Raw genomic sequence first — 55,453 nt, forward strand, 5'->3', positions numbered from 1 at the left:
GCGCCGTCCGGCCGGCCCGGGCGCCGCCACGCCGGGTGCCGCCGCGCCGCGCCTGACGCTGCGTGGCCGCGAGGAGGAGGACGAGCGCCCGAGCCCGGCCCGCCGCCCCGGCCTGCCCGCCGCCGCGAAGAAGCCTGCGGCCCCGCCGCCGAAGAAGAGCACGCTGGGTGGCGAGCGCCGGCGCGAGGGCAAGATCGACGTCGCCGCCGCGCTGGAGGGCGAGGACGAGCGCAGCCGCTCCATGGCCTCCGTCCGCCGTGCCCGCGAGCGCGAGCGGCGGCAGCAGGAGCTGCAGCGCCTCCGTTCCGAGGGCGTGAAGGTGGTGCGCGAGGTCGTTGTCCCCGAGGCGATCACCGTGCAGGAGCTGGCGAACCGCATGGCCGCGCGTGGCGGCGAGGTGGTGAAGGCCCTGTTCCGCATGGGCGTCATGGCGACGCTGACGCAGACGATCGACGCCGACACCGCCGAGCTGGTGGTGAACGAGTTCGGACACCGCGTGAAGCGCGTCTCCGAATCCGACGTCGAGCTGGGCCTGGAAGGCGCGGTGGACGCGGAGGCGGACCTGCTGCCGCGCCCGCCGGTCGTCACCATCATGGGCCACGTCGACCACGGCAAGACCAGCCTGCTGGACGCGCTGCGCAAGACCGACGTGGCGGCGCGCGAGGCGGGTGGCATCACCCAGCACATCGGCGCCTACCAGGTGACGGTGGAGGGCGGCCAGAAGATCACCTTCATCGACACCCCGGGCCACGAGGCCTTCACCGCCATGCGCGCCCGTGGCGCCAGCGTGACGGACATGGTGGTGCTGGTGGTGGCCGCCGATGACGGCGTGATGCCGCAGACGATCGAGGCGATCCACCACGCGAAGGCGGCCGGCGTGCCGCTGATCGTGGCGGTCAACAAGATCGACAAGCCGGGCGTCAACCTTGACCGCGTGCGCAACGAGCTGCTGCAGCACGAAGTGGTGGTGGAGTCCCTGGGTGGCGACACGCAGGAGATCCAGGTTTCGGCGACCAAGGCGATGAACCTCGAGAAGCTGCTCGAGGCCATCGTGCTGCAGGCCGAGGTGCTGGACCTGCGGGCCAACCCGGGCCGCGGCGCCGAGGGCACCGTGATCGAGTCGAAGCTCGACAAGGGTCGCGGCGCGGTGGCCACGGTGCTGGTCCAGAAGGGCACGCTGCACCAGGGCGACATGGTGGTGGTCGGCGCCGAGTGGGGCCGGGTGCGCGCCATGCTCGACGACAAGGGCCGCCAGCTGAAGGAGGCCGGGCCGAGCCTGCCGGTCGAGATCCTCGGCCTGTCCGGCGTGCCGGCGGCCGGCGAGCCGCTCACCGCCGTCGAGGACGAGGGCCGGGCGCGCGAGATCAGCGAGTTCCGCCAGCGCAAGCTGCGGGACAAGCAGGCCGCCGCCGCCGGCGCCGCCCGCGGCACGCTGGCCGACATGATGGCGCGCATCCAGGCGGGCGAGCAGAAGGAGGTCGCCGTCGTCGTGAAGGCCGACGTCCAGGGCTCGGCCGAGGCGCTGGGCGTCACCCTGGCGAAGCTGTCGCGCGACGAGGTCAAGGTCCGGGTGCTGCACAGCGCCGTCGGCCAGATCACCGAGAGCGACATCCAGCTCGCCAAGGCGTCCAATGCCATCGTGGTGGCCTTCAACGTCCGTGCGACGGGGCAGGCGCGCGAGATGGCGCAGCGGGACGGCGTGGACATCCGCTACTACTCGATCATCTACGAGGTGGCGGATGACGTGGAGAAGCTGGTGCGTGGCAAGCTCGCCCCGATCCAGCGCGAGAAGTTCCTGGGCTACGCGCAGATCCTCGAGGTCTTCGAGGTCAAGCGCCTGGGCAACATCGCCGGCTGCCGCGTCACCGAGGGTGTGGTCCGCCGTGGCTGCGGCGTCCGCCTGCTGCGCGATGGCGTGGTCATCCACCAGGGCGAGCTGGCGACGCTCCGCCGCTTCAAGGACGACGTGAAGGAAGTCACGAACGGCTACGAGTGCGGCATGAGCTTCGCCAACTACGACGCCATCAAGGTCGGCGACCAGATCGAGTGCTACGAGACCGAGACCGTCGCCGCGGTCTGATGCCCGCGGTCGGGCTTCAAGGCCCGGCCGCCAACTGACAGAAAAAAGAAGAGGGTCCGGGAGAATTCATTCTCCCGGCCTTTTCGTCGTTTGAAGAGTTTCCGCCATGGCCAAGAAGCTTGCCACCCCCGGCGCCCCCAGCCAGCGTATGCTCCGCGTGGCGGAGGAGGTGCGGCATGCGCTTTCCGCCGTCTTCCTGCGCGGCGAGTTGCACGACCCCGACCTGGATGGGCGGCACATCACGGTCACCGAGGTGCGGGCGTCTCCCGACCTCAAGCACATGACCTGCTTCGTCGCCGCGCTGGGCCGGGCGGTGACGCCGGAGGAGCTGAAAGGCCTGAAGCGGGTGCAGCCTTTCCTGCGCACGCAGGTCGCTCGCGCGGTGCGGCTGAAGTTCGCGCCGGAGTTGCATTTCCAGCCCGACACGGCGCTGGACTACGCGATGAAGATCGACGCCGTGCTGCGTCGTCCCGAGGTGCAGCAGGATCTCGGCCCGCGCGGCGAGGAGGACGAAACGCCTTGAGCGATCGCGCGACGCCGCCCGACAGCGCGCCGGTGATCCGCACCATCGCCATGCCGGCGGACACCAACCCGGCGGGCGACATCTTCGGCGGCTGGCTGATGGCGCAAATGGACCTAGCGGCCGGCAATGCCGCCGCCCGCCGGGCGCGCGGCCGCTGCGCCACCGTGGCGGTGGAGGCGATGAGCTTCCTTTCCCCGGTGCGGGTGGGCGACGAGGTCAGCCTCTATGCCGAGATCCTCGCCTCTGGCCGCACCTCGCTGCGCATCCGCGTCGAGGCCTGGCGCCGGGAGCGCGAGGGCGAGCACACCAACCGGGTGACGGAAGCGGTCTTCACCTTTGTGGCGCTGGATGCCACCGGACGGCCGCGCCCGCTGCCGGCGGCGTAGAAGGCCGGGGGAATGAATTCCCCCGGACCCCCATCTTTTTTCTGGCCGTTTGCGCGCGGGCAGCGGGGGTAGTATCCCCCAGCCCCCGAATGGAAGGTCCAGGAAACTCAGTTTCCTGGCGGGAGAGCGCGAGAGGGCGGAGCCCTCTCGCAGACACGCCCAATCTGCAAAAGAGATCTCATGCCTCGCCCCTACCGCAAACCGAAGGGCCGCCCGCTGGATGGCTGGCTGATCGTGGACAAGCCTTCGGGCATCGGCTCGACCGATGTGGTGAACAAGCTGAAGCGTGCCTTCCAGGCGCAGAAGGTGGGCCATGGCGGCACGCTGGACCCGCTGGCAACGGGCGTGCTGCCGCTGGCCTTCGGTGCGGCGACCAAGATGGTGCCCTACGTCATGGACGGCACCAAGACCTACCGCTTCACGCTGAAGTTCGGCGAGGCGCGCGACACCGACGACGCCGACGGCCAGGTGATCGCCACCTCGGAGGCGCGCCCAACGGACGAGGCGATCCGCGCCGCGCTGCCCGCCTTCGTCGGCGACATTCTGCAGGTGCCGCCGATCTACTCCGCCATCAAGGTGAACGGCGCGCGCGCCTATGACCTGGCGCGGGACGGCCAGCTTCCCGAGCTGGCGCCACGCCCGGCGCGGGTGGACCGCTTCGAGCTGGAGAGCCGTCCCGACGCGGACACCGCCATCTTCTTCGTGCAGTCCGGCAAGGGCGTCTACATGCGCTCCCTGGCACGGGACATCGCCCGGGCGGTGGGCGCGGTCGGCCATATCGCGACCCTGCGGCGGATGCGCGTCGGCCCCTTCCTGGAAGAGGCCGCGATTCCGCTGGACAAGCTGGTCGGATCGGAGGATATCCCGCCTCCTTCCCCGGATCTTCTGCTTCCCGTGACGACCGCGCTGGCCGACATCCCGGCACTGGCCCTCACGGAAGCCGAGATTGCCCGCCTTTCCTTCGGCCAGGCCATTTCCCTGGTCGAGCTGATGGGGCGGATCCCGGGCGACGCCAGCCCCGATGGCGGGTTGGTGCGCGCCATGGCGGGGGAGCGCCTGAAGGGCCTTGCCAGGCTCGAATCCGGTCTTCTCAAGCCGGAGCGCTGGCTTGGCCCGGGTGAAAACACCTTCGTCGCCACGTCGCCTGCGGGCGCGGACGGCGACCCAGAATGAAAGGCTGACGCCGATGTCGAGCATCACCGTCGAGCGCCGCGCGGAGCTGATCCAGCAATACGCCACCAAGGCCGGCGACACGGGGAGCCCGGAAGTGCAGGTGGCCCTGCTCTCCGAGCGCATCTCCTCCCTCACCGAGCACCTGAAGACCCACCCCAAGGACTTCCACAGCCGGCGTGGCCTGCTGGTGCTGGTCGGCCAGCGCCGTGGCCTGCTGGATTACCTGAAGCGCAAGAACCAGGGCCGCTATGCGTCCCTGATCGAGCGCCTCGGCCTGCGCCGCTGATCCTGCCCGCCGGGGGAAGCGCATTCCCCCGGCTCCGGCCGGCGGCCGTTCCTGCCTTGTGCGCCACGGTCCGTCGCCCGCCCGCGTCTGCGGCAGCGCCTCCGCTTCTTGCCGCCCCCACTCCCCATTCCGCAGGTGCAAGCCATGCCAATCTATGGCACACGGTTTGCTTACCAAGCGATGATGCATCGCTCCCGCGGGAGAAATCGATGCGCCACGATTGCACCGATCCTCCTGTACGGTTAACGGGCAAAAGGCAGGCCTTTGCAGGGCTGCCCTGCTCCTGGCGCAGAGCCGCCAGTCCACGGGAGGAGCCGCCGGCCTCAAGCCGGATGGCGCACAGAGAGGGAGTGAGAGACTGATGAAGCCCATGCGGCTTGCTACCCTGCGCACACTCGGCTTGGCCGCCCTGGCCGCCGCCATGGCGGTGCCCGCCCTGGCGCAACAACAGCCCGCGCAACAGAACGCGGCAACGATGGATGCGATCAAGTCCCGTGGCACGCTGAGCTGTGGCGTGAACACCGGCCTGGCCGGTTTCGCCCAGCCGGATAGCCAGGGCCGCTGGACCGGCTTCGACGTGGATTATTGCCGCGCCGTCGCGGTCGCGCTGTTCAACGACGCCAACAAGGTCCGTTACGTGCCGCTCACGGCGCAGAACCGCTTCACGGCGCTGCAGTCCGGCGAGATCGACATGATGGCGCGCAACACCACCATGACGCTGTCGCGCGACACCTCGCTCGGCCTCGATTTCCCGGCCATCAACTTCTACGACGGCCAGGGCTTCATGGTGAAGGCCAGCCTCGGCTTGAAGTCGGCCAAGGAGCTGAACGGCGCCACCATCTGCGTGCAGCCCGGCACCACCACCGAGCAGAACCTGACGGACTGGGCCCGCAGCAACAACGTCCAGTTCAACCCCGTGGTGATCGAGCGGGTCGAGGAGGTCGTCGGCGCCTATACCTCCGGCCGCTGCGACGCCTATACCACCGACGTCTCCGGCCTGGCCGCCACCCGCTCGGCGCAGCCGAACCCGAACGAGCACCAGATCCTGCCCGAGGTGATCAGCAAGGAGCCGCTGGGCCCGGCCGTGCGCCATGGCGACCAGCGCTGGGCCGACCTGGTGCGCTGGACCCATAACGCGCTGCTGACCGCCGAGGAGCTCGGCATCACCAGCAAGAACGTGGAGCAGGCGGCCGCCAGCGACAGCCGGCCCGAGGCGCAGCGCCTGCTCGGCAAGACCGGCGGCCTGGGCGAGATGCTCGGTGTGGACAACCAGTGGGCCGTCCGCATCATTAAGGCCGTCGGCAACTATGGCGAGATGTTCGACCGCCACCTGAAGCCGCTCGGCATCCAGCGCGGCCCGAACGCGCTCTGGACGCAGGGTGGCCTGCAGTACTCCCCGCCCTTCCGGTAAGCCGCGGGCCGAGTGACCGTGGGGCCGGCATGCCGGCCCCGCACCCCCTCTCCCCGCCGAGCGGCGCAGAAGACGTCGTGGCGGGGCGGAGCCTGGTGGAAAACAAGAACGGGGCTTCAACATGTCTGATACCGCCGCCGATCCCAGGCTGCTGCGCGCACCGCCGAAGCGCGGTATCCGCCTTTCCTGGGCCGATGAACGGCTGCGCGCGATCGTCTGGCAGGTGCTGGTGCTGGGCATTGTGGGCGGCATCGTCTGGTGGCTCGTGGGCAATACCCGGCACAACCTGGAAGTGCGGCGCATCGCCACCGGCTGGGATTTCCTCTCGCGCGAGGCGGGGCTGCCGATCGCCGAGCACGTGATTTCCTACAGCCCCACCAACACCTATGCCCGCGCCCTGCTCATCGGCGTGCTGAACACGCTGAAGGTGGCGGTGGTGGGCATCATCCTCGCCACCCTCATCGGCACGCTGGTCGGCATTGCCCGGCTTTCGAAGAACTGGCTGCTTTCCCGCTTGGCCGCCGCCTATATCGAACTGATCCGTGACGTGCCGCTGCTGCTGCAACTGCTGTTCTGGTACACGCTGCTGCAGGCGCTGCCTTCGCCGCGGCAGGCGCTGCATCCGCTGACCGGCGTCTTCCTCTCCAATCGCGGCCTGAGGCTGCCCTGGATCGAGTGGCAGGACGCGCACAGCTTCGCCCTGCTCGGCCTGGTGCTCGGCGCGGTGATCGCCTTCTTCTATGCCCGCAGCGCCCGCGCCAAGCAGATGGCCGATGGCCAGCCGCGCAAGGTCTGGCCGGTGGCGCTGGGCCTGATCGTCGGCCTGCCGGTGCTGATCTGGCTCGCGTATGGTGCGCCCTTCACGGGCGACATCCCGGCGTTGCGGGGCTTCAACTACGCCGGCGGCATGGCGGTCACGCCGGAATACTTCGCGCTGCTGCTGGGCCTCGTGACCTATACCGCCGCCTTCATCGCGGAAATCGTCCGCGCCGGTATCCAGGCCGTGGCCAAGGGGCAATGGGAGGCGGCGGAAGCGCTTGGGCTGTCGCGCGGGCTGATCATGCGCAAGATCGTGCTGCCGCAGGCGCTGCGGGTCATCATCCCGCCAATGACCAGCCAGTACCTCAACCTGACCAAGAACTCCTCCCTGGCGGTCGCCATCGGCTACCAGGACATCGTCTCGATCGCCAACACGACGCTGAACCAGACCGGTCAGGCCATCGAGGGCATCGCCATCATCATGCTTGTCTACCTGACGATCAGCCTGTCGATCAGCCTGTTCATGAACTGGTACAATGCGCGGATCGCGCTGGTGGAGCGCTGAGCCATGATCCTGAACGCAAAGGCCGGTAGCCCGCGCATTGTCGCTTCCTTCGGCGTCGCTGGCCCCAAGGCCAGCTTTGCAGCGCGGATCGCGCTGGTGGAGCGCTGAGCCATGATCCTGAACGCAAAGGCCGGTGGCCCGCGCATTGTCGCTTCCTTCGGCCTCGCTGGCCCGAGGGCCAGCTTTGCAGCGCGGATCGCGCTGGTGGAGGGCTGAGCCATGGCCGAGATCACCGCTGAAGCCACCACCCCCCGCGAGGTGCCGGAAAGCCCTGCCGCGCCACGCCGGCCGCCCATGCTGGCGGTCGGGCCCATTGCCTGGCTGCGGGCCAACCTGTTCTCCTCCTGGATTTCCACCGCCGTTACCCTGGCGCTGGCCTACCTGATCGTCCGCTGGGCCATCGGCTTCGTGGACTGGGCCTTCATCAACGCCATCTGGTCGGTTCCGGTGACGGAGCAGGGGCCGCAAACCCAGGCATGCCGCGCCCTTGACCATGCCGGCGCCTGCTGGGCCGTAATCACGGAGAAGCACCGCTTCATCCTGTTCGGCACCTATCCCTATGAGGAGCACTGGCGGCCGGCGCTCTGCATCCTGCTCTTCATCGGCCTCTACGTCGTCTCCGCCATGCGCCGCTTCTGGCGGCCGGCGCTGGGGCTGATCTGGCTGGCGACCCTGCTCCTCATCGGCGGGCTGATGTGGGGCGGCGTGTTCGGCCTGTCCTATGTGCCGCAGGAGCGCTGGGGCGGGCTGGTGATCACCCTGATCCTTTCCACCTTCGGCATCGCCCTGGCCTTCCCGCTCTCCATTCTGGTGGCGCTCGGCCGGCGCTCGCGGATGCCGGCGATCAAGCTGCTCTGCGTGCTCTACGTGGAGCTGATCCGCGGCGTGCCGCTGATCAGCCTCCTCTTCATGGCCAGCGTGATGTTTCCGCTCTTCCTCCCGGAAGGCGTCAACTTCGACAAGCTGTTGCGCGCGCAGGTGGCCATCATCCTCTTCGCCGCCGCCTACCTGGCCGAGGTGGTGCGCGGCGGCCTGCAGGCACTGCCCAAGGGCCAGTACGAGGCGGCCGACGCGCTCGGCCTCTCCTTCTGGCAAAAGACCGGCTTCATCATCCTGCCGCAGGCGCTGCGGCTGGTGATCCCGCCGCTGGTGAACACCTTCATCGGCATGTTCAAGGACACCTCGCTGGTGCTGATCATCGGCATCTTCGACCTGCTGACCGCCGGCAAGACCGCGATCATCGAGCCGGCCTGGCAGGGTTTCGGCGTCGAGGTCTACTTCGCCGTGGCCCTCATCTACTTCATCTTCTGCTTCGCCATGTCGCGCTACAGCCAGAACCTGGAGGCGGAGCTGAACCGCCACCGCGTCCGCTGAGGCCGGCCATGACCCGCAACCCTTCCTTCCACGGAGCCCACGTCGCATGAGCGCCACGACGGACATGGCGGGCCAGGAGCCGCAGATCGCCTCCGCCGCCCGCACCGATGGCCCGCCGGCCATCCTGCTGGACAAGGTGAACAAGTGGTACGGCAGCATGCACGTGCTGCGCGACATCTCGCTCAACGTCGCGCAGAGCGAGCGCGTGGTGGTCTGCGGGCCTTCGGGCTCCGGCAAGTCCACCATGATCCGCTGCATCAACCGCCTGGAGCAGCACCAGGAGGGGCGCATCGTGGTGGACGGCATGGAGCTGTCCGACGACCTGCGCAGCCTGGACGCCATCCGCCGCGAGGTCGGCATGGTGTTCCAGAGCTTCAACCTCTTCCCGCACCTGACGGTGCTGGACAACTGCACCCTGGCGCCGATCTGGGTCCGCCGCATGCCGAAGAAGGAGGCGGAGGCGCTGGCGATGGACTACCTGGAGCGGGTCAAGATTCCCGAGCAGGCGCGCAAGTATCCCGGCCAGCTTTCCGGCGGCCAGCAGCAGCGCGTGGCGATCGCCCGCGCGCTCTGCATGAAGCCCAAGATCATGCTGTTCGACGAGCCGACCTCGGCGCTCGACCCCGAGATGATCAAGGAGGTGCTCGACACCATGGTGATGCTGGCCGACACCGGCATGACCATGATCTGCGTGACCCACGAGATGGGCTTCGCCCGCCAGGTGGCCGACCGCGTGGTGTTCATGGACCGCGGCGAGATCGTCGAGGCCGGGGTGCCGGACCAGATCTTCAACGACCCCAAGACCGAGCGGCTGAAGACCTTCCTCAGCCAGATCCTGCGCGGGCACTGAAACCGCGTCGCGGGGGCGCCGCCCCCGCACCCCCGCCGGGGAGGCTGAGCCTCCCCGGGCCCCTGCATTCACCGACGGGGATCTCGGGGGGTACGGTCACCCCAGCGGGAGGGCACCGCCCTCTCGCGCCCTTAGGGCCAGGGGACCGGCTCGGTGCTTGCCGCGATGTAGAGCGGGTGCCCCGGCTCGCCGGACTGCGTCACCTTCAGCGCCATCGGCCGCACGCGCGCCGCCCCCAGCAGCTTCGCCACCGCCGCGCCACGCCCGCGCAGCGGCTTGGGCGGCAGCCCCCAGGCGACGATCACCCGCTCCGCCCGCGCCGCCCATTCGGCGATGGCGGCATCATTCCCCGGCCCGACAGGGTCATCCGCCATCAGCAGCATTTCCGGCCGGGTCGCGCGCAGGGCGAAGATGTTCAGCACCACCATGGCGCCAAAGCCCCAGCGGCGGGTGAAGTCCCGCGCCCGGCGCACGGTCGGGTCGTCCACCTGCTCGTCGGCGGTGGAGGGGTTCATCATGATCCAGGCGGCAAAGCCGGGTGCGCCGAAAGGCTTCCCGTCCCAGCGGCGCTCCAGGAAGGTTCGGTAGCGGCCGCATTCGGAGAAGGCGGCTCGGCTGACCACCTCGCCGGAGACGGCGAGCCGCACCTTGCCGCCGGGGTCGTGGCGGTCCTGCGGGCGGGGGAAGAGGTCGGTCATGATGCGTCCTGCTCAGCAAGCCTGGGGGGAGCAGGGTTCCCCCCAGACCCCCCGTCCTTTCTGCAAGTTCTCGGAACGCGCTCCGTGCGCCCTCCGTGGCCGTGCTTCAGACGGGGAACCAACGGGCAGAAAGAAGATGAGGGGATCGGACGGATACGTCCGATGGGGAGAATTCCTTCTTCCCCAGCACGTTCACCGTGCCGTCGCGCTGGCCTCGCTGCGGTGGGCGCCGACGCGGGTGGCCAGTGCCGCCGCCATGAAGTCGTCCAGCTCGCCATCCAGCACCGCGTCGGGGTTGCCCTTCTCGACGTTGGTGCGGAGGTCCTTCACCAGCTGGTAAGGCGCGAGGACATAGGACCGGATCTGGTGCCCCCAGCCGATGTCGGTCTTGCCGGCCTCGGTGGCGGCGCTGGCCTCCTCGCGCTTGCGCAGCTCCAGCTCGTAGAGGCGCGCCTTCAGCATGTCCATGGCGATGACGCGGTTGCGGTGCTGCGAGCGGTCCTGCGTCGAGGCGGCGACAATGCCGGTCGGGATATGCGTGAAGCGCACGCCCGACTCGGTCTTGTTCACGTGCTGGCCGCCGGCGCCGGAGGCGCGGAAGGTATCCGTCTTGAGGTCCGCCGGGTTGATCTCGATCTCGATCTTGTCGTCGATCACCGGAAAGACGTAGACGCTGGCGAAGGAGGTCTGCCGGCGCGCGGCGGCGTCGAAGGGCGAGATGCGCACCAGGCGGTGCACGCCGCTTTCCGTCTTCAGCCAGCCATAGGCGTTGGGCCCGCTCACCTGGATGGTGGCGGACTTGAGGCCGGCCTGCTCGCCCTCGCTTTCCTCGGTCAGCGCCACCTTGTAGCCGCGCTTCTCGGCCCAGCGCTGGTACATGCGCAGCAACATCTGCGCCCAGTCCTGCGCCTCCGTGCCACCGGCGCCGGCATTCACCTCCACGAAGCAGTCACGGTTGTCGGCCTCGCCGGAAAGCAGGCTCTCGATCTCGCGGCGCTTGGCCTCGGTGGCGTAGGCATGCAGGTCGGCCACCGCGGCATCAGCGGTCGCCGCATCGCTCTCGGCCTCGGCCAGCTCGATCAGCTCCAGCGCGTCCTGGACGTTCTGCTCCAGCGCGCGCACGCCCTCGATCTGGTCGGCCAGGCGGGTGCGCTCGCGCATCACCGCCTGCGCCTCGTCGGGCTTTTCCCAGAGGGTGGGATCTTCAGCGCGGGCATTCACCTCGTCGAGGCGGCGCAAGGCCACGTCCCAGTCGAGATGACGCCGCAGGAGGGCGATGGATTCCTCGATCTGGCCGCGCAGGGCCTCGGCATCGGCGCGCATCGTATCGTCCCTCGCTCGAAGAGGCCGGTCTGGCCGCAAAGCCCGGCCACGCGCCTCCGCGGGGGAAGGCGGGCCGCACGCGCCCCTGCGGGCGGCGGCCCCTCGGATGGCAGGGCAGGGGGCGGGGGATACTATCCCGCCGCCCCCGCTGTCCAGAGGTGGCGCCAGAAATGCGCCACCCGTCCTGCCAGCCGCCTTGCAGCCTCAGGCGATCAGAGGCTGGTCGGTGCGGCCTTCATAGTAGCCATGCTCGATGAAGTGCGCGGTCGCGGCATCGTAGTTGTTGCCCAGCCACGCCTTCAGATCCGAATAGTTGTTCAGGTACTGCTCGGCGCTGAAGTTGTCCCGCACGCGGCCTTCGTAGAAGCCATGCTCCACGAAATGGGCGGTGCCGCGCCCATAGTCGGCGCCCAGCCACTGGATGAGGTCGGGGTAGGAGGCGATGTATTCCAGCCCATTGAAGGTGCCGGCGCTCCGGCCCTCAGCAAAGCCGTGCTGGATGTAGTGGGTGGCCCCGGCTTCCCAGTTGACCCCCAGCCAGGGGATCAGGTCGTTATAGGAGGCGATGTAGCCCAGACCGTCGAAGTTGCCGGGGCCGCGCCCTTCCTCGTAGCCGTGGAAGAGGTAGTGGTAGGTGCCGTCGCCCGCCGAGGCGCCGAGCCAGGTGATCAGGTCCGGGTTGGAGGCGATGTAGGTCAACCCGTTGAAGCTGGCGGTCGAGCGGCCTTCGGCGAAGCCGTGCTCGGCATAGTGCCAGGCGCCCTGCGAGGCGTTGTCGCGGTAGACAACGAGCAGGTCCGGGTTGGACGCGATGTAGCGCAACGGGGAGAAGGACGGCAGGTTCACCGCCAGCTGCTGGTCGGCGAAGTCGAGGCGGCTGACATTGACCAGGCGGTCCACCGAACCGTCCGTGGAATCGGTCACCGTCGCGACGCCACCGGTGACAACCACCTGGTAGCGGCTGCTGACGCCGTCAAAGGCGGCCACATCAAAGCCGGGGCCGCCGTCGATGAAGTCGCTGCCCGGGCCACCGACGATGTAGTCGCCGCCGTCGCCGGCGTAGATGTCGTCGTTCTGGGGCGTCCCAACAATCGTTTCGCTGTTGTCCGTCGCCACGATTTTGTTGATTGGCGGAATATAGGGGCTGGCCATCCGCGACTCTCCGCATGAACAGGAACGGTTGAACGATAGCTCGGCAGATAAAGTTTGTGCCGATTCGAAGTTGGCGTTCCATCTCACTTTCCGTTCATGAGTTTTTGGCAAGCCGGCTCAGGCGTTCGCTTTCCGTCCATGAATTGGGGCGGATTCTCCGGTTTTTCCCGAGCCACCCCAAACCAGAGGCCGTGCAAAACAACAACTGCACCACCTCAGGTGGCGCAGCCGCTGTGGAATACCTCTTTTAAGGAGAGGGGCCTTCCCCCCCGGAACCAACGGCTCAGTAGAGGCCGCCGAGTCCGCTGTCCGCTCCGGCCGGCGTGTCCGTGACCATCTCGCCGGTGCCGATTGGCGGCCTCGCGGCGTTCTCGGTGCCGGGCCTGAAGGGCTCCAGGATGGTCTGGCCATTGTCGAGCTGGGTGCGCACCAGCGCCACGCCCGGCGGCGCGCGGAATGGCACCGGCGGGCTGTCCTTCAACGCCGAGGCCACCACGTCATGGAAGATCGGCGCCGCGTTGGTGCCGCCCGTCTCGTTGCGGCCCAGGGAGCGGGGGTCGTCGAAGCCGACCCAGACCGCGACCACGATGTCCGGCGTGAAGCCGACGAACCAGTTGTCCATGTAGTCGTTGGTGGTGCCGGTCTTGCCAGCCACCGGGCGGTCCAGCCCGGCCCCGGCGCGGGTGCCGGTGCCGTACTGCACCGCCCCCTGCAGCAGGGAGACCATCTGGTAGGCGGCGATCGGGTCGGCGATCTGCTTGCGCTCGTCGGTCAGATGCGGCGGCTCGGCGTTCGGGCCACTGCTGCAGGCGTCGCAGCGGCGGCTGTCGGCGCGCCAGACGACGTTGCCGAAGCGATCCTGCACCGTGTCGATCAGCGTCGGCATCACCTCCTTGCCGCCGTTGACAAAGGAGGCATAGGCCGCGGCCATGCGCATCACCGTCGTCTCGCCGGCGCCGAGCGCCATGGAGAGGACATGCGGCATGTTGGGGATGACGTGGAAGCGGGCCGCCGTCTCGGCCACCCGGTCGATGCCCACCTCCTGCGCCAGACGGACGGTGACGAGGTTCAGCGACTTCTGCAGCGCCGTCCGCATCGTCACCCAGCCGTTGTAGTTGCCCTCATAGTTGCCCGGCTTCCAGATGCCCTGCGGCGTCTGGATCTCGATCGGCCCGTCCAGCAGCTTCTGGTTGGGCGGGATCCCCAGCTCCAGCGCCGGCAGGTAGACGAAGGGCTTGAAGGAGGAGCCGGGCTGGCGCAGCGCCTGGGTCGCGCGGTTGAACCAGGACTTCTCGAAGGAGAAGCCGCCCGCCATGGAGAGCACGCGTCCCGTGGCCGGATCGAGCGCAACGACGGCGCCCTCCACCTGCGGGATCTGCCGCAGCGCGAGCTGCGGTGGGCGGGCCGCGCTGCGGCCCTGGGCAGGCGCACCCGCGCGGGGCTCCACCAGCACCACGTCGCCGGGGCTCAGCACGTCCTGCATGCGGCGCGGCGCGGCGCCAGGCCGGCCATCCCTGGCAGCCGGCCGGGCCCAGCCCTGCACTGCCGAGAAGGGCAGCGTGCCCTGGCGCGGCTGCGCCTGAGCGCGGCCGTCGGGGTGCTCCAGCCAGGCCAGCTTCGCCTCGGAACTCTCCACGCCGAGCACCACGGCAAGCTGCCACTCCGCCGGCGCGCCGGCGGGGCGCGTGACGCCCTCCAGCGCCGGCATCCATTCCGTGGCGGCGGTGGAAATGCTGGCCACCGGCCCTCGCCAGCCGCCGCGGCGGCGGTCATAGGCCATCAGCCCGTCGCGCAGCGCCTGCTCGGTCGCGGTCTGCAGGTCCGGCTCCATGCTGGTGCGGACCACGAGGCCGCCCATGGTGGTCTGGTCCTGCCCGAAGCGGGCGACCAGCTCGCGCCGCACCTCCTCGGTGAAGTACTGGCCGGTGGCCAGCAGGTCCGGCCGGGCGCGGCCGCGCGCGACGATCGGCTCCTGCTTGGCCGCATCCGCCTCCGCCTGGGTGATCGCGCCGTCCTCGGCCATGCGGTCGAGCACCCAGTTGCGCCGGGCCCTGGCCGCCTCGGGGAAGCGGTTCGGATTGTAGTTGTTGGGCGCCTTGGGCAGGGCGCCAAGGAAGGCCATCTCGCCCAGCGTCAGCTCGTCGAGGCCCTTGTTGAAGTAGTTCATCGCCGCCGAGGCGACGCCATAGGCCTGCTGCCCCAGAAAGATCTCGTTGAGGTAGATCTCCAGGATGCGGTCCTTCGGCATGGCCGATTCCAGCCGGAAGGCCAGGATCGCCTCGCGCACCTTGCGCATGATGGTGCGGTCGTTGCCCACCAGCATGTTCTTGGCGACCTGCTGGGTGATGGTGGAAGCGCCGAGCGCCCGCCGCCCGGTGAACAGGCCTTCCACGTTCATCAGCGCCGCGCGTCCGATGGCCAGAAAATCCACGCCATGATGGGTCCAGAAGTTCTGGTCCTCGGCGGCCACAAAGGCGGCCTGCAGGCGCGGCGGAATGGCGCCGACCGGCACGAAGACGCGCCGCTCCATCGCCAGTTCCGACATCAGCCGGGAGTCGGCGGCGTAGATGCGGCTCATCTGCGGCGGCTGGTAGTCGGCCAGCCAGGCATGCTCCGGCAGGTCCGCCACGGCTTCGCGGTAGACGCCATAGGCGCCGATGCCGCCAACCGCGGCGGCGCCCAGCACCAGGATCAGCCCGAGGCTGGCCAGCCGCACCACCCAGCGGCCCGCACCGCGCCCGCCGCCGCCTTTCCGGCGCGGCCGGCGGGGCGGGCGAGGGGGCTTGCCAGGTGGCGCGACATCCGGCTGGGCAGGAGCAGTGGCGCGTTCACCCACCAGGGGACGGTCGGCGCGGAGTTCGTTCGGTGCCATGTCGGGCTTCCCTTACACCTTCGGGCCGCAGGGCGCGAAGCGCCGAGTGGGCATGGCCGGCAGATAAGGAAGCTTGGCCTTTCGCACCAGCGAGGAAACCGACTGAAACAAGGCCGGGGAAAAAGAAACCCCCGGCCCCCATCTTTCTTCTGTCAGCCCAGGCAGCGCCGGATTCCGAGCAGAAAGAAGGGGGTCGGGGGAATTCCTTTCCCGACCTTTTCAAGTCTCGGCCTGGATCAGCGCCACAAGGTTCCCGGAGGGATCGGTCGCCTTCCCGTTCGGCAGGGCCGCCGCCGCGCGTTGAAAGGCGGCTTCGCTCGCCGCCCGCAGCGTGAGGGCGGCGAGTCCGGCAAGCCCCGCTGGCCGGGTGCCGCTGCTGCCCCAGGTGTTGATCGCGACATGGTGGTGATAGCCGCCGCTGGCCAGGAAGCTGGCATGCGGCATGCGCTGCATCACCTCGAGTCCGAGGCCACGATAGAAGGCTTCCGTGGCAGCGAGGTCGCCAGCGCGCAGGTGCACATGGCCAATGCGGGTGGCGCGCGGCGCCGGGTCCGCCGCCGTCGTGGCGGCGAGCAGGTCCTGCAGGTCGAGCCGCCGCGTCACCATGGCCACCCCTTGCGCCAGGGCAGGCGGGTGTGGCCAGAGGGGGCGTGGCCAGAGGGCGCGCGGCCTGTCGGCATAGACCTCGATGCCGTTGCCTTCCGGGTCGGAAAGGTAGAGCGCCTCGCTGACACCGTGGTCCGAGGCGCCGTCAAGCCGGATGCCGAGCGCCAGCGCATGGCGCAGCCAGCCCGCCAGCGCGGCACGGTCCGGCATCAGGAAGGCGGTGTGGAACAGGCCGGGCTCGTCGCCGCGCTCCGGGCGTGCGTCCGGCGCGGCCAGCAGGCGCAGCGTGGCGCCGGCAAGGTCGAAGCGCAGCCCGGCACCTTCCGGCACCGGCTCCAGGCCCAGCAGCGTCGCGTAGAATCCCGCAAGCCGAGGCAGGTCGCGCGCCGCCAGCGTCACGCCGCCGATGGTGAGCGGCGCCGCTTCGGGCGGCAGCTCGGCCAGGTGTGATGGAAGAATGTCAGGCATGGCGGGCCTCCAGGTCTCCCACCTCATCTGGGCCTGCCGGTTCCGGACGGGAAATCCCATGCCGGAACCGTCATCATTGACGGGAATGATGAGGCACCCTGGCCTGGGCCGCGGCCGCCCTCTACTCTGCCCGGCAATGCACGCCGCGCCGCCCCTGCTCGCCGTTCTGGTCATCGCCCTTTCCCTTGCCTTCGCCTGCGGCCTGGCCGCACGGGCGCTGCACCTGCCGCCGCTGCTCGGCTACCTGGTGGCGGGGGCGCTGGTCGGGCCGCATACGCCGGGCTTCTCCACCGACCATGGCTTCACCGCTACTTTGGCGGAGGTGGGCGTCGGGCTGCTGCTGTTCGGCGTGGGGCTGCATTTCCGGGCGCAGGACCTCCTGGCGGTCTGGCGCGTCGCCGTGCCGGGTGCGGTGGTGCAGGTGGCGCTGGTGGGCACGCTGGGAGCTGCGGTCGCGGCGCAGCTGCTTGACGTCGGGCTGGGCGGCGCCTTCGCCTTCGGGCTGGCGCTGGCCATCGCCTCCACCGCCGTCGCCACCCGCGCGCTGGAGGAACGTGGCCGCCTTTCCGGCCAGGCCGGGCGAATCGCCCTGGGCTGGCTGGTGATGCAGGATCTCATCGTCGTGCTGGGCCTGGTGCTGCTGCCGGCCGCCGCGGGCGGAAGCACGGAGGGGCTGGGCTTCGCCATGCTGCGCGCCGTGGCGGAACTGACCGCCTTCATGGCCGTGATGCTGCTGGCCGGACGGCGCGTGCTGCCCTGGGCGCTGCGGCGCGTCGCCGGCACCGGCTCGCGCGAGCTGTTCACCCTGGCGGTGGTGGTGGCCGCGCTTGGCGTCGCGCTGGCGGCCACGACGCTTTTCAACGTCTCCTTCGCGCTGGGCGCCTTCTTTGCCGGCGTGGTGCTGGGGGAGAGCGACCTCGGCCACCAGGCAGCGGCGGAAACGGTGCCGCTGCAGCGCGTCTTCGCCGCCCTCTTCTTCTTTTCCGTCGGCATGCTGCTCGACCCGATGGCCCTGGCCGAGGCGCCGCTGGCCGCCGGCGCGGCACTGGCCGTCGTGCTGCTCGGCACCGGCGGCATCACCTTCCTGCTGCTGCTGGCGCTCGGCGTGCAGCCGGCCACGGCCGCCACGGTGGGCGCCGCCTTCGCCCAGATCGGCGAATTCTCCTTCGTGCTGACCGAGCTGGCGGTTGGCCAGGGCATCCTGCCGCAGGCGGCGCGCGGCCCTGTCCTGCTCGCCAGCTTCGGCTCCATCCTGCTGACGCCGCTGAGCTTCCGAGCCTTTGCCGCGCTGCTGCCACGGCTGGAGGCGAACCGCGCGCTGCGCCGCTGGCAGGGCGGCCGCCGCCCGCCACGCCATCCCGCGCTGACCGGGCTGCGCGAGCACGTGATCCTGATCGGCTATGGCAGGGTGGGCAGCACCATCGCCGAAGCGCTGCGCCGCCACGGGCTGCCGATGGTCGTGGTGGAGGAGAACCGGCGGCTGGCGGAGCGCTTGGTGAAGGAGGGCGTGCACGTCGTCTGGGGCAATGCCGTGCAGGAGGAGGTGCTCAGCGCTGCCCGGCCGCGCCAGGCGCGGCTGCTGGTGCTGGCATTGCCTGGCGCCTGGGAGGCGCGGCGGGTCATGGAACTGGCACGACAGGCCAATCCTGCCATCGAGGTGGCGGTGCGAACCCACGCCGACAGCGAGATCGCCTGGCTGCGTGCCGAGGGAGGCGTGGGAATGGCTGTCATGGGAGAGCGGGAGGTGGCATTGAGCATGGCGGACTTTACCTTGCAGCGGCTCGGCGTGCCGCTTGAGGCAGCACGCGCCACGGTCACCCTGCTGCGGGCCGGCATGCCCGGCGAGACCGCCGCCTGATGCCCGACGCCCTGCCGCCGCACTCCGGTAAAGGCGCCGCTCCCCTGCTGCGCCACCTTCCGGCCGCCGGCTCGCCGATCCTGCTTTTCCTGCACGGCGCAGGCTGCGGCGGCTGGGTCTGGGAGGAAGGCTTCGCCGCGCATTGCACTGCGGCCGGCCTACCCGCGCTGGTGCTGGACTTTGCCCGCGCGACGAAGAGTGCCGCCGCCGGTCTGGATGACTATCTGGCCCAGGCACGGGCCGTGCTGGCGCGGCAGGAGGGTCCGGTGGTGCTGGTGGGCCATTCGCTCGGCGCCCTCGTGGCGCAGCGCCTGCTGCTGGAGCCTGTGGTATGCGGCGCCGCCCTGCTGGCGCCGGTGCCGCCGGAAGGGCTCTGGTTCTCCAGCGCCCGCCTGGCCCTGACCGACCCGGCCCTGTGGGGCGAGGCCGCGCGCATGGACCAGCCCGTCGGCACCGCCCCCGCGGACCTCGCCCGCAACCTCTTCAGTGCCGCCATGCCTCCGGCGCGGGCGCAGTACTTCCTGCGGCGGATGGGCGGCGAATCCCGGCGCGCCCTGCTGGACGCGCAGATGCCGCAGCCCGTGCCCCATGGCTGGCTGCACCGCCGCCGCGTGCTGGTGCTCGGCGCCACAGGAGACCGGCTGATCGCACCCGACGCGGTGCACCGCTGCGCGCTCTGGCATGACACCCGGGCCGAGTTCCTGCCTGGCGGGCACCTGCTGATGCTGGAGCCGGGCTGGGAAGGGGTGGCCGGGCGGCTGCTGCGATGGGTGGAAAGCCTGGGGAGCTGACTCCCCCCCTTATGCCGCCTGCTTCCTTGCTGCCTCCTCGCCGCGCATGCTGCCGGGCTGTGGCCCCGGCTTGGCCAGCATCGTTATCCGAATGACCATGAACGGGGCGCAGACATCGGTTCCGCGCACCTTGATCGAGGCCGGCGCGCCGACCTGGGCCGGGTGGGCAGGCCAGAGGATGGGCCAGCGCCTGCCAGCCTCGGCAGCGGTGGGTGGAGCCTTCATCCCCGGTGGCATCTTTGCCCGTGAGCTGCAGCTCCTGAGCGCCACAGGGAAGGAGCCCGACCCGCCGCAACCCAGATTGTAAATCATATTCTGAATAGCTACCTATGGTTGTAAAGTGCCCTTAATTTTTCGCTCTTGAGGCGGCGGGGGGCACGAGGCCGCTGCCCTTTGGTGCAGGATCTGCCCCCCAGGACTCCAAACTGGCCAGTCGCAACTGCCGGCACCACCGCCGGGCAGGGAGCGGCGCCAGCAGCCCTGCATGAGGGAGGCCCGAATGCCTTCGCGGCCGAACGCGCCGTCGTTGTCGCCGGTGTGATTCAGGCTGAGATGCAGCCGTCGGCCGCGCGAAACGGCGCATGGCAGCGGGAGCCGCTGCTGCCAGGGACGGACCCGCCAAGCGTCGGCACGTTCAGGCCCAGGCTCCCGGATTTGCCGTTGCGCTGTTCCCAAGAGAACAGCTCGGTGCCGTCGGAAGGCTGCCGTCTGCGGATTCGGATCGCCGCGCGGGCCTATTGGTCATCCGCGCCCATCCTGACCAGCGCCTCGCGCGCCTGTGCCGCCACCTTCGCACCGGGCAAGCTGCAACAGGGGGAACAGGCCAGAAGACCGACGCTGCATCGCCCCTCCAGGAGTGGAGGGGCATTCTGGCCGGCAGCCCGCATCACAGCCAGGGCTGCACCCACCGGGCAGGAATTGCGCCGCCTACCCGTCCAGCCGGATGCCGAGGTCACGGATCAGCGGTCGCCAGACCGCGTTCTCCCGCGCCACGAAGTCGTTCAGCTCGGTGGGGGACCAGGGGGCGCTCTCGATGCCGAGGCTCCGCATCCGCGCCTGCATTCCCTCGGAAGCGACGGCGGCGCGCATTTCGGCGTTCAGGCGCTCGATAACGGGCTGCGGCGTGCCGGTGGGCGCCGACATCGCCTGCCAGCCGAAGGCCACGGCATTGCCGACGCCGAGCTCTTGCGCCGTTGGCACCTGCGGCGCCTGCGCCGAGCGCCCTTCGGAGAGCACCAGCAGCGCCCGCACCTTCTTCTCGCGGATAAAGGGAATGCCGGTGGCGCAGTCGATCAGCACGCTGTCCACCGTGCCGTTGAGCAGGTCCTGCATCGCCGCCGGGCCGCCGCGATAGGGCACGTGGGTGGCTTCGAAGCCGGCGCGGCGCTTCAGCATCTCCATCGCCAGGTGGTGCGGCGAGGCGACCGCGGGCGAGCCGTAGGTCGGCGGCCGCTGCCGCGCCAGCGTGCGATAGGCGGCGAAGCTCGCCACGCCCTCCGGCCGCACCACCAGGAAAAGCGGAAAGCGGCCGATGAAGCCGACGCCGGTGAGGTCGCGGTCGGGGTCGTAGGGCAGCTTGGCATAGAGCGCCGGATTGTAGACGAGGTTGCCATTGTCGGCGTGCAGGAAGGTGTAGCCGTCGGGTGCGCTGCGGGCGACGGTTTCGCTGGCCAGCACGGCGCCGCCGCCGGGGCGGTTCTCCACCACCATGTTCTGCCCCAGCGCGGGGCCGAGGGCGGCGGCGATCAGCCGCGCGAAGGTGTCGCTCGGCCCGCCGGCGGGGTAGCCCACCACCCAGCGCAGCGGATGGTCCGGCCAGGCGGAGGGCGCCGGTGCCGGCGCCTGGGCACGCGCCAGCCGCGGCAGCAGCATTCCTCCCAGCAGTCCCAGCGCAGCTTCGCGTCGTCCCAGCATGCCGTGGCCCCATCCTCTCGCCGGCGCATCATGCGCCGCCAGGGCTCAGTGCGCCAGCAGCAGCACCCAGAGCGGCAGCGTCACCATGGCGGCGATGTGCTGGGTGGTGATCATGGCCGCCATCAGCGGCGCGTCGCCACCCATGGCGCGGGCCTGGACATAGGCCGTGGAGGCGGTGGGCTGCGCCATGAACAGCACGGCGATGGAGGCGGCCAGCGGGTCCAGCCCGACGCCATGGGCCAGCGCCGCCGCGAGGGCGGGCATCACGAAGAGCTTCAGCATGCCGGTCAGCGCCTGGGTCAGCGGCCGCGCCGCCAGGGCACCGAGCGTCAGCGCCGCGCCGACGCAGAGCAGGCCGATGGCCAGCGAGCCCTGGGCCAGCGCCTTCAGCAGCCCGCGCAGCCCCGGCGGCGGCCCCCCCACCAGCGCCAGCGCCAGCCCGAGCGCGCAGGCGACCAGCAGCGGGTTGGTGGCGATCTGCCGCAGCAGCCGCAGCGGGTGCGGCCGCCGGTCGCCGCCCATGGCGAAGACCAAAGTGATGACGACCTGCACGCAGGGCACGATCAGCCCCGTGGCGATGCCGCCGAAGGCGATGCCCGCCTGGCCGTGCGCCGCACCCACCACGGCGAAGGCCATCAGGTTGTTGTAGCGGATGCCGCCCTGCAGCACCGAGGTGGCGGTGGCATGGCCATGCCCGAGCAGGCGCGCCAGCAGCAGGGAAAGCATGGTCCCGGTCAGCAGCGTGCCCCAGATGGTGCCGGCCATGCCGCCGATCGGCAGGGTGGCGAGGTCCACGGAGCCGATCGAGGCGGTGAGCAGCGCCGGCAGCAGCAGGGTGAAAACCAGCTTCTCCATGCCAGCCCAGACGGCGAGGTCGGGCAGCAGGGTGCGGCGGAGCAGCGCGCCGAGGCCGATCAGGCCGAAGGTGGCGACGAAGGCGTCGAGCCAGGGGCCCATGGAAGCGTTCCTGCGAAGGCATTGCAGTGGGGCGCCGCCCCTTTGGGCCTTCGCGACATGAAAGGCAGGGTCCGGGGAGACGCTGCCTCCCCGGCGGGGAGGGTCCGGGAGGGGCGGCGCCTCTCCCGAAAGGGTTCAGCGGGCGACCAGCGCCTTCAGGTCGTGCTGCGGCCGCGCCCCGAAATGCCCGATGCACTCGGCGGCGGCGACCGACCCCCAGCGCCCGCACTCGGCCAGCGCGTGCCCCTGGGCCAGTGCCGCCAGGAAGCCGGCGGCGTAGGCGTCGCCCGCCCCGGTGGTATCCACCACCTCCGCCGGCGCGGCGGCGATGACGTGGGTTTCGTCGCCGCGGATGATGACGCTGCCCTTCTCCGAGCGGGTCAGCGCGGCGAGCTTCACCTCGCGCCGCACGGCTTCCACCGCCGCCTCGAAGCTGTCGGTCTCGTAGAGGCTGGCGATCTCCGCCTCGTTGGCGAAGAGGATGTCCACCTGATGCGCGACGAGGCTGCGGAAGGCGTCGCGGTGGCGGCCGACGCAGAAGGGATCGGAGAGGCTGAGCGAGACCTGCCGTCCGGCCTGGTGCGCCACGCCGGCGGCGCGGCGGAAGGCGGCCTGCGCCTCCGGCGGGTCGAAGAGATAGCCCTCCAGGTAGGTGATGGCGGCGGAGGCCACCATCGCCTCGTCCACGTCCTCCTCGCCGAAGCTGACGCAGGCGCCGAGATAGGTGTTCATGGTGCGCTGCCCGTCCGGCGAGACCAGGATCAGGCAGCGCGCGGTCGGTGCCCCGCCGCCCAGCGGCGCGGTGGGAAAGGCCACCCCGGCGGCACGGATGTCATGCGCGAAGACCTTGCCCAGCGCGTCCTCCGCCACCTTGCCGAGAAAGCCGACCCGGGCGCCCAGGGCGGCCGCGGCGGCGCAGGTGTTGGCCGCCGAGCCGCCGCTGCTTTCCACGCCGGGCCCCATGGCGGCGTAGATCGCCTCCGCCCGCTCCGCATCGATCAGCGCCATGCTGCCCCGCGCCATGCCGTTGGCGGCGAGAAAGGCGTCCTCCGCCCGCGCCTGCACGTCGAGGATGGCATTGCCGATGCCGAGGATGTCGAGAGTGGGAGCTGCCATCGAGATCGGGCCCTGTGCTGCTGATGGGGTCTGCCGTGGGCACCCCGGAAGTTGCGCGGCGGTCCTGCCAGGGCCGCGATAGCAGCCATGCGGCCAGCGGCATAGGTGGCAGCGCGCCCTCACGTCTTGCGGCGCGGCCATGGCCAGGGCGGGGGAGGGCGGGCCGCTGCCCGGCGTCCCAGGCCTGTTGTCCCCGCCCCGGGGCGGCTGCCGAAAAGGCCCCCGCGATCACCGATTCTCGCCTGCACCCCGTTGTCCATAACAGCCCTTGCGTGATAGCCCGCAAACAAGCGCACCGGCTTGTCCGACGATGCTGCGCGAGGCTTCACACCACCCATTACTGGGGGATCAGATGTCCGTCTTCCGCCGCCGCCGCGATGAGTCCACTCCGTCAGGGTCCGAAGCGGGAGGCGAAGCGGAGACCGGGCCGGCTCCGACCACCGTGCCTGTTGCGCGTGACCCCGACCTCGCCGTTCCGCCGTTCCGCCCCGCGACCAGCCAGGAGGCCCCGATGAACCTGCCGCCCAAGCCCAGCCAGGCGCCTGCCGGCATGGGCGTGCCGCCACGGCCGCCGGTGAATGCCGGTGCCCCGCTTACCACCCGCCCGGCCGCCGGGCCGGCGCCCGCTCCGCAGCATTCCGAACGCCGCACCATGGTGGTGGGCCGCGGGATCAGCCTGCAGGGCACGGTGACGGACGCCGAGCGGCTGGTGGTCGAGGGCACCATCGAGAGCCAGATGATGCAGGCGGCCGAGCTGTTCATCAGCCAGTCCGGCGTGTTCAAGGGCGAGGTCGAGGTCGAGGACGCCGAGATCGTCGGCACCTTCGACGGCACGCTGACCGCGCGGGGCAACCTGGTGATCCGCAGCACCGGCCGGGTGCTGGGCATCGCCCGCTGCCGCCGCCTGCAGGTGGAGGAGGGCGGCCAGCTTTCCGGCCGCATGGAGATGCTGAGCGAGGGCAACAACGCGCAACCCTCCTACGCGCCCGCCCCGCTTCCCGTTGGCGAGGACTGATCAAGGCGGCGCGGGCCGGTTCCCCCCGGTCCGTGCCAACCTTCTCATGGCACGCCGCCCGCCACTGATCGCCCTGCTGCTGCTCGGCGCCTGCGCCGCGCAGCCCTCTTCAGCCGATCCGCACGCCGTGCTGCAGGAAGTGCTGCAGAACTACCGGGCCAACTTGGCCGGCATGCAGCCGACCAGCGCCCCCGTCCTGCCACGCCTCGAAGGCATGCCCATACGGGCCACGCAGTTGCTGGGCCAATCGCCCTCGACCCTGCGGCGCTGGCTTGGCGAGCCCAGCCTGCGCCGCAAGGAAGGAGAGGCGCAGATCTGGCTGTTCCAGACGCCCTTCTGCCATCTCGACGTGGTGCTGGACCGCGAGGACGCGCCAGGCAGCCCGCTGCGGGTCAGCTATGCCGCCGCCCGGGCCGCCGGCACCGAGCGGCGCACCGAGGCCGCCTGCCTCTCCGAGCTGGAACGGCAGGCCTCGCTCTAAGGAAAGGTCCGGGGGAAGGAATTCTCCCGGACCTCCGTCTTCTTTCCATCGGTCGGGGCGGGGAAAGGCGGCATGGCCGCTCCTGACCGCCGTCGCGCGGGCTGTGCGAGCGCTGATGACCAGAACAAAGGACGAGGCGCCGGGGGAGCCCCTTTCTCCCCGGTTGCACTTCCTGCCTGATCGGCGGCGAGGGCAGGTGCCCCTCAGACCCGCCCGTCGGTGAGCATCGCCTTCACGGGGCAGCTTCCTTCCGCGCCGCGCCAGGCGAGATAAGCGCCCGCGCCGAGCGACAGCACGTTCAGCAACGGGTTGGGACGTGGCTTCGCCGCCGCCGCCGCCATCACCAGCCCCGCCACGACGTAGAGGGCACGCTCGCCGGTGCTCAGCACGCCGCCGTCATGTCCGGACCGGGCCGGATAGGATTGGTCCATCACTTCGCTCCTCGCGTTGTTCGTGCGGAAAACTCCGCGGCCGCCGGGGTGGTTCCACACGCCCCAGCCACGCCAGCCCGACGCCAGCCCGACCCGGAAGCGCGTGGCGGCTTTTCTCCTCCCGGGGCCAGGGCGATCCTCGGTCGGGACCGGCATGGGCCGGCGGCGGCATCCTCCGCCCACCCTGATTTGACAGGGCCGCACGCAACGGCGCATTCCCTGCCCCCCTCGCCGCCACAACACGGAAAGAACCAACGATGCGCCCCTCCGGCCGTGCCCCCGACGCGCTGCGCGCCGTCTCCCTCCAGCCTGGCGTGGCCCGCCATGCCGAGGGCTCCTGCCTGATCCGCATGGGCGTGACGGAGGTGCTCTGCACCGCCAGCGTGGAGGCGCGCGTGCCGCCCTTTCTGCGCGGCAAGGGCGAGGGCTGGGTGACGGCGGAATACGGCATGCTGCCGCGCGCCACCCACACCCGCGGCGACCGCGAGGCGGCGCGCGGCAAGCAGTCCGGCCGCACGCAGGAAATCCAGCGCCTGATCGGCCGCGCCCTGCGCGCCGTGGTGGACCGCAAGGCCATGGGCGAGATGGCCGTGGTGCTGGACTGCGACGTCATCACCGCCGATGGCGGCACCCGCTGCGCCGCCATCACCGGCGCCTGGGTGGCGCTGCACCAGGCCTTCGAGCATTGCGTGCTGAAGAACGTGATCTCGGGCAACCCGCTGCGCGACCAAGTGGCCGCCATCTCCTGTGGCCTTTGGCAGGGCACGCCGGTGCTCGACCTCGACTATGCCGAGGACAGCGCGGCCGATGCCGACAGCAACTTCGTCCTCACCGGCAAGGGCGGCATCGTCGAGGTGCAGGGCACCGCGGAGGGCGCTCCCTTCTCGGAGGCGCAGCTGCTGGAGCTGATGGCGCTGGCCCGCCAAGGCACCGACGCGCTGTTCGCCGCCCAGCGCCGGGCGATCGGCCGATGAGCATGCGCCGCCAGCTCGCCGAACGCCGCATCGTCATGGCCAGCCACAATGCCGGCAAGGTGCGGGAAAACGCAGCATTGCTGGCGGAGCATGGCATCGAGGTGGTCAGCGCCAAGGAGCTGGGGCTGCCCGTCCCGGACGAAACGGAGAGCACCTTCCTCGGCAACGCCACCCTCAAGGCGCTGGCGGCGGCGAAGGCCTCCGGCATGGTGGCGCTGGCCGATGACAGCGGCTTCTCCGTCGCCGCGCTGAGCGGCGACCCGGGCGTCCACACCGCCGACTGGGCCGAGCAGCCCGGCGGCGGACGCGACTATGGCCGCGCCATGGCGCGGGTCGAGGAACTCGCCCGCCCGCATGCCGACCGCGCGGCCTGGTTCACCTGCGCCCTTGTCCTCGCCTGGCCGGATGGGCACGTCGAGGGTTTCGAGGGGCGCGCCATGGGCGAGTGGGTCTGGCCGCCGCGCGGCATGCACGGCTTCGGCTATGACCCGATGTTCCAGCCGGCCGGGAAGAGCCAGACCTTCGCCGAGATGAGCGCGGAGGAGAAGCACCAGATCAGCCATCGTGCGGCCGCCTTCCGGCTGCTGGCGGAAGGCTGCCTGCGGGCGTGAAAAGCCAGTCCGGGGGAAGGAATTCCCCCGACCCCCCCATCTTCTTTTTGGCAGCTTGGGGCGGCGCGGGGAAACCATCGGGCGCAACAGGGTTCTGCAAGCAGCATCGGCCATCGCCACGGCCAAGGGGACCCTACGCCATGCTCTCACGCCGCCAGCTTCTTGCCACGCCAGCCCTCGGCGCCGCCCTGCTTCCCGCCGCCTCCCGGGCCGCGGTGCCGGACACCATCCTCGCCATCGCCCGGCAGATCGACGACATCACCAGCCTCGACCCGCACGAATCCTTCGAGGCCTCGGGCGGCGAGATCATGGGCAACATCTATGACCGTCTGCTCGCGGTCGACCCAGGGGACTCCTCCCAGGTGGTCGGCGACCTCGCCGAGAGCTGGCAGGTGGGCGATGACAGCCAGAGCTTCACCTTCCGCCTGAAGCCGGACCGCGTCTTCGCCTCCGGCAAGCCGGTCACGGCGGAAGACGTCGCCTTCAGCTTCCAGCGCCTGATCCGGCTGCAAAAGGCGCCGGCCTTCATCCTCGGCCAGTTCGGCCTGACGCCGGACAACGTCGGGCAGGCCGTTCAGGCCGCCGACCCGCGCACCGTCACGCTGCGCATCGGCTCCCCGCGCGCGCCGAGCTTCGTGCTCTACTGCCTGAACGCCAACGCGGCGAGCATCGTCGAGAAGGCGCAGGTCATGCAGCACGCCCAGGGGGATGACCTCGGCAATGGTTGGCTTCGGCAGCACAGCGCCGGCTCGGGTGCCTATGTGCTGCGCGACTGGCGCGCCAGCGAGAGCGTCATCCTGGAGGCCAACCCGCGCAGCCCGGCGCAGCCGCACCTGCGGCGCGTCATCATCCGCCACGTGCCGGACTCCACCGCGCAGCTGCTGCAATTGAAGCAGGGCGACATCGACATCGCCCGTAACCTCAGCCCGGACCAGATCCGCGGCCTGGAAGGCGACGATACGCTTCGCCTCGTCCGCAAGGAGCGTGCCTTCCTGCTCTATCTCGGCCTGAACGCCGCGCACCCGATGCTGGGCAAGACGCAGGTGGCGCAGGCGATCAAGTGGGCGATCGACTACGACGCCATCGAGCGCAACCTGGTGCGCGGCACCTGGAACGTGCAGCAGAACTTCCTGCCCGCCGGCATGCCCGGCGCCCTGACCGACAAGCCCTTCCGCCACGACCCCGGCCGCGCGCGCGACCTGCTGAAGGCGGCCGGCGCGGGGGATGGCTTCAGCATCACGCTGGACCATTTCTCCGGCCAGCCGCATGCCGATATCGCCCAGGCCATCCAGGCCGATCTCGGTGCGGTGGGCATCCGGGTGAACCTGCTTTCCGGCGAACAGCGGCAGGTCATCACCAAAACCCGCGCGCGGCAGCACGAGGCGGCGCTGCTCTACTGGGGCTCCGACTACTACGACCCCAATTCCAACGCCCAGGCCTTCCTGGTGAACCCCGACAACAGCGACGACGCTGCGCTGAAGACCGTGGCCTGGCGGAACCACTGGCGGAACCTGCCGCTGAGCGAGGCGGCCCAGGCGGCCACGCGCGAGGTAGACACCGGCCGACGGCTGGAGATCTACCGCGACCTCCAGCGCCGCTTCCGCGAGCTTTCGCCCCTGCCCGTCCTGCTGCAGCAGCAGGAGGTGGCTGCCACCCGGCGCGTGGTGCAGGGCTTCGAGCTGGGTGGCGTCGCCTACCGCACGCTCTACGCCCCGGTGCGCAAGGCCGGCGGCTGACAAGCGCCATCCAGGCTTGAAGAAAAAAGATGGGGTCTGGGGGAATTCCTTCCCCAGCCTTCCCCCTCGCCATCCGCGGCCAAGGCGCCTAGCCTTTCCTTCTTCGCCCTCAGACGCGCAGGAAGGCCATGAACGAGATCTCGCGCCCGAACGACCTGGATGCGTTCTGGATGCCCTATTCGGACAACCGGTACTTCAAGTCGCATCCGCGCATGCTCGCCCGTGCCGAGGGCATGACCTACTGGACCGCCGACGGGAAGGAGGTGCTGGACGGCACTTCGGGCCTCTGGTGCTGCAATGCCGGCCATGGCCGCAAGGAGATCACCGAGGCCATCCAGAAGCAGGCGGCGGTGATGGACTTCGCCCCCACCTTCCAGCTTGGCCACCCCATCGCCTTCGAGGCGGCGGCGCGCGTCGCGGAGGTCACGCCGGAAGGGCTGGACCGCGTCTTCTTCACCAATTCCGGCAGCGAGAGCGCCGACACCGCGCTGAAGATCGCCCTGGCCTACCACCGCGCACGCGGCGAAAGCCAGCGCGTGCGGCTGATCGGCCGTGAGCGCGGCTATCACGGTGTCGGCTTCGGCGGCATGTCGGTGGGCGGCATCGGCGGTAACCGCAAGCAGTTCGGCGCCATGCTGCCCTATGTGGACCACCTGCCGCACACCCACATCCCCACGATGAACGCCTTCTCCAGGGGCCAGCCGAAATACGGCGTGGAACTGGCCGGCCGGCTGGAGGATCTCGTCGCGCTGCACGGCGCCGACACCATCGCGGCAGTGATGGTGGAGCCGATGGCCGGCTCCACCGGCGTGCTGGTTCCGCCCAAGGACTACCTGCAGCGCCTGCGGCAGATCTGCGACAAATACGGCATCCTGCTGATCTTTGACGAGGTGATCACCGGCTTCGGCCGCCTCGGCACGAATTTCGGCAGCGAGCGGCTGGGCGTGACACCGGACATCCTCACCATGGCCAAGGGCCTGACCAACGCCGCCGTGCCGATGGGCGGGGTGGCGGTGCGGAACGGCATCTACGACGCCATCGTGGGCGGCGCGCCGGACGGCATCGAGCTGTTCCACGGCTATACCTATTCGGGCCACCCGCTGGCGGCGGCGGCGGCGATCGCCACGCTGGAGCTGCACAGGGCGGAGGACCTGCCGGGCCGTGCCAAGGCCCTGGAGCCCTATTTCGAGGAGGCCGCCCACGCGCTGCGCGACCTGCCGAACGTCATCGACATCCGCAACATCGGTCTGGTCGCCGGCATCGAGATGGCGCCGCGTCCGGGCCGGCCGACGGCGCGCGCGACGGATGTGTTCCGCAAGTGCTTCGACGACGGCCTGCTGATCCGCACCACCGGCGACATCATCGCCCTCTCGCCGCCGCTGATCGCGGAGAAAAGCCATGTGGACCGGATGTTCGGGACGCTCTCCGACGCGATCAAGGCGGCCGCTTGAAAGAGGCGGGGAGGGCGTCGCCCTCCCTGAGCCCCACCCGGGATGGCACTGTCACCCCGGACCTCTGCGTCCGCTCCCTCTGCGGCTGAGGCGCGCGCTCCTCGCGCCGAGGCAGGTGCGGAAACCTAGCCAAGCTCACGCTTGTCCCTGGGCGGCGTTGCCTTGATCGGGGCTGAAAACACTCTCGGCGCTTGATTCTCACAAGATCGTGTCCATATAGCGCTTCTTTCCGCTGCCCCCGCGCTAGCTGATCCGCCTTCACCTGGAAGTTCTTGTGCCGGCTTGCAGCATCCTTTCCCGTTCAGGGCAACGCACCTGACCGGGCAAGGATCTTGGTTGAGCCAAACGGCTGGAACGGTTTCCATGCGCCCGCGCACATGGAATCGTACCGGTCGCTGGCCGTGCACGGGCTTGCTGGTGTGGCAAGTTGAGAGACGGCCGAGTTGGACCTCCTGCTGCGACTTCTTGCCTGCCGAGGCATGTCCCTTCCGGCCCGCTGCCTGGCGGCCATTCTTCTGGTCCTGTTTGCGGCCGCGCTGCGGGCAGCCCTGCCCGCGCTGGAACTGCCCTTTCTGCTCTTCATCCCTGCGTTGATGGCGGCCGGTTTCTTTCTCGGCCGGGGTCCCGGCATTTTTGCGACTGCCCTCGCAGCTTTCCTGGCTGCCTACCTGTTCATACCGCCCGCCTTCACCCTGGCGCTCATGGCAAAGGACTGGATTGCCACCGCAGGCTTCACGCTGGTGAACCTGGGCATCGTCGTGGTTTGTGCCGCCCTGGGCGAAAGCCTGATCCGGCGCGAAGCCGACCTTGTCGCCCTGGGCGAGAGCCGCGCGCTGGCTGCCCAGAGCGAGGCCAATCTGCGCCGGCTGAACGAAACCCTGGAGCACCGCGTGAGGCAGGAGGTCGCGGAGCGGAGCAGGACCGAGGATGCCCTGCGGCAGAGCCAGAAGATGGAGGCGGTGGGCCAGTTGACCGGCGGCCTGGCGCATGACCTCAACAACATGCTGGCCGGGATCACCGGCAGCCTGGAGCTGCTGAAGGTGCGGCTCGCGCAGGGCCGCCTGCAGGAGCTGGACCGTTACGTCCAAGGCGCCGAGGGCGCGGCCCAGCGTGCCGCGGCGCTGACGCACCGGCTGCTCGCCTTCTCGCGCCGGCAGGCGCTGAATCCCAGGCCCACCAACCTGGACCAGCTGGTCAAGGCGATGGAGGAGCTGCTCCGCCGCACGGTTGGGCCGGAGATCGTCCTGGATGTCGTGGGCACCGGGGGATTGTGGAACACGCTGGTGGACACCAACCAGCTTGAGAATGCGCTGCTGAACCTCTGCCTCAACGCGCGGGACGCCATGCCCGCCGGCGGGCGGCTGACCATCGAAACCGCCAATCTGAACCTGGATGAGGCGTTCACCCGCAGCCGCGACATGTCCGCCGGCGACTATGTCTCCCTCTGCGTGACCGATACCGGGACCGGAATGAGCGCGGAGCTGATCCAGCGGGTGTTTGAACCTTTCTTCACCACCAAGCCCCCCGGGCAGGGCACTGGGCTCGGCCTCTCCATGGTCTATGGCTTCGTGCGGCAGTCGGGCGGCCAGGTGCGCGTCCACTCCACGCCCGGCCAGGGCACCACGGTCTGCCTCTACCTGCCGCGCAGCGATGCGCCGCTCGATATGGTGAAGCAGAGCCCCGGCCTGGCGGAAGCGCCCCGCGCGAGGGAGGGCGAGACCGTCCTGGTGGTGGATGACGAGGCCACGGTGCGGCTGCTCATCGTGGAGGTGCTCGGCGAGCTGGGCTACGCCGCCATTGCTGCGCAGGATGCGGCGGAAGCCCTGGCGATCCTCCGCTCCGGGGTGCGGGTGGATTTCCTGGTCACCGATGTCGGGCTGCCCGGGGGAATGAACGGCCGGCAACTGGCCGAGGAGGGACGCGCAGCACGCCCCGGGCTGAAGGTGCTGTTCATCACCGGCTATGCGGAGGCCGCCGTGCTCGGTCAGGGGCATCTGGAGGCCGGGATGCAGATGCTCACGAAGCCCTTCGCGATGGAACGGCTGGCCTGCCGCCTCCGGCAGCTGGTCGGCAGCCCGTGAGAGAGCCCGCACCGCGGCCTGCCTCCGCCGGCAAGGCGGCCATTCCGCCGGCGCCCCCCGTGACCCCGGCGGGGATTGGTATCATATAACACCGCGAACGACCTTTCTGCGGCAGGACCCCCGACCATGAGCGAAGCCCGCGAGACCGTCCCCGTCACCGTGCTGACCGGCTATCTCGGTGCCGGCAAGACCACGCTGCTGAACCGCATCCTCAGCGAGAACCACGGCAAGAAGTTCGCCGTGGTGATCAACGAGTTCGGCGAGCTGGGCGTGGACAACGACCTCGTCATCGACGCCGACGAGGAAGTGTTCGAGATGAACAACGGCTGCATCTGCTGCACCGTGCGCGGCGACCTCGTGCGCATCCTGACCGGGCTGATGCGGCGGCGCGGCAAGTTCGACGGCATCATCGTCGAGACCACCGGCCTCGCCAACCCGGCCCCCGTGGCGCAGACCTTCTACATGGACGAGGACGTCAAGCGCGCCACCCGGCTCGACGCCATCGTCACCGTGGTGGACGCCAAGAACCTGCTCGCCCGCCTGGAGGACAGCGCCGAGGCGGCCGAGCAGATCGCCTTCGCCGACCTGATCGTGCTGAACAAGATGGACCTGGTCAGCGAAGCGGAGGCCGCCGAGGTCGAGCGCCGCATCAAGGCGATCAACCCCTATGCCGAGATCCGCCGCGCCACCAGGTCGGACGTGCCAGTGGAGAGCGTGATCGGGCGGGACGCCTTCAAGCTGGAGCGCATCCTGGAGCGCGAGCCGGACTTCCTCACCAGCGACGAGCACGAGCACAACGAGGACGTGATGAGCATGTCCTTCGAGGTGGACCAGCCGATCGACCCCGAGAAGTTCAACCAGTGGATTGGCATGCTGCTGCAGAGCAAGGGGCAGGACCTGCTGCGCACCAAGGGCATCCTGGCCTACAAGGGCGAAGACCGGCGCTTCGCCTTCCAGGCCGTGCACATGATCGCCGACGGCGACTTCATCGGGCCGTGGAAGGCGGGTGAGCCGCGCAAGTCGAAGATCGTCTTCATCGGCCGCAACCTGAACCGCCCGCAGCTCCGCCGCGGCTTCGAAGGCTGCGTCGCGGCATGAGCGAGGGCAGCACCGGCGGCGTGGAAGAGGCCGATTTCCTGCTGCAGAGCCGCGGCACGTCGCAGGAGTTTGGCGCCTGGGTGGTGGGCGTCGCCTTCGGGCGGGACGGGCGCAGCGTCGCCTTCTCGCTCGCCGACGGCACGCTGCGGCTGGCCGACGCGGCTGAGGCCGCCGCCGGCTTCCGCGAGGTGGCGGCGCATGACGGCGCCTGCCTCGCCCTCACCCCCGACGTGGCGGGCGGCTATCTTTCCGGCGGCGACGACGGCAGGCTGCTGCATGTCGCGGCGGATGGCTCGGTCGCCGAACTGGCCAATTTCGGCATGATGAAGTGGGTCGGGCACCTGGCCGCCCATCCCTCCGGCCTGCGCGCCGCCGCGGTCGGCAAGGTGGTGCACCTGCTGGACCGTGACGGCCAGAAGCTGAAGGCGCTGGAGCATCCCTCCACCGTCGGCGGCGTGGCCTTCGACGCCAAGGGAAAGCGGATCGCCGCCGGGCACTACAACGGCGCCAGCCTGTGGTTCGTCCATTCCAAGGAGGACAAGCCGCGCGTCCTGCCCTGGAAGGGCAGCCACCAGTCCGTGCAGTTCAGCCCGGACGGCACCCATGTGGTGACGACGATGCAGGAGAATGCCCTGCACGGCTGGCGCCTGACCGACCAACAGGACATGCGGATGTCCGGCTATCCCGCGAAGATCAAGTCCATCTCCTTCACCGGCAAGGGCCGCTGGCTGGCCACGGCGGGGGCGGACTGCGTGGTGCTCTGGCCCTTCTTCGCCGGCGGGCCGATGGGCAAGCCGCCGGTGGAACTGGCCGGCGGGGATGGCGTGCTCTGCACCCAGGTCGCCTGCCATCCGCAGCACGAGGTGGTGGCGGCCGGCTTCCAGGATGGGCTGGTGCTGATGGCCGAGATCGCCTCCGGCAAGGTGGTGCCGGTCGCCGCCCCGGGGCGTGGGCCAGTCTCCGCGCTGGCCTGGAATTCCACCGGCACGCACCTCGCCTTCGGCACGGAAACCGGCTTCACCGGACTGGTGGACCTGTCGAAACGGTAATCGGACACCAAAAGGCGTGGCCCTTCCGTGCACAGTCGCGTGCGGGATGGCCGTGCCGGCCTCGGGCTCACGTCGAAGTGCCGCTTCCCCGGCTTGCGTGGCATGTGGCCCCCCGATGATCTGAACTGGGTCGCTGCAGATGGGGTGCCATGAGAATCCGCGAGGGGCTGGAAGGCGCCCGCCTGCGTCTGCGCCGGGCCGTGCAGAGGCCTCGTGGACTCAGGATGCACCTGCTCGTCTTCGCCCTGGCCTTGCTGGTGCCCGCGCTGGTGGGAGGCGGGCTCACGGCGTGGCAGCTCGGCCGCACCTACCGGGATACTGCCGAGGCCGGCCTGCAAGGCGCCGCCCGTGCCATGGCGACGGCCGTGGACCGCGAGCTGGACGTGGTGGCGACCGCGGTCAGCACCCTTGCCGGCTCTCCGGACATACGCTCGGCCCTCCTGGCGATTGACCAGCCGGACATCAACTACACCTTGGCCGACCTGCACGCGCAGATGCGCGCGGTGGGCGAGGCCTTCGGCGGCTGGGTCGTGCTGGTGCGGCCGGACGGCACCCAGCTATTCAACACGCTGCTCGCTCCTGGCACGCCCCTGCCCCGCGCCCGCGGCTTTCCCTGGATCAGCCGCGCCATGGAAACCGGACAGGTGGTGCTCAGCGACCTCTTCACCGGCGGCGTGGCGCAACGCCCGATCCTCGCCGCCTTCGCACCCATCTTTTCGCCCGGTGGCGGTGCGCAGCGGGAACTGATCCTGATCCTCGCCTTTGATCCGGCCCGGCTTGCCGACCTGCTGGCCGAGGCGAGCGAAGGCAGCGTCGCCGGGCTGATCGAGGTGCAGCACGGTCGCTTCGTGGCGCGCTCCGCGGCGCATGCCGCCGCCGTCGGCAACGATGCCCCTGCCTGGCTTGCCAAGGCGGTGCAGGGGCGCCGCTCCGGCGTCGCCCGCGGCCCTTCGCTGGACGGCACGGAGGTGGTCGCCGCTTATCAGCGACTGAAGCGGGTGCCGTGGGCGGCAATGGTCACCCTGCCGGCCGCGGCCTATGACGCCGCCTGGGGCAAGCCGCTCATCGTTCTTCTGCTTGCCGCCGTGGCGCTGCTCGCGGCGGCGCTGGTGCTGGCGGCCCTGCTGGCGCGCCGCCTGCTCCGGCCGGTCCAGGGCCTGGCCCGCGAGGCGCAGGCCGTGGCTGCCGGGCAACCCACGCCGCCCGTCCTGCCCAGTTCCCCCGTGACCGAGTTCGAAGCCCTGCGGACCGCCCTTGGCCGCGCGGCCGAGGGCATGCGCGCCCGCGCCGCGGCCGAGGGGCGCGCCGCCGCGGCGGAAGAGGCGGCGGCGGCCTTGCGCACGGAGCGCGACCGGGCGCGGCTCTATTTCGACGTGGCCGGGGCCATGCTGGTCGTGCTCGACGCGGACGGAACGGTGCGCGGCATCAACCGGCGGGGCCTGGAAGTGCTCGGGCTTGCCAGCGAGGAGGAAGCGCTGGGCCGGAACTGGCATGACACCTTCGTGCCCGAGCGCCTGCGCCAGCCGGCGCGGGACGTCCTGCAGGCGCTCGCCGCCAGCCATGGAGCGTGGGAGGACACCCACGAGAACCGCCTGCTCCGCGCGGACGGCGAGGAACGGCTCATCGCCTGGCGGAACGCCGTGCTGAACGACGCTGCGGGCAGGCTGCTGGCGGTGGTCGGCTCCGGCGAGGACATCACCGATCGTCGCGCGGTGGAGGAGCAGCAGAACCTGCTGATGCGCGAGCTGGACCACCGCGCCAAGAACGTGCTCGCCGTTGTGCAGTCGATCGTCCGCCTGACCCGGGCCGAGCGCCCGGCCGACTTCGCCGCCGCGGTGGATGGCCGCGTCCGCGCGCTGGGCCGGGCGCACACGTTGCTGGCCCGCACCAACTGGGGTGGCAGCGACCTGGGTGCCGTGATCGAGGCCGAGCTGGCGCCCTATGTCGCCCGGCGGCGCGCGAGCTTCGTTGGCCCCGCGGTACGGCTGGCGCCGGAGGCGGTGCAGCCGCTTTCCATGATCCTGCATGAGCTCGCCACCAATGCGGCCAAGCACGGTGCCCTTTCACGCCCCGGCGGACGGGTGGGGATCAGCTGGAGCCCGCAGCCGGAAGGCGGGCTGCGCCTGGAGTGGATGGAAGCCGGCGGGCCACCCGTGCCGCCGGCCGGCGCGCGGCAGCGCGGCTTCGGCTCGCGACTGATCGAAGCCACGGCGCTCCAGCTCGGGGGGCATGTTCAGTTCGACTGGCAGCCCTCCGGGCTGAGCTGCCAGCTGCTGATCGCGGCCGACCGCGTCGCCCTGCAGACCCTGGCTTCTCCTGCCGGCGTCGCGAAGGGAGAACCCGCCGAGGGAGACGAGCAGAGGGCGCCTGCCAGGCTGGAGGGATGCCGCGTGCTGGTCGCGGAGGACGAGACCCCGGTCGCGCTGGAGCTGGAGGACACGCTGCGCCAGCTGGGCTGCACGGTGATCGGGCCGGCGGCGACCCTCGGCGAAGCGCTGCGCCTTGCCGAGCAGGAGATCCGCGCGGGAGGCCTGGACGCCGCGGTGCTCGACGTCAACCTGCACGGCCAGGCGGCCTTCCCCGTTGCGGACCTGCTGGTGCGGCATGGCCTGCCCGTGCTGTTCGCCAGCGGCTACCACGAGTTGCCGGGCGGCTGGGCCATGGGCGGCGGCCAGGGGCAGACCGCACGGCTGCACAAGCCGCTTGCCCGCGGCGCCCTGGCCGCGGCGCTGCAGCGCCTCCTGACGGGCTCCGGAGACGCGCCAGGCGCCCTGCGCCATGAGGTCCGGCCATCTTCAGGCAAACGGCGGCGAACCTGCCGCAGCGGTCCCTCAGGGTCCTGAGGGCGGCGGCTCCGCGGGAAGGCCTCCGGAGCGTTCCGCCAGGGCGTGCCCCGCCCGGCGCGGCTTCTTTCCCAGCCCCACCAGCGCCAGCATCTCGGTGAACAGCGCCTCCCGCTGGGCGGCAAGTCTGGCGTCGCGCTCGCGGGTCAGCGCGAGCAGGGCTTCTGGCTGGAGGCCTTTCGCCGCAAGGCGCTCGGGCGGCGTGAAGCCGATCCAGTCGGCGATGCAGCCGGCATTGGCCTCCGGATGGAACTGCACGCCGACGGCGCGGCGATGGCGGAAGGCCTGGATGGTGCCCTCCGAACGTGCCAGCACCTCCGCCTCCGGCGGCAGTGCCACGTGGTCGCCATGCCAGCGGATCCAGGGGCCGCGCCAGACCGGGCCGGAAATCTCGGCGGTTTCCATCCAGCCCTCATGGAAGGTGCCCGTGGGCGCCACGCTGCCGCCGATGGCCGAGGCGATCATCTGCGCCCCGAAGCAGATGCCGATCGCCGGCCGCTCCGCCACGATCCAGCGCGCCAGCAGGGCCCGCTGGCGGCCAATCCAGGCATCGGCGTCATAGGCGGCCTTGGGTGAGCCCAGCGTCACCAGCAGGTCCGCCTCGGGCGTCCAGCCCTCCGGCAGTTCGGGGCCGGCCACGGTGTGCAGCACGGCGCCATGCCGCCGCTCCAGCCAGGTGCCGAAATGGCCGATCGGCGCAAGAGGAGAATTTTCGACAACCAGAACCCGCATCGTTTCTTATCCGGCATGGAGAAGGCTGCGCGGGGCGGCGCCCGGCCGCCCTTCGCCATCAATGCCGCAAGGGTGAGCGCCATGCATCCCTGCCCCGACATTTCCCTCGCCGGCATGAGGGTGTAGCGAGGACGCAGCAGGACCTGGTGCCCGCTTCGTTCATTCCACAACCTGAAAGGCTTGCCACTGCCATGCGGGCAGACCGCTTCCCCTCACTGGATCGCCGCAGGCTCCGTCGCCTGCCGCTGCTTTCTCCCCGCCAGTGGCGGCGACGGCTCCTGTTCTGGCTCAGCGCCGTGCTGGTCGGCCTCACCGCCGTCGGCTTCGCCGCGCTTGCCGACGAGGCGCAGCAGATCTTCCACCGCGTCATCGCGGTCGAGCCGCTGCTGATCTTCGTGATCGCCCCGGCAGGGCTGGCGCTTTCCCTGCTGCTCACGCGGTGGTTCTTCCCCGGTGCCCAGGGCAGCGGCATCCCGCAGGTCATCGCCGCCCTGCACGAAACCGACGCGAAGCGCATCGGCGCGCTGCTGACGCTGCGCATCGGCATCGGCAAGATCCTGCTGACGCTGCTCGGCCTGCTCAGCGGCGCCTCCATCGGCCGCGAGGGGCCGACGGCGCAGGTGGGCGCCGCCATCATGTACAGCCTCGGCCGCTGGCAGCGCCTGCCGCGGACGGAGATGGTGCATATCCTCGTCCTTTCCGGCGGCGCGGCGGGCGTGGCGGCGGCCTTCAACACGCCGCTCGCCGGGCTGGTCTTCGCCATCGAGGAGCTGAGCCACGGCACCCGCATCCGCACCGGCAGCCCGACCCTGACGGCCGTGGTGCTGGCTGGCCTGATGGCCATCGCGGTGGTCGGCAACTACGTCTATTTCGGCGTCAGCCACGCCCAGCTGGAGATCGGGCCGGCCTGGATCGCGGTGCTGGTCTGCGGCGTGGCGGGAGGTTTCGCCGGCGGCCTGTTCAGCTCCGCCCTGCTGGAGGCGCAGCGCTACCTGCCACGCGCCATCCGCCGGCTTGCGGTGCGGCGGCCGGCTGTCTTCGCCGCGCTCTGCGGGCTCATGATCGCCGTCATCGGCTGGCTTTCGGGCGGCACCAGCTACGGCACCGGCTACGAGCAGGCGAAGCTGCTGGTGGAGGGCCACGGCGCCGAACTGCCGGCCGACTTCGCGATCTGGAAGCTGCTGGCCACCGTCGTTTCCTATCTCAGCGGCATCCCGGGCGGCATTTTCGCGCCCTCGCTGGCGGTGGGAGCCGGCATCGGCCAGTGGATGAGCGCGCTGCTGCCCGGGGCACCCGCCGGAGCGGTCGTGCTGCTCGGCATGGTCGGCTACTTCTCCGGCGTGGTGCAGGCGCCCATCACCGCCGCCGTCATCGTGCTGGAAATGACCAGCAACCCGCGCCTCGCCATGCCGCTGATGGGCACCGCCCTGCTGGCCTTCATGGTTTCGCGCCTGGTCTGCCGCCGGCCGCTCTACGCCAGCATGGCGAAGCGCTTCATCTCGCATTGAAGGAAAAAAAGCCCGGGGGAAAAGAATTCCCCTGGAGCCCCCATCTTTTCTCTTCGAGTTTTCAGCGCTTGCGGGAAGCGCGGCCCCAACCGACAAGAAGAAGACGGGGCCCGGGGGAATTCCTTTTTCCCGGGCTTTTTTCTACCCGTGCACCGGGCAGCCGTTATGGCTGGCGCGGAACCGCACCGAATCCTCGTAGGTCGACCGGCGCGCCCGCATGATGCCGCCGAGCGGCCGGTGCGCCTCGATGCCGTGCCACGGGCTGAAGGACAGCCCGTCGTCGATCTCGCGGGCACGCTCCTCGTCCCAACCGCTCTGCGGCGGCAGGCTGATGCGCGCCACGGCCACGTAGGGGCTCTCCTCCTCCGGCCAGGGCACCGAGCTATCCTCGATCGGCATGGTCTCGGGGTTGGTCAGCAGCTGCGCGCGCAGCTCCCACTCGCCGCCCTGCTCGCGGAAAAAGGCGTTGACCGCCTCGCGCAGCGCATCCGGATGCCCGCCGGCCTTGATCTCCGTGCCGGCGAGCGCCGTCAGGGCGGGGGAGACCGGGGCAACGGAGAGCTTCGCCACGTAGTCGCCGTAGCGCAGCGGAGCCTGCGTCCAGAAGGTCTCGCCAAGGATGTGGGTGTTCGGCTGCCCGCCCAGGTTCTTCAGCAGGGCGCTCTCGCCGCCAAAGGTCTCCACCACCTTTTCCGCGCCGCGCAGCGTGGCCGAGATGACCTTCTTCAGTCCTTGCGGCTTGTCGGTGGTGGCCGCCAGCAGCTTCAGGTTCTTGGCGAAGGCCTTGGGGTCGGGCGCTGCGAAGGCGGGCGCGTTGGCCATCACGAAGTCCTGCGAGTTCTCCGTGTCGGAGCCGGGCAGGCGGGGTCCCTCCACCTCCAGCACCTTCACCGCCAGCCCACGCGGGGTGGAAACGCTGTCGTCCAGCACGTCGCCGGGATTGGTCGAGAAGCGCAGCACGACCTTGTAGGTGGCTGGGCGCGCGAACATGCCCTGGGCGAGGGTGGGCGGCAGGTGGTCGAGCACCCGCAGCTCGCCCTTCAGCAAGGCATGGCCCTTGGCGTGCACGCTGCGCACGGCATGGCCATAGTCTTCAAAGGTGGTCTCGCTGATATGCCGCAGCGCCTGGGTCAGCTCGGCAATGGTTTCGGCCTCGTCGGGCTGCGGCGATTCCAGGCTGGGAGCGTAGCGGACGGGCATGGCGGTCGTTCTCCAGGGTGCTTCCCGCAGAACGCCTCCTGCCCGCCGCCCGTTGCCTGCCTCAGCCGATGCGGATGATCCGCGCCAGCGCCGCCACATGCTCCGGCGGGGTCGGCGGCACGATGCCGTGGCCGAGGTTGAACACGAAGGGGCGCCCTCGCATCGCGGCCAGGATGGCGCGTGCCTCCGCTTCCAGGGAGGGGCCGCCGGCCACCACCGCCTGCGGGTCCAGGTTGCCCTGCAGGGCGATCTGCGGCGGCACGCTGGCCGCTGCCCAGCGGGGGTCCATGGCGGTGTCCATGGCCACCGTGCCCACGCCCACGCGCTGCGCATACTCGACGATCATCGGTCCGGCGAGGCGCGGAAAGCCGATCAGCGGGATCTCGGGATGCACCTTGCGGATGGCGCGGACGATGGCGTTGCTCGGCTCGATGCACCAACGGCGGAACTGGGCGGGCGGCAGCAGGCCGGCCCAGCTGTCGAACAGCATCAGCGCCTCGGCACCTGCTTCCGCCTGGGCCAGCAGGTATTCCACCGTGGCCTCCACCAGCAGCCGGATCAGCTTGCCGAACAGGGCGGGGTCGGCATAGGCGAGGCGCCGTGTCTCGGCGAACTCCTTGCCGCCCTTTCCGTCCACCATGTAGCAGGCCACGGTGAAAGGGCTGCCCGCGAAGCCGATCAGGGCGGTTCGCGGCGCTTCCTGAGCCAGCCCGGCCCGTACCCGCGCAACCGTCTCCAGAATGGGCGCCACCTTCGCCCGCACAGCCTCGGGCTGCAGCGCGGCGAGGCCGGCGGCATCCCTTACCGGGTCCAGCAGCGGTCCTTCCCCCTCGGCATAGCGCAGCCCCTGCCCCAGCGCCCAGGGCACCATCAGGATGTCGCTGAACAGGATGGCGCCGTCCATGCCGTAGCGGCGTATCGGCTGCAGGGTGACCTCGGCCGCCAGCTCGGGCGTCGTGCACAGGCTGATGAAGTCACCCGCCTGGGCGCGCAGCAGGCGGTATTCCGGCAGGTAGCGCCCGGCCTGGCGCATCAGCCAGAAGGGCGGTGGCCAGAGGGCTTCCCCGGAGAGAGCACGCAGCAAGGGCTTCGACGCGTTTTCCATGGCGCCCCTTTCTATGAAAAAGAGTCTTTAAGAAAGGTAGGGGGTCCAGTAGGGCCTGTGGATAAGGGGGACGCAAATGCATCCACCGCTTTCCACAAAGTTTTCCACAAGTGCGAATCGGCAAAAAACCCAGCTCAAAGGCCGGTTTCCGGCTTTTTCCCCGGACTTGCACCGCGCGCTGTGCCCAGCCATGCCCAACCCCCTGAAAATGCGGATTCAATCCCCGATTCCCCCACCCCACCCTTGGCGGGCCCATTGTTTTCCACAATCTCCACAGCATTCCCCGCTATTCTCCACGCCCAGAAACACCGCCTGACGCCCCGGAGCCGATGTCCCACCGCCCCTTCAACCTGCATCTCGTCTCCGACAGCACCGGTGAGACGCTGAATTCCATCATGCGCGCCACCCTGGCCCGCTTCCCCGACCCGCAGGTGGTGCACCACCGCTGGTCGCTGGTCCGCTCGCACCTCCAGCTCGAGCAGGTGCTGGAGGGCATCAAGGCCGAGCCGGGCCCAGTGATGTTCACCCTGGTGGACCGCTCGCTGCGCCATGCGCTGGAGGAGGTGTGCCAGCAGATCGGCGTGCCCTGCCTTTCCGTGCTCGACCCGGTGATGGATCTCCTGCAGGCCCAGCTCGGCCAGCAGGCCCGCGAGAAGCGCGCCGCGCAATATGTTCTGGACGCCGACTATTTCCGCCGCATCGACGCCATGCACTACGTGCTGGCACATGACGACGGCCAGGGCGTGGCCGGCATCGAGGAGGCTGATTGCGTGCTGGTGGGCGTCTCCCGCTCCAGCAAGACGCCCACCTGCTTCTACCTGGCGAACCGCGGCATCAAGGCGGCCAATGTGCCGATCGTGCCCACCTCGCCCCTGCCGAGGGAGCTTGAGGACTCCCCCTGTCCCGTGATCGGCCTGACCATCGACACCAGCGCGCTGATCGACATCCGCCGGCACCGGCTGAAGATCATCGGCACCGGAGGCATGCGGCAGGACACCAACGACTACGTGGACTTCGAGGCGGTCCGGGCCGAGATCCAGGCGGCGCGGCGGCTCTGCACCAGCCATGGCTGGCCGGTGATCGACGTCACCCGCCGCTCCATCGAGGAAACGGCGGCCACGGTGCTGCAGCTGATGGAGGCCTGGCACGCCCGGCGCAACCAGATGGCTACGGCGCGCGCGGTTCCACCGGGCGCATGACGCGGCTGATCCTCGCATCCTCCTCCGCCACCCGCGCGGCGCTGCTGCGCGCCGCCGGGCTCGACTTCGAGGCGCGCCCCGCCGCCGTGGACGAGGCCGCGCTGAAGGCCGCCGCGCAGGCCGAGTCGATGCCGCCCGCCGATGCCGCCATCCTGCTGGCCGAGGCGAAGGCCGAGCGCATCGCCCGCCGCGAGCCGGAGGCGCTGGTGATCGGCGCCGACCAGCTCCTGGTGTGCGAGGAGCGCTGGTTCGACAAGCCGGAGGACGTCACGGCCGCGCGCGAGCAGCTCCGCGCCCTGCGCGGGCGGACGCATACGCTGTTCACCGCCATGGTGGCCTGGCGGCACGGGCGGCGCGTCTGGCAGCACGTGGCGCGGCCGCGGCTGACGATGCGGGATTTCTCCGACGCCTTTCTGGAACGCTACCTGGCGGCGGAAGGGGAGGCGGTGACGTATTCGGTCGGGGCCTACCGGCTCGAAGGCCTGGGCATCCAGCTGTTTCGCGAGGTGGAGGGCGAGCACAGCGGCATTTTGGGCCTGCCGCTGCTGCCGTTGCTCGGCTTCCTGCGCCAGCATGGGGCGTTGGAGGGCTGAAAGAGGAACGGGGCGCCGGCTCCTCCTCCTGAGATGGCGGTGCTTCCGGCGGAAAGGCGAATGGCGTGGCCTGCGGTGACAGCGTCACCCCGGCGGGGCTCCCGGGGCGGCGCTTCTGGCTCCGGACGCTGTTTCCGGGAGGGCCTGCCCTCATCCTGGACCGGTCGGCCGCGGCAACCGGCAACCCGGAAGAATGCGGCCTGCAAAGGGCGTCCAGGTCTGCGTACGGCCGAGCAGCGGAATGCCGAGATAGCCGCGCAGGCGCAGGTTGCCATCCGTGCCGAGCCACATCTCGGCCCGCCAGACGGCGCCGTCGCGCGGGTCCATGATGGTGCCCCGCCAGACTTCCCCGTCAGGCTGCATGGTCAGGATCTGCAGGCCGCATTGCGGCCGGCCGTAGGCGTCCCGCGGAACCGGTTCGCCGGGGCTGCCGAGCGCCATGCCGGTGATCCAGCCGCAAAGGGAGCGTCCGCAGGAACCGATCTCGATCACCCCTTCCCCATCCGGGATCAGCCATTGTCCGATCGGGGAGGCGGCATCCTGCGCCGCAACCGGGCCAGCCGCGGCCAGCACGATCAGCATCGCCGCGGCGCGCTTTCGCCAGGCCGCGGCCTGGCATTTCCGGGGGCGGGCCACCTGCCCTGGCGGCGGGGCAGGCAGCAGGCGAATCGCCTCATTCCTTCAGCAGCAACAGCCCGCCCCACGAAAGGCCGAGCATCGCCACCACCACCACACCCGCCGCCATGCCGGGATAGCGGACGGCACGGTCCAGCATGAGACCGGCGAGCGTGGCGCCGAGGGCGAAGAGCAGCAGCACCAGCAGGAACCCGACCAGCACGGCGTTGCTCATGCCCGGCGCGATTCGGCGCGGCGCTGCTGGCGGATCTGCTTCCGCTCCTCGGGGGAGAGCGCGGCATAGCGCGCACGAGCCGCCCCCAGCCAGGCGGCGCGCTCGCTGGGCCGCGCATCGTCACGCCGGCCCCGGTGCTCGGCATCGTCTTGCACGGCCGGGGGCTGGTGCTCGGCATCGCTCGGCAGGGGCGGAATCGCCGCCAGCCAGCCCATCAGCGCCAGTGGCCAGAGGCGGGATCCAGGCATATCCGTCATGAGGCCCTCCGCGCTTGTTTGCGCCTTGCGGCACACCATTACCAAGGGATGCAACGCGTTCATGGCCAGGATGTGACCGCACGTGACAAGATTGCACCGATCCCGCCGGAAAATGCCTCAAGTCTGAGGGCAGGCACGCCGCGGCGGCGGCCGACCAAAGGAGTTTCCAACTTGGCCCGAGGCCCTTCTCCCCTGTTCACTGGACGGCGCGGCGGCGCCATGGCCCTGCCCGGGCTGAACAGCCGGGGCGCGGCCATTCTCCGCCAGGTGGTGGAGCTGTACGTCGAGACGGGGGAGCCGGTGGGCTCGCGCACCCTCTCGCGGCGGCTGCCCCAAGCGCTGTCTCCCGCAACGATCCGCAACGCGATGGCCGACCTGGAGGAAGCCGGCCTGCTCTACGCGCCGCACACCTCGGCCGGGCGCCTGCCGACGGAGCAGGGGCTGCGGCTCTTCGTGGACGGGCTGCTGGAGTTCGGCGACCTGACGGAGCAGGAGCGCGAGGCCATCACCGTGCGCTGCGCCGCCGCCGGGCGCAGCGTGGAGGAGACCCTTTCCGAAGCCGGGCAGATGCTTTCGGGCCTGGCCGGCGCCGCCGGGCTGGTGGTGGCGCCGAAGACCGAGGCGGCGATCCGCCACATCGAGTTCGTCTCGCTGTCGTCCGGCCGGGCGCTGGTGGTGCTGGTGAACGCGCATGGGCAGGTGGAGAACCGCGTCATCGACGTGCCGCCCGGCCTGCCGGCGAGCGCCTTCACCCAGGCCTCGAACTTCCTCAACGCGCGGCTTTCCGGCCGCACGCTGGAGGAGGCGCGCAGCACGGTGGCCGAGGAGATCGCCGCCAACCGCAGCGTGCTCGACGAGCTGACGCAGCAGATGATCGAGTCGGGGCTGGCCACCTGGGCGGGCGGCGGCGGCGGCTCGCTGATCCTGCGTGGGCAGGCGAAGCTGCTGGAGAACGTGGACCAGCTCGCGCGCGTGCAGGAGATCCAGGGGCTGTTCGAGCGGCTGGAGGCGCAGGAGACCATGTTGCGCCTGCTGGAGCTGGCGCAGCGGGGAGAAGGGGTACAGATCTTCATCGGCGCCGAGTCGGGGCTGTTCAACAGCGCCGGGCTCTCGATGGTGGTTTCACCCTTCCGCGACGGAAAGGAGCAGATCGTCGGCGCGATTGGCGTCATCGGGCCGACGCGCATCAACTATGGCCGCATCATTCCCGTGGTGGACTACACCGCCCGGGTGATCGGACAGCTGCTGGGCTGAGCCTTCCGGAGGGGCCGGAAGGAGTTCCGCCCCTCCTGCGCGTATGCGGCCGCCCGGGTTGCCGCCGGCAGCATCGCCCGCCTCCGGATCATCCGGGCATCAGCCGTTGAGCAGTGCGTCGATATCGGCCTGCGACAGCTCGGCCGGAGCCGGTGCGTCGGAGAGCAGGGCATCAATGGCGCCTTGGGAAAGGTCCGGCGTCCTCTGCGCCTCGGCGTCCACGGTCCGCATCTGGGTGGCGATCTGCACCTGGGGGATGTCCGAGGCGACCCCCGGCACGATCTGCTCCAGCATCGTCTCCACCTGCTGCAGGTGCTGGATGGCACGCCGGATCCGCTGGCCGGTGATGTCCTGGAAGCTGCAGGCCTCGAAGATCGAGTTCACCCGCGCGGACAGCGCCTCGATCGAGGCCTGGTCCTTCCGCCCGCTGGTGATCCAGGCCTGGATGGCCTCGGTGGCCTCCATGATGGTGTTGGCAGCGGTTTCTGTCGCCTGGACCACGGCCTCCAGCTCCAGGCCGCTGTTGCGGGTGCTGGCCACGGGAATGGCGACAAGCTGGGCGATCTGCTCGTGCACCAGGCTCAGCTTCTTGGAAAGTTTCTCCTCCGCCATGTCGGCCATCTCGGAGGTGGCGGCCACTTCGGCGCTCAGCTCGGCGATGCGTCGGTCCACGAAGCCGCGCATTTCCTTGAACATCGGTTCCAGTTCCGCGCGCATGGCGGCGCGCAGGTCCTCATGGATCACGGCCTGGGCATTCATCGGGGGAAACTCCGGCGCGGCGAACAGAAGGCTTGCTTCTAACCCGTTCAGATGAATGGCTGGTTGCCGCCGGTGGCCTGCCTCAGTGCGATGTGCCCGGCACCGCCCTGCCTCCGCGCAGCCGTGCCAGCAGCGGCACCGCCAGCCATTGCACCAGGGGGATCAGCAAGGCGCCGAGCAGCAGGCCAAGCACGCCCGAAGCCGCTGCCGTGGTGATCCACGCGGCTGCCCCCGCAACGGCCGGCATGGCCTGGCCTGCCGCCTCCGCCGCCGCATGCACCGCATGGCCCGGGGCGGACAGGCCGAACCCTTCCAGGCCATGGAGAATGATGCCGCCGCCCACCCAGAGCATCGCCGCCGTGCCGACGATGCCGAGCAGCCACAGGAAGAAGGGCATGCCACGAACCAGACCCCGGCCGACCGCCTGCGTCAGCGACCGCAGCAGCCGGTCGGCGCCGCCTGCCTCGGTGCCCGCCGGCGGCTGGCGCAAGCCCAGCAGGCTGGAGGCCGGGCGTGGGTTGCCGGCAAGCGCCAGGCCGACATCATCCGCCTTCACGATCAGCGCCACGCCGCCATAGACCAGGGCGGTCAGGCCCAGCCCGACAATGGCGAGGATCGCCGCCTGCAGCGGCACCGAGGCTTCCGCGACGGTGGAGAGGGTGAGGGCCATGATCTCGGCCGAAAGAATGAAATCGGTCTTGATGGCGCTGCGGACCTTCTGCTCCTCCAGGCTGCGCGCCGCGCTTCCCCCCTTCGCGACCGCCGCCTCATGCGCCTCCGCCTGGTGCGGACGCAGGGCATGGAAAACCTTTTCGGCGCCTTCGTAGCAGAGAAAGGCGCCTCCCAGCATCAGCAGCGGCGTGACCGCCCAGGGCGCCAGCAGGCTCAGCAGAAGCGCCATCGGCAGCAGGTAGATCAGCTTGTTCTTCACCGAGCCGACGGCGATCCTGCCGACGATCGGCAATTCGCGGTCGGCAGCGAAGCCGACCACGTAGCGCGGCGTGACGGCGGCATCGTCGATCACGACGCCGGCTGCCTTCACGCCGGCGCGGGTGGCCTGGGTGGCCGCATCGTCCAGGGATGCGGCGGCGACCTTGGCCAGACCTGCCACATCGTCCAGCAGCGCGATCAGACCTGTGCTCACGAATTCTCCCGCCGTTCTGCTTCCATCGAGTCGCCTAACACGCAAGCTCTGAAATCGCTGCGCCCGCCGGTCCATGCTTGAACGGCCAGGGGCGGGAAGAAGGCCGGCGGGGCCGGCTTTCCCGGCCTTTTCAGCTTCGCGGGGGCACGGCGGCGGCGAGCGCCAGGGCTGCGAGCAGGGACAGCACGGCGAGCAGCGCGACGGGCATCGCATAGCCGCCGCTCCAGGCCCAGAGCCAGCCGGCGGCGACCGGCCCTGCCGCCCGGGCCAGGGCGCCCGGCGCGGCAAGGGCGCTGCTGATGGCGCCGTAGTGGCCGGTGCCGAAGAGCTGTGCCGGCAGGGCGCCGCGCACAATGGTCATGATGCCGTTGGCCAGCCCGTACACCGCGATCGCGCAGGCCATGGCGGCGACGCCGTTGCCCCAGGCCAGCAGCACCGAGGCGGGCGCCAGGGCCAGCAGCGAAACCAGCCCGACCGTGCGCAGCGGCCAGTGCTTGCCGCCGCCGAACTCGATCACCCGCCCGGCCACCTGGGCGACGCCGAGCAGGCCGGCCAGCAGCGGCGCTGCGCCGCCAAGGCCGCGCTCGCCCACCAGCGGCACCAGATGCACGCCGATCACCGCGCTGACGAAGCCGATGGCGCCGTTGACGAAGGCAAGCCCCCAGAAGCGCGCCTGCCGGCATACGGTGCCGAGACTCAGGTCGCCGGCCGCCATCCCCGGCCTGGGCGGCGGCGCGCGGCCGGGCAGGGCGGCGGCATGGGGCAGGGCGCAGGCAAGGTTCGCCAGCGCCAGCACGGTGCAGGCCGTGCGCCAGCCGAGATCGGCCACCAGCCAGGCGGCCAGCGGCCAGAAGATGGTGCTGGCCAGGCCACCGGCGAAGGTGACAAGCGCGATGCCCGGCCGCATGGCGGCGCGGCCGAAGGCGGCGGCGACGGCGGTGAAGGCGGCCTCGTAAAGCGTCGCCGCCATCACCGCGCCGATGCCGGCCCAGACGGCGTAGAGTTGCCAGAGGCTTTCCACCCGCCCCGCCAGCCAGAGGCCGAGGCCCGCCAGCACCGATCCGGCCGTCATGACGGTGCGCGGCCCCAGCCGGTCCAGCATCGGGCCGACGCCCAGGGCCACGCCCGCCTGCACCAGCAGCCCGGCGGAGAAGGCTCCCACCACCATGCCGCGCGGCCAGCCCGTTTCGGCGGCGATGGCCGGCATCAGAATGGAAAAGGCGTAGAACATCGAGCCCCAATGGACGACCTGCGTGATCGCCAGCACGGCGGCCACGCGCCAGGCGCCCTCCGGCACGCGCGTGGCCTGTGGCGCGGCGGTGGCGGCGCTCATGGCCGAGCGTCCGGAGGCGTGGCCTCGCCCGGGCCAAGGGCCCGCTGCAGCAGCACGCTGTCCAGCCATCGCCCGTGCTTCCAGCCGACGGCGCGCAGCACGCCGACCTCGCGGAAGCCCATCGCCAGATGCAGGCGGATCGAGGCGGCATTGGCGCTGTCGCCCACCACGGCCACCATCTGCCGCAGGCCACGTGCCTCGCAGGCCTCGATCAGCGCGGTCAGGAGGCGTCGGCCGAAGCCCCGCCCGGCCTGGTCGGCGCGAACATAGATCGAGTTCTCCACGGTGTCCCGGTAGGCCGGGCGGGGCCGGTAGGAGCCGGCATAGGCATAGCCCAGCACCGCGCCGCCCCGCTCCAGCACCAGGTAGGGCATGTCCTGCGCCAGCAGGGCCGCTTGGCGGCGGCGCATCTCCGCCTCGTCCGGCGGCTCGATCTCGAAGGAGGCGCGGCCATGCCGCACATGATGGGCGTAGATCGCGGTGATCGCCGGGATGTCCTCCGCCGTGGCGGAGCGGATGCGGGCGGCGGGGGCGTCTTCGGCGAGCGACATGCGGCAGCAGGGTCCGGGCCTGGAAGGAGTGGCCTCCATGCTGCACCTGCGTTGCGCGCCGCGCCCAGAAAACTCTTCTGATGCCGCGCATTCGGATAAGTTGCGCTTATGCCGCTCCCGACCCTTCGCCAGCTCCGCACCTTTCTCGCCGTGGTGGACGAGGGCAGCGTTTCCCTGGCGGCGCGGGCGCTCGGCCTGACGCAGCCGGCGGCGAGCCAGCAGCTGCGGGAACTGGAACGCAACCTGGGCGTCCGGCTGCTCGACCGCGCCGCCGGGCGCTCGCTGCCCACCGCAGCCGGGACCGCCTTCGCCGCCCCCGCGCGGCGGGCCGTTGCCGCGGCCGAGGAGGCGGCAGGGGCCGCGCGGGCGCATCGCGAGGGCCATGCGGGGCGGGTGCGGATCGGCACCGGGGCGACCGCCTGCATCCATCTTCTGCCGCCTCTGCTGGCCGCCCTGAAGCGGCGGCTGCCGGGGCTGGAGGTGGTGGTGGTGACCGGCAACTCGGACGACATGGTGCGCCGCCTGGAGGAGGGCGCGCTGGACTGCGCGCTGGTGACGCTGCCGCTGGCCCGCAACCGGGCGCTGCAGGTCACGCCCCTGCTGGACGATCCTCTCGTGGCGCTGCTGCCGGAGGGAATGGCCGGGCAGGGGGACAAGGTGCGTCCCGCCGAACTGGCCGCCCTGCCGCTCATCCTCTACGAGGCCGGCGGCCGCACGCGCGGGCTGATCGACGCCTGGTTCGAGAAGGCTGGCGCGTCGCCGCAGCCGGCCATGGAACTGGGCAGCGTGGAAGCCATCAAGGGGCTGGTGAGCAACGGCCTGGGCGCCTCGGTGCTGCCGCTGCTCGCAGCGGGGCGGGCGGTGCCGGGGGCCGTGGTGCGGCCGCTGGAGCCGATGCTGCGGCGCAGGCTCGGGCTCGTGCTGCGGCGTGAGAAGGTACTGGACCGGGGGCTGCGCGCGCTGGTCGAGGTGCTCGAAGAACTGAAGGGAAAACGGCCGGGGGAATGAATTCCCCGGAACCCCCTTATTTTTTCTTTGGGCTTTTTGGGATGCGGGGTTCGGGGTGACGGTGTCACCCCGGCGGAGGTCCTGGGAAATCGACGGGCGGCGGCGTCCCCTGGCGGGCAAAGGCAATGGCGCTGCTGAGATGGTAGAGGCTGCTGGCCGGCGCGGGCTCCCCGCTGAGCGTGCCGTCCGGCAGGCGGCGCTCGTGCCAGAGACCGTCCGGCCGCAGGTAGCTGGCCAGCACGGCCGCGGCCTCCGGTGCATCCCAGGGCGCGGCCGCGCGGCGCAGCATGGCGGATTTCAGCCGCTCCGCCTGCGGCCAGAGGCGGGCGCCGCCGGGAAGGGGCGTGCCGTCGCTGCCGACCTGGTCGCGCAACGCGCGCGTCCCCGGGTCCACGCCATGGGCATCCACGAAGGCCTGCAGCGCGGCGGCCTCCCGCGGTGCCGCAGGGCCGCCGGCAAGTCGGGCGTGCCAGTCCAGCAGCCAGATCCATTCGCAATGGTGGCCGGGCTCGACCGGATGCGGCTTGGCCAGGGCAGTCAGATTGTCACTGTAGAACTCGGCCAGGGTGCCGCTGGCGGGTTGAAAGAAGCGCTGGCGGAACAGCGCGACCAGCCGCGTGGCTCCGGCCAGAAAGCTCTCCTCCCCGAAGGCCTCGGCCGCCGCGAGGCGTGCTTCCAGCAGGTGCATGTGCGGGTTCTGCCGGCGGGGCAGGACAGGCGGCAGGCTTTCCAGATAGCCACCTTCCGCATGGGTCAGACGGTGCTCGACGAAGGCGTCCAGCGCCAGCGCCTCCTGCCGCAGCGCCGCGGCGGGCAGCACGGCGGCGGCCGAGGCGAGCGCGAGCAGGACGAAGGCGTGGTCGTAAAGGTCGCGCCGGTCATCCAGCACCCGCCCGTCCAGGGCGAAGCGCCAGGCATAGCCGCCATCCGGATGGGCGGCGCGGCGACGCAGGAAGGCAATGCCCAGCTCCACCGCCTCGGCGGCGCGGGGCAGGCCGTGCCGGTGCGCGAGGCTGAAGCTGAACACCTGCCGGGTGACCACACGCAGCCGCCGGAAGGTGGCGGGACAGCGCAGGCTGGCGAGGTCGAGGCACTCATGGAAGGCGCCGGCCTGCCAGTCCACCCCATGCGCCAGCCAGAGCGGCCAAGCGCGCTGCGTCAGCCAGGACCAGAGTTCGTTCTGCACAACTCGGGCGTTACGACGCCGCTCCGGCACAGACAAGCCATCCCGGAGGGAATCCCCTCAACGAAAAAGGGGGAGCCGAAGCTCCCCCTTGCCGGTGGCTCACGCCGCCTCGCTCTCGGCGCGGCGGGCGTGCTTCTTGCGCTCGTGCGGGTCGAGGTGGCGCTTGCGCAGGCGCACGGCGGAAGGCGTCACCTCCACCAGCTCGTCGTCCTCGATGTAGGCGATGGCCTGCTCCAGGCTCATCCGGCGCGGCGGGGTCAGAAGCAGGGCCTCATCCTTGCCGGCGGCGCGGATGTTGGTGAGCTTCTTCTCCTTGATCGGGTTCACCTCAAGGTCGTTCTCGCGCGAATGCTCGCCGAGGATCAGCCCGACATAGACCTTGGCGCCCGGATCGACGAAGAGCGTGCCGCGCTCCTGCAACGAGAACAGCGAGTACTGCACCGCCTCGCCATCCGAATTGGAGATCAGCGAGCCCTTCACCCGGCCCTCGATCGGCCCGGCCCAGGGCTGGTAGCCCAGGAACAGCCGGTTCATCATGCCGGTGCCGCGCGTGTCGGTCATGAACTCGCCGTGGTAGCCGATCAGGCCGCGCGAGGGGATGTGGAAGGTCAGGCGCACCTTGCCGCCGCCGGAAGGGCGCATGTCCTGCATCATGCCCTTGCGGAGGGACATCTTCTCGACGACGACGCCGGAGAACTCCTCGTCCACGTCGATCACGGCCTCCTCGTAGGGCTCCTCGCGCTCGCCCGTCTCCGGGTTCGTCTGGGTGAGCACCCGCGGGCGGCCGATGGTCAGCTCGAAGCCCTCGCGGCGCATGGTCTCGATCAGCACGCCGAGCTGCAGCTCGCCGCGGCCGGCGACCTCGAAGCTGTCCGCCTCCTCCGAATCCTTCACCCGGATGGCGACGTTGCCCTCCGTCTCCTTGTAGAGGCGGTCGCGGATCTGGCGGGAGGTGACCTTCTTGCCCTCGCGGCCGCCAAGCGGGCCGTCGTTGATGCGGAAGGTCATGCTCAGCGTCGGCGGATCGATGGGGATGGCGTGCAGCGGCTCCGCCACCTCGGGGGAGGCGATGGTGTCGGGGATCGTCGCGTCGGACAGGCCGGCGATGGCGCAGATGTCGCCCGCCTGCACCTCGTCCACCGGCACCCGGTCCAGGCCCGAAAAGGTCATCAGCTTGGTCAGGCGGCCGGTCTCGACCACGCTGCCGTCCTGCCGCAGCACGCGCACCGGCATGTTGGTGCGGGCCACGCCCTGCTCGATGCGGCCGGTCAACACGCGGCCGAGGAAGTTGTCCGCCTCCAGAATGGTGGCGTTCATCGCGAAGGGCTTGTCCAGCTCGACCTTGGGCGCCGGCACATGGCTCAGGATGAGGTCGAACATCGGCGACAGGTCCTGGCGGGGGCCTTCCAGCGTCGTGTCGGCCCAGCCCTGGCGGCCGGAGGCGAAGAGGGTGTGGAAGTCGAGCTGCTCGTCGGTGGCGCCAAGGGCGGCGAAGAGGTCGAACACCTCGTTCAGCACCTCGTCGGCGCGGGCGTCCTGGCGGTCCACCTTGTTGATGACCACGATCGGCTTCAGGCCGCGCGCCAGCGCCTTGGTCAGCACGAACTTGGTCTGCGGCAGGGGGCCCTCGGCGGCGTCGCACAGCACAATGGCGCCATCCACCATGGACAGGATGCGCTCCACCTCGCCGCCGAAGTCGGCGTGGCCCGGCGTGTCCACGATGTTGATCTTGACGCCCTTCCACTCGACGGCGGTGGACTTGGCGAGGATGGTGATGCCGCGCTCGCGCTCCAGGTCGTTGCGGTCCATGGCGCGCTCGGCCACGGCCTGGTTGGCGCGGAAGGCACCGGCCTGCTTCAGCAGGTTGTCGACGAGGGTGGTCTTGCCATGATCGACGTGGGCGATGATGGCGACGTTGCGCAGTTCCATAAGGCGGGCAGTCCCGGGGCTGCGCCGCCTGCGCACACAGCCCGGCGACCCTTCCGCAGGCATGCGGCGGGGTTCGGGCAGGGCTGGCCGGGCGGCTTGTTGCGCCGCACAGATAGGATGCCTGAGCGCAAAAAGCGAGCCTTTCGCGCATGATCACCCCGGCGGGACGCGCAGGGCAGCCCCGCCGCAGCGGTCAGAGAGGGTGGTCAGAGGCGATAAACAGCCTTGTTCGCGCCGCTGAACGGCCGCCGCGGGTTGAAGCGCTCCACCGCGCAGAGTTGCAGGGCCTGGTGCATGGCAGGGGCCGGGAAGTCCTCCGCCTCGGCCTGCGGGGCGGGAGCCGGTTGCCCGGCCGTGGGCCAGTAAGCCACACGCGAAGGCATGAAGGAGCGGAACAGGGGGCTCGACTCGGCGCAGGTGGGACCTGCGGCAGCGTCACTTTCCAGCGCGACCCGCTGGAAGGCGGCCGCGGGACTGGAGCCGGGGGCGAGCGATGCGGGGGTCAGCGAAGCCGTGGCCGCTGCAACAAGACCCGCCGCCATGAGGGGGAGCACGAGTGTCGGGCGCATGCCGGAAGAACGAGTCCTGGCCTGCATTGTTTGCCAGCCGCCTTGCAGTTCGCCCAACACAAAAGATTTTAAGAAACCGCCGGGCGGGCTACCGGCTTCGCGTGCCAGACCCGGATTTGGCGAGGAGAGACTGATGAGCGACACCCCGAGGGACGACGACAACGGCGCCGAGGTTGACCTGGGTGTCAGCCTGGAAACCGTTGCCACCGTGGTGGACCATCTTCGTGCCATCCAGGAGAGCGAGGACAGCGACGAGCTCGACACCGACGATGAGGACGGCAGCGACACCGAGCAGGATTTCGACGAGGACACCCTCGCCACCTTCATCGACGAGTTGAACGAGGACGAGCAGGCGGCGCTGGTGGCGCTGGCCTGGACCGGCCGCGGCGACTACGAGGCGGAGGAATGGGAGGAGGCGGTGCGCCTGGCCAAGGAGCGGGGTGCCGGCACCGACACGGCGGCCTATCTGCTGGGCATGGACATGGCGGGGGACCTGCTCGCCGAGGGGCTTGCCGCCTTCGGCATCGCCGTTGAGGACGTCGAGCGCTGAAAAGCCGCCCCGGCCCCCATCGCCGGGGGCCGGGGCGGCGCCAAGCGCCGGGCGTCAGACGTGTTCCAGCACCGGTCCGGGCAGGCCGGCGATCTCGCGGATCAGCTTGCGGCGCACCGCCGTGCCGAAGCTCTCGAAATCCTCCACCGATATCACGAAGGCCCCAGGGCCGCCGATCACCGCCTCGGCGTAGTACTGGTCCAGCGGCAAGGCCGGGCGGCGGCCAAAGGTGGGGCGGTCGTTCATGATCGGCAGGCCGTTGATCACGACGCCCTGGGCGACCGCCGCGTCGCGCGCGCCTTCCACCGGCGGGCCCGAGTTGTTCACGCCGTCGCCCGAGATGTCGATCACCCGGCGCAGGCCTTCGAAGGGCGCTTCCGCCAGCATCTGAGCGCTGAAGGTGATGCCGTTGGAGATCGAGGTCCAGGAGAGCGAGGCATGCGGCGCCTCGGCGAGCGCGCTGGCCCATCCCTCGGCGTCGCGCTGGCTGGCGATCCGCCGCCAGGGCAGCACCTGCCGCTGGTACTCGGCGCCCGCCCATTCGACATAGGTGACGCCGATCGCCCCCAGCATGCCGCCCTGGATCGCCTCGACCACCCTGGGATCGGTCATGGCGGCGCGATAGCCTTCCCGTTGCAACCGGGCCTCGTCCTCGTCCACCGAGCGTGAAACATCCACCGCAAGCACCAGCAGGACATCCACCGCTTCCTCGGCGCGGAGCGGGCGGGGGAGCCATGCGCCGGCCCAGGCGAGGCCCGCCGTCGCTGCCAGCATGGAACGTCGCCGCATCATCC

50 protein-coding genes are annotated in these 55,453 nt (G+C 70.4%); 27 read left to right on the plus strand and 23 right to left on the minus strand.

Translation table 11 applies throughout. The features are described from left to right. The 9 genes from infB to E0493_RS15865 form a co-directional block, all read left to right on the plus strand. A partial coding sequence (gene infB, locus E0493_RS15825; protein ID WP_235913821.1) for a translation initiation factor IF-2 occupies nucleotides 1-2,080 on the plus strand: 2,080 nt, incomplete at its 5' end. Nucleotides 2,081-2,186: 106 nt separating this feature from the next. Then, nucleotides 2,187-2,603, plus strand: coding sequence for a 30S ribosome-binding factor RbfA (rbfA, locus tag E0493_RS15830; RefSeq protein WP_160938215.1), 417 nt, complete (start codon nucleotides 2,187-2,189; stop codon nucleotides 2,601-2,603). 50 nt (nucleotides 2,604-2,653) lie between these two features. After that, nucleotides 2,654-2,989 (plus strand): acyl-CoA thioesterase, encoded by a 336-nt coding sequence (locus E0493_RS15835; RefSeq protein ID WP_160938305.1) that lies wholly within the window; start codon nucleotides 2,654-2,656, stop codon nucleotides 2,987-2,989. Nucleotides 2,990-3,169: 180 nt separating this feature from the next. Further along, on the plus strand, nucleotides 3,170-4,162 hold the full coding sequence (truB, locus tag E0493_RS15840) for a tRNA pseudouridine(55) synthase TruB (RefSeq protein WP_160938216.1): 993 nt from the start codon (nucleotides 3,170-3,172) through the stop codon (nucleotides 4,160-4,162). Between the two features lie 13 nt (nucleotides 4,163-4,175). Continuing rightward, nucleotides 4,176-4,448, plus strand: coding sequence for a 30S ribosomal protein S15 (gene rpsO / locus E0493_RS15845; protein WP_160938217.1), 273 nt, complete (start codon nucleotides 4,176-4,178; stop codon nucleotides 4,446-4,448). Nucleotides 4,449-4,809: 361 nt separating this feature from the next. Then, the gene (locus E0493_RS15850) at nucleotides 4,810-5,859 is read left to right on the plus strand and encodes an amino acid ABC transporter substrate-binding protein (protein WP_160938218.1); all 1,050 of its coding nucleotides are present in this window, start codon (nucleotides 4,810-4,812) and stop codon (nucleotides 5,857-5,859) included. 121 nt (nucleotides 5,860-5,980) lie between these two features. After that, the gene (locus E0493_RS15855; RefSeq protein WP_160938219.1) at nucleotides 5,981-7,183 is read left to right on the plus strand and encodes an amino acid ABC transporter permease; all 1,203 of its coding nucleotides are present in this window, start codon (nucleotides 5,981-5,983) and stop codon (nucleotides 7,181-7,183) included. 219 nt (nucleotides 7,184-7,402) lie between these two features. Then, nucleotides 7,403-8,557: an amino acid ABC transporter permease gene (locus E0493_RS15860; protein WP_160938220.1), complete on the plus strand. Its 1,155-nt coding sequence runs from the start codon at nucleotides 7,403-7,405 to the stop codon at nucleotides 8,555-8,557. Nucleotides 8,558-8,603: 46 nt separating this feature from the next. Further along, on the plus strand, nucleotides 8,604-9,407 hold the full coding sequence (locus tag E0493_RS15865) for an amino acid ABC transporter ATP-binding protein (protein ID WP_160938221.1): 804 nt from the start codon (nucleotides 8,604-8,606) through the stop codon (nucleotides 9,405-9,407). Nucleotides 9,408-9,538: 131 nt separating this feature from the next. Here the strand turns inward: E0493_RS15865 and E0493_RS15870 are convergent, their stop codons facing one another. From E0493_RS15870 to E0493_RS15890, 5 genes are all read right to left on the minus strand, one after another. After that, complete coding sequence (locus E0493_RS15870; RefSeq protein WP_160938222.1) at nucleotides 9,539-10,105, minus strand: DUF1643 domain-containing protein; 567 nt, start codon at nucleotides 10,103-10,105, stop codon at nucleotides 9,539-9,541. Between the two features lie 192 nt (nucleotides 10,106-10,297). Then, complete coding sequence (prfB, locus tag E0493_RS15875) at nucleotides 10,298-11,428, minus strand: peptide chain release factor 2 (RefSeq protein WP_160938223.1); 1,131 nt, start codon at nucleotides 11,426-11,428, stop codon at nucleotides 10,298-10,300. Between the two features lie 204 nt (nucleotides 11,429-11,632). Next, on the minus strand, nucleotides 11,633-12,580 hold the full coding sequence (locus tag E0493_RS15880; protein WP_160938224.1) for a hypothetical protein: 948 nt from the start codon (nucleotides 12,578-12,580) through the stop codon (nucleotides 11,633-11,635). Nucleotides 12,581-12,863: 283 nt separating this feature from the next. Further along, on the minus strand, nucleotides 12,864-15,452 hold the full coding sequence (locus tag E0493_RS15885; RefSeq protein WP_160938225.1) for a penicillin-binding protein 1A: 2,589 nt from the start codon (nucleotides 15,450-15,452) through the stop codon (nucleotides 12,864-12,866). 219 nt (nucleotides 15,453-15,671) lie between these two features. Beyond that, nucleotides 15,672-16,526, minus strand: coding sequence for a VOC family protein (locus E0493_RS15890; protein ID WP_160938226.1), 855 nt, complete (start codon nucleotides 16,524-16,526; stop codon nucleotides 15,672-15,674). A 136-nt stretch (nucleotides 16,527-16,662) separates the two neighbouring features. On the opposite strand from E0493_RS15890, the gene E0493_RS15895 reads away from it, so the two are divergent. Both E0493_RS15895 and E0493_RS15900 read left to right on the plus strand, forming a co-directional pair. Beyond that, a complete protein-coding gene (locus tag E0493_RS15895; protein ID WP_160938227.1) occupies nucleotides 16,663-18,384 on the plus strand; it encodes a cation:proton antiporter domain-containing protein in 1,722 nt (573 codons plus the stop codon). After that, nucleotides 18,384-19,175 carry an alpha/beta hydrolase gene (locus tag E0493_RS15900; RefSeq protein ID WP_160938228.1) on the plus strand — a complete coding sequence of 264 codons (792 nt, stop codon included), beginning with the start codon at nucleotides 18,384-18,386 and terminating at the stop codon, nucleotides 19,173-19,175. The genes E0493_RS15895 and E0493_RS15900 overlap by 1 nt, the downstream gene beginning before the upstream one ends. A 927-nt stretch (nucleotides 19,176-20,102) precedes the next feature. Here E0493_RS15900 and E0493_RS15905 read toward each other — a convergent pair. The 3 genes from E0493_RS15905 to E0493_RS15915 all read right to left on the minus strand — a co-directional run bounded on the left by E0493_RS15905 (nucleotide 20,103) and on the right by E0493_RS15915 (nucleotide 23,162). Further along, a complete protein-coding gene (locus E0493_RS15905; RefSeq protein WP_160938229.1) occupies nucleotides 20,103-21,089 on the minus strand; it encodes a Bug family tripartite tricarboxylate transporter substrate binding protein in 987 nt (328 codons plus the stop codon). 45 nt (nucleotides 21,090-21,134) lie between these two features. Continuing rightward, complete coding sequence (locus tag E0493_RS15910; protein ID WP_160938230.1) at nucleotides 21,135-22,046, minus strand: AEC family transporter; 912 nt, start codon at nucleotides 22,044-22,046, stop codon at nucleotides 21,135-21,137. Between the two features lie 135 nt (nucleotides 22,047-22,181). After that, nucleotides 22,182-23,162 (minus strand): adenosine kinase, encoded by a 981-nt coding sequence (locus tag E0493_RS15915; protein WP_160938231.1) that lies wholly within the window; start codon nucleotides 23,160-23,162, stop codon nucleotides 22,182-22,184. Nucleotides 23,163-23,673: 511 nt separating this feature from the next. Between E0493_RS15915 and E0493_RS15920 the strand changes: the two genes are divergently transcribed. Beyond that, nucleotides 23,674-24,177 (plus strand): bactofilin family protein, encoded by a 504-nt coding sequence (locus E0493_RS15920; protein WP_160938232.1) that lies wholly within the window; start codon nucleotides 23,674-23,676, stop codon nucleotides 24,175-24,177. 46 nt (nucleotides 24,178-24,223) lie between these two features. Then, the gene (locus tag E0493_RS15925) at nucleotides 24,224-24,658 is read left to right on the plus strand and encodes a hypothetical protein (RefSeq protein WP_160938233.1); all 435 of its coding nucleotides are present in this window, start codon (nucleotides 24,224-24,226) and stop codon (nucleotides 24,656-24,658) included. A gap of 203 nt (nucleotides 24,659-24,861) precedes the next feature. Here E0493_RS15925 and E0493_RS15930 read toward each other — a convergent pair whose 3' ends face one another. After that, entirely contained in the window at nucleotides 24,862-25,089 is a 228-nt protein-coding gene (locus tag E0493_RS15930) for a YgaP-like transmembrane domain (protein WP_160938234.1), read from the minus strand. 257 nt (nucleotides 25,090-25,346) lie between these two features. Between E0493_RS15930 and rph the strand changes: the two genes are divergently transcribed. The 8 genes from rph (at nucleotide 25,347) to E0493_RS15970 (ending at nucleotide 36,932) form a co-directional block, all read left to right on the plus strand. Next, the gene (gene rph / locus E0493_RS15935; RefSeq protein ID WP_160938235.1) at nucleotides 25,347-26,063 is read left to right on the plus strand and encodes a ribonuclease PH; all 717 of its coding nucleotides are present in this window, start codon (nucleotides 25,347-25,349) and stop codon (nucleotides 26,061-26,063) included. Then, a complete protein-coding gene (locus tag E0493_RS15940; protein ID WP_202397161.1) occupies nucleotides 26,060-26,674 on the plus strand; it encodes a non-canonical purine NTP pyrophosphatase in 615 nt (204 codons plus the stop codon). The genes rph and E0493_RS15940 overlap by 4 nt, the downstream gene beginning before the upstream one ends. Nucleotides 26,675-26,814: 140 nt before the next feature. Further along, nucleotides 26,815-28,410 carry an ABC transporter substrate-binding protein gene (locus tag E0493_RS15945; RefSeq protein WP_160938236.1) on the plus strand — a complete coding sequence of 532 codons (1,596 nt, stop codon included), beginning with the start codon at nucleotides 26,815-26,817 and terminating at the stop codon, nucleotides 28,408-28,410. A gap of 128 nt (nucleotides 28,411-28,538) precedes the next feature. Then, the gene (locus E0493_RS15950; RefSeq protein ID WP_160938237.1) at nucleotides 28,539-29,861 is read left to right on the plus strand and encodes an aspartate aminotransferase family protein; all 1,323 of its coding nucleotides are present in this window, start codon (nucleotides 28,539-28,541) and stop codon (nucleotides 29,859-29,861) included. A 479-nt stretch (nucleotides 29,862-30,340) separates the two neighbouring features. Next, nucleotides 30,341-31,942, plus strand: a complete 1,602-nt coding sequence (locus E0493_RS15955) for an ATP-binding protein (RefSeq protein ID WP_235913823.1) — start codon at nucleotides 30,341-30,343, stop codon at nucleotides 31,940-31,942. 126 nt (nucleotides 31,943-32,068) lie between these two features. Continuing rightward, nucleotides 32,069-33,040: a CobW family GTP-binding protein gene (locus tag E0493_RS15960; RefSeq protein WP_160938238.1), complete on the plus strand. Its 972-nt coding sequence runs from the start codon at nucleotides 32,069-32,071 to the stop codon at nucleotides 33,038-33,040. Next, the gene (locus E0493_RS15965; protein ID WP_160938239.1) at nucleotides 33,037-34,089 is read left to right on the plus strand and encodes a WD40 repeat domain-containing protein; all 1,053 of its coding nucleotides are present in this window, start codon (nucleotides 33,037-33,039) and stop codon (nucleotides 34,087-34,089) included. Before E0493_RS15960 ends, E0493_RS15965 begins: the two co-directional genes overlap by 4 nt. 224 nt (nucleotides 34,090-34,313) lie before the next feature. After that, on the plus strand, nucleotides 34,314-36,932 hold the full coding sequence (locus tag E0493_RS15970) for an HWE histidine kinase domain-containing protein (protein WP_160938240.1): 2,619 nt from the start codon (nucleotides 34,314-34,316) through the stop codon (nucleotides 36,930-36,932). On the opposite strand, the gene E0493_RS15975 is transcribed toward E0493_RS15970, so the two are convergent. Continuing rightward, a complete protein-coding gene (locus E0493_RS15975; RefSeq protein ID WP_160938241.1) occupies nucleotides 36,921-37,664 on the minus strand; it encodes a type 1 glutamine amidotransferase in 744 nt (247 codons plus the stop codon). The two genes, E0493_RS15970 and E0493_RS15975, sit on opposite strands and share 12 nt — an antisense overlap. A 191-nt stretch (nucleotides 37,665-37,855) precedes the next feature. On the opposite strand from E0493_RS15975, the gene E0493_RS15980 reads away from it, so the two are divergent. Next, nucleotides 37,856-39,172, plus strand: a complete 1,317-nt coding sequence (locus E0493_RS15980; protein ID WP_160938242.1) for a chloride channel protein — start codon at nucleotides 37,856-37,858, stop codon at nucleotides 39,170-39,172. Nucleotides 39,173-39,313: 141 nt separating this feature from the next. Here the strand turns inward: E0493_RS15980 and E0493_RS15985 are convergent, their stop codons facing one another. Both E0493_RS15985 and hemE read right to left on the minus strand, forming a co-directional pair. Next, a complete protein-coding gene (locus E0493_RS15985) occupies nucleotides 39,314-40,372 on the minus strand; it encodes a catalase family protein (protein ID WP_160938243.1) in 1,059 nt (352 codons plus the stop codon). A 61-nt stretch (nucleotides 40,373-40,433) separates the two neighbouring features. After that, nucleotides 40,434-41,477 (minus strand): uroporphyrinogen decarboxylase, encoded by a 1,044-nt coding sequence (gene hemE, locus E0493_RS15990; RefSeq protein WP_160938244.1) that lies wholly within the window; start codon nucleotides 41,475-41,477, stop codon nucleotides 40,434-40,436. A gap of 329 nt (nucleotides 41,478-41,806) precedes the next feature. Between hemE and E0493_RS15995 the strand changes: the two genes are divergently transcribed. Further along, the gene (locus E0493_RS15995; RefSeq protein WP_160938245.1) at nucleotides 41,807-42,676 is read left to right on the plus strand and encodes a pyruvate, water dikinase regulatory protein; all 870 of its coding nucleotides are present in this window, start codon (nucleotides 41,807-41,809) and stop codon (nucleotides 42,674-42,676) included. Beyond that, nucleotides 42,673-43,269: a Maf family protein gene (locus E0493_RS16000; protein ID WP_160938246.1), complete on the plus strand. Its 597-nt coding sequence runs from the start codon at nucleotides 42,673-42,675 to the stop codon at nucleotides 43,267-43,269. The genes E0493_RS15995 and E0493_RS16000 overlap by 4 nt, the downstream gene beginning before the upstream one ends. A 150-nt stretch (nucleotides 43,270-43,419) precedes the next feature. Here the strand turns inward: E0493_RS16000 and E0493_RS16005 are convergent, their stop codons facing one another. The 3 genes from E0493_RS16005 to E0493_RS16015 form a co-directional block, all read right to left on the minus strand. Then, nucleotides 43,420-43,851, minus strand: a complete 432-nt coding sequence (locus tag E0493_RS16005; protein WP_160938247.1) for a DUF2147 domain-containing protein — start codon at nucleotides 43,849-43,851, stop codon at nucleotides 43,420-43,422. Nucleotides 43,852-43,942: 91 nt separating this feature from the next. Continuing rightward, nucleotides 43,943-44,119: a hypothetical protein gene (locus tag E0493_RS16010; RefSeq protein ID WP_160938248.1), complete on the minus strand. Its 177-nt coding sequence runs from the start codon at nucleotides 44,117-44,119 to the stop codon at nucleotides 43,943-43,945. Continuing rightward, complete coding sequence (locus E0493_RS16015) at nucleotides 44,116-44,376, minus strand: hypothetical protein (protein WP_160938249.1); 261 nt, start codon at nucleotides 44,374-44,376, stop codon at nucleotides 44,116-44,118. The genes E0493_RS16010 and E0493_RS16015 overlap by 4 nt, the downstream gene beginning before the upstream one ends. 219 nt (nucleotides 44,377-44,595) lie before the next feature. Here E0493_RS16015 and hrcA point away from each other — a divergent pair, with 219 nt between their 5' ends. Continuing rightward, nucleotides 44,596-45,630, plus strand: coding sequence for a heat-inducible transcriptional repressor HrcA (gene hrcA, locus E0493_RS16020; protein ID WP_160938308.1), 1,035 nt, complete (start codon nucleotides 44,596-44,598; stop codon nucleotides 45,628-45,630). 99 nt (nucleotides 45,631-45,729) lie between these two features. Here the strand turns inward: hrcA and E0493_RS16025 are convergent, their stop codons facing one another. From E0493_RS16025 to E0493_RS16040, 4 genes are all read right to left on the minus strand, one after another. Continuing rightward, nucleotides 45,730-46,389: a protein phosphatase CheZ gene (locus E0493_RS16025; protein ID WP_160938250.1), complete on the minus strand. Its 660-nt coding sequence runs from the start codon at nucleotides 46,387-46,389 to the stop codon at nucleotides 45,730-45,732. Nucleotides 46,390-46,471: 82 nt separating this feature from the next. Then, complete coding sequence (locus E0493_RS16030) at nucleotides 46,472-47,533, minus strand: DUF808 domain-containing protein (RefSeq protein ID WP_160938251.1); 1,062 nt, start codon at nucleotides 47,531-47,533, stop codon at nucleotides 46,472-46,474. Between the two features lie 130 nt (nucleotides 47,534-47,663). After that, nucleotides 47,664-48,866, minus strand: coding sequence for an MFS transporter (locus E0493_RS16035; RefSeq protein ID WP_160938252.1), 1,203 nt, complete (start codon nucleotides 48,864-48,866; stop codon nucleotides 47,664-47,666). Continuing rightward, complete coding sequence (locus tag E0493_RS16040; protein WP_160938253.1) at nucleotides 48,863-49,417, minus strand: GNAT family N-acetyltransferase; 555 nt, start codon at nucleotides 49,415-49,417, stop codon at nucleotides 48,863-48,865. The genes E0493_RS16035 and E0493_RS16040 overlap by 4 nt, the downstream gene beginning before the upstream one ends. Before the next feature lie 108 nt (nucleotides 49,418-49,525). Here E0493_RS16040 and E0493_RS16045 point away from each other — a divergent pair, with 108 nt between their 5' ends. Continuing rightward, complete coding sequence (locus E0493_RS16045; protein WP_160938254.1) at nucleotides 49,526-50,425, plus strand: LysR family transcriptional regulator; 900 nt, start codon at nucleotides 49,526-49,528, stop codon at nucleotides 50,423-50,425. A gap of 64 nt (nucleotides 50,426-50,489) precedes the next feature. On the opposite strand, the gene E0493_RS16050 is transcribed toward E0493_RS16045, so the two are convergent. From E0493_RS16050 to E0493_RS16060, 3 genes are all read right to left on the minus strand, one after another. Further along, nucleotides 50,490-51,611, minus strand: a complete 1,122-nt coding sequence (locus tag E0493_RS16050) for an AGE family epimerase/isomerase (RefSeq protein WP_160938255.1) — start codon at nucleotides 51,609-51,611, stop codon at nucleotides 50,490-50,492. A 99-nt stretch (nucleotides 51,612-51,710) separates the two neighbouring features. Continuing rightward, nucleotides 51,711-53,540: a translational GTPase TypA gene (gene typA / locus E0493_RS16055; protein WP_160938256.1), complete on the minus strand. Its 1,830-nt coding sequence runs from the start codon at nucleotides 53,538-53,540 to the stop codon at nucleotides 51,711-51,713. Between the two features lie 206 nt (nucleotides 53,541-53,746). After that, on the minus strand, nucleotides 53,747-54,166 hold the full coding sequence (locus E0493_RS16060) for a hypothetical protein (RefSeq protein WP_160938257.1): 420 nt from the start codon (nucleotides 54,164-54,166) through the stop codon (nucleotides 53,747-53,749). 76 nt (nucleotides 54,167-54,242) lie between these two features. On the opposite strand from E0493_RS16060, the gene E0493_RS16065 reads away from it, so the two are divergent. Beyond that, nucleotides 54,243-54,659, plus strand: coding sequence for a DUF3775 domain-containing protein (locus tag E0493_RS16065; RefSeq protein WP_160938258.1), 417 nt, complete (start codon nucleotides 54,243-54,245; stop codon nucleotides 54,657-54,659). 54 nt (nucleotides 54,660-54,713) lie between these two features. Here E0493_RS16065 and E0493_RS16070 read toward each other — a convergent pair whose 3' ends face one another. Continuing rightward, nucleotides 54,714-55,448, minus strand: a complete 735-nt coding sequence (locus tag E0493_RS16070) for a DUF1194 domain-containing protein (protein ID WP_160938259.1) — start codon at nucleotides 55,446-55,448, stop codon at nucleotides 54,714-54,716. Nucleotides 55,449-55,453 lie beyond the last annotated feature (5 nt).

The sequence above is a fragment of the Teichococcus coralli genome (assembly GCF_009829925.1).
GTDB lineage: Bacteria > Pseudomonadota > Alphaproteobacteria > Acetobacterales > Acetobacteraceae > Pseudoroseomonas > Pseudoroseomonas coralli.

What these genes read in the sequence shown, in the direction of transcription:
- rbfA (WP_160938215.1), top strand. Translation starts at nt 2,187, where the DNA reads ATGGCCAAGAAGCTTGCCACCCCCGGCGCCCCCAGCCAGCGTATGCTC.
- E0493_RS15835 (WP_160938305.1), top strand. Translation starts at nt 2,654, where the DNA reads ATGCCGGCGGACACCAACCCGGCGGGCGACATCTTCGGCGGCTGGCTG.
- truB (WP_160938216.1), top strand. Translation starts at nt 3,170, where the DNA reads ATGCCTCGCCCCTACCGCAAACCGAAGGGCCGCCCGCTGGATGGCTGG.
- rpsO (WP_160938217.1), top strand. Translation starts at nt 4,176, where the DNA reads ATGTCGAGCATCACCGTCGAGCGCCGCGCGGAGCTGATCCAGCAATAC.
- E0493_RS15850 (WP_160938218.1), top strand. Translation starts at nt 4,810, where the DNA reads ATGAAGCCCATGCGGCTTGCTACCCTGCGCACACTCGGCTTGGCCGCC.
- E0493_RS15855 (WP_160938219.1), top strand. Translation starts at nt 5,981, where the DNA reads ATGTCTGATACCGCCGCCGATCCCAGGCTGCTGCGCGCACCGCCGAAG.
- E0493_RS15860 (WP_160938220.1), top strand. Translation starts at nt 7,403, where the DNA reads ATGGCCGAGATCACCGCTGAAGCCACCACCCCCCGCGAGGTGCCGGAA.
- E0493_RS15865 (WP_160938221.1), top strand. Translation starts at nt 8,604, where the DNA reads ATGAGCGCCACGACGGACATGGCGGGCCAGGAGCCGCAGATCGCCTCC.
- E0493_RS15870 (WP_160938222.1), bottom strand. Translation starts at nt 10,105, where the DNA reads ATGACCGACCTCTTCCCCCGCCCGCAGGACCGCCACGACCCCGGCGGC.
- prfB (WP_160938223.1), bottom strand. Translation starts at nt 11,428, where the DNA reads ATGCGCGCCGATGCCGAGGCCCTGCGCGGCCAGATCGAGGAATCCATC.
- E0493_RS15880 (WP_160938224.1), bottom strand. Translation starts at nt 12,580, where the DNA reads ATGGCCAGCCCCTATATTCCGCCAATCAACAAAATCGTGGCGACGGAC.
- E0493_RS15885 (WP_160938225.1), bottom strand. Translation starts at nt 15,452, where the DNA reads ATGGCACCGAACGAACTCCGCGCCGACCGTCCCCTGGTGGGTGAACGC.
- E0493_RS15890 (WP_160938226.1), bottom strand. Translation starts at nt 16,526, where the DNA reads ATGCCTGACATTCTTCCATCACACCTGGCCGAGCTGCCGCCCGAAGCG.
- E0493_RS15895 (WP_160938227.1), top strand. Translation starts at nt 16,663, where the DNA reads ATGCACGCCGCGCCGCCCCTGCTCGCCGTTCTGGTCATCGCCCTTTCC.
- E0493_RS15900 (WP_160938228.1), top strand. Translation starts at nt 18,384, where the DNA reads ATGCCCGACGCCCTGCCGCCGCACTCCGGTAAAGGCGCCGCTCCCCTG.
- E0493_RS15905 (WP_160938229.1), bottom strand. Translation starts at nt 21,089, where the DNA reads ATGCTGGGACGACGCGAAGCTGCGCTGGGACTGCTGGGAGGAATGCTG.
- E0493_RS15910 (WP_160938230.1), bottom strand. Translation starts at nt 22,046, where the DNA reads ATGGGCCCCTGGCTCGACGCCTTCGTCGCCACCTTCGGCCTGATCGGC.
- E0493_RS15915 (WP_160938231.1), bottom strand. Translation starts at nt 23,162, where the DNA reads ATGGCAGCTCCCACTCTCGACATCCTCGGCATCGGCAATGCCATCCTC.
- E0493_RS15920 (WP_160938232.1), top strand. Translation starts at nt 23,674, where the DNA reads ATGAACCTGCCGCCCAAGCCCAGCCAGGCGCCTGCCGGCATGGGCGTG.
- E0493_RS15925 (WP_160938233.1), top strand. Translation starts at nt 24,224, where the DNA reads ATGGCACGCCGCCCGCCACTGATCGCCCTGCTGCTGCTCGGCGCCTGC.
- E0493_RS15930 (WP_160938234.1), bottom strand. Translation starts at nt 25,089, where the DNA reads ATGGACCAATCCTATCCGGCCCGGTCCGGACATGACGGCGGCGTGCTG.
- rph (WP_160938235.1), top strand. Translation starts at nt 25,347, where the DNA reads ATGCGCCCCTCCGGCCGTGCCCCCGACGCGCTGCGCGCCGTCTCCCTC.
- E0493_RS15940 (WP_202397161.1), top strand. Translation starts at nt 26,060, where the DNA reads ATGAGCATGCGCCGCCAGCTCGCCGAACGCCGCATCGTCATGGCCAGC.
- E0493_RS15945 (WP_160938236.1), top strand. Translation starts at nt 26,815, where the DNA reads ATGCTCTCACGCCGCCAGCTTCTTGCCACGCCAGCCCTCGGCGCCGCC.
- E0493_RS15950 (WP_160938237.1), top strand. Translation starts at nt 28,539, where the DNA reads ATGAACGAGATCTCGCGCCCGAACGACCTGGATGCGTTCTGGATGCCC.
- E0493_RS15955 (WP_235913823.1), top strand. Translation starts at nt 30,341, where the DNA reads ATGTCCCTTCCGGCCCGCTGCCTGGCGGCCATTCTTCTGGTCCTGTTT.
- E0493_RS15960 (WP_160938238.1), top strand. Translation starts at nt 32,069, where the DNA reads ATGAGCGAAGCCCGCGAGACCGTCCCCGTCACCGTGCTGACCGGCTAT.
- E0493_RS15965 (WP_160938239.1), top strand. Translation starts at nt 33,037, where the DNA reads ATGAGCGAGGGCAGCACCGGCGGCGTGGAAGAGGCCGATTTCCTGCTG.
- E0493_RS15970 (WP_160938240.1), top strand. Translation starts at nt 34,314, where the DNA reads ATGCACCTGCTCGTCTTCGCCCTGGCCTTGCTGGTGCCCGCGCTGGTG.
- E0493_RS15975 (WP_160938241.1), bottom strand. Translation starts at nt 37,664, where the DNA reads ATGCGGGTTCTGGTTGTCGAAAATTCTCCTCTTGCGCCGATCGGCCAT.
- E0493_RS15980 (WP_160938242.1), top strand. Translation starts at nt 37,856, where the DNA reads ATGCGGGCAGACCGCTTCCCCTCACTGGATCGCCGCAGGCTCCGTCGC.
- E0493_RS15985 (WP_160938243.1), bottom strand. Translation starts at nt 40,372, where the DNA reads ATGCCCGTCCGCTACGCTCCCAGCCTGGAATCGCCGCAGCCCGACGAG.
- hemE (WP_160938244.1), bottom strand. Translation starts at nt 41,477, where the DNA reads ATGGAAAACGCGTCGAAGCCCTTGCTGCGTGCTCTCTCCGGGGAAGCC.
- E0493_RS15995 (WP_160938245.1), top strand. Translation starts at nt 41,807, where the DNA reads ATGTCCCACCGCCCCTTCAACCTGCATCTCGTCTCCGACAGCACCGGT.
- E0493_RS16000 (WP_160938246.1), top strand. Translation starts at nt 42,673, where the DNA reads ATGACGCGGCTGATCCTCGCATCCTCCTCCGCCACCCGCGCGGCGCTG.
- E0493_RS16005 (WP_160938247.1), bottom strand. Translation starts at nt 43,851, where the DNA reads ATGCTGATCGTGCTGGCCGCGGCTGGCCCGGTTGCGGCGCAGGATGCC.
- E0493_RS16010 (WP_160938248.1), bottom strand. Translation starts at nt 44,119, where the DNA reads ATGAGCAACGCCGTGCTGGTCGGGTTCCTGCTGGTGCTGCTGCTCTTC.
- E0493_RS16015 (WP_160938249.1), bottom strand. Translation starts at nt 44,376, where the DNA reads ATGACGGATATGCCTGGATCCCGCCTCTGGCCACTGGCGCTGATGGGC.
- hrcA (WP_160938308.1), top strand. Translation starts at nt 44,596, where the DNA reads ATGGCCCTGCCCGGGCTGAACAGCCGGGGCGCGGCCATTCTCCGCCAG.
- E0493_RS16025 (WP_160938250.1), bottom strand. Translation starts at nt 46,389, where the DNA reads ATGAATGCCCAGGCCGTGATCCATGAGGACCTGCGCGCCGCCATGCGC.
- E0493_RS16035 (WP_160938252.1), bottom strand. Translation starts at nt 48,866, where the DNA reads ATGAGCGCCGCCACCGCCGCGCCACAGGCCACGCGCGTGCCGGAGGGC.
- E0493_RS16040 (WP_160938253.1), bottom strand. Translation starts at nt 49,417, where the DNA reads ATGTCGCTCGCCGAAGACGCCCCCGCCGCCCGCATCCGCTCCGCCACG.
- E0493_RS16045 (WP_160938254.1), top strand. Translation starts at nt 49,526, where the DNA reads ATGCCGCTCCCGACCCTTCGCCAGCTCCGCACCTTTCTCGCCGTGGTG.
- typA (WP_160938256.1), bottom strand. Translation starts at nt 53,540, where the DNA reads ATGGAACTGCGCAACGTCGCCATCATCGCCCACGTCGATCATGGCAAG.
- E0493_RS16065 (WP_160938258.1), top strand. Translation starts at nt 54,243, where the DNA reads ATGAGCGACACCCCGAGGGACGACGACAACGGCGCCGAGGTTGACCTG.
- E0493_RS16070 (WP_160938259.1), bottom strand. Translation starts at nt 55,448, where the DNA reads ATGCGGCGACGTTCCATGCTGGCAGCGACGGCGGGCCTCGCCTGGGCC.